Source organism: Priestia sp. J2 (assembly GCF_020790095.1).
Taxonomy (GTDB): domain Bacteria; phylum Bacillota; class Bacilli; order Bacillales; family Bacillaceae_H; genus Priestia; species Priestia zanthoxyli.
The window spans coordinates 3,103,791-3,159,011 of the sequence record NZ_CP086208.1 but is presented as its reverse complement, the minus strand read 5'-3'; the positions used below and the strand labels follow the sequence as shown (position 1 = coordinate 3,159,011).

Here is a 55,221-nt window from a genome sequence, read left to right as displayed (position 1 = left end):
TAATGGCGTTAGGAGCACCTTTTACACTGCTGCTTCGCACGCTTCCGGTTCATGCAGCCAGAAAGGTGTCAAAACTTTTAAAAGGACGGTTTGTTCGGTTCATCAGCAGTCCGGTGACAGCTTCTGTTCTTAACGTAGGAGGACTTTGGATTCTTTATACAACAAGTCTGTATGGCATGATGCATCACTCTTTTTTCGTGCATGTCGCTGTACATATTCACGTATTTTTAGCCGGCTATTTATTCACCGTATCGATGATTTCAATTGATCCTTCGCCGCATCAAAAAACTTTTACGTACCGAGCGTTCGTATTGGTTCTTGCTCTTGCCGCCCACGGTATTTTATCAAAATATGTGTACGCTCACCCGCCTATGCACGTCTCGGCAGAAGAGGCGCAGCAAGGGGCTATGCTGATGTATTACGGAGGCGATTTAATCGACTTATGTTTAATTGTACTTCTTTGTTATGAATGGTTTAAGCGGGTTCAAAAAGTCTCTTTTACATAAAAACGCGCAGAAAGCATCATGCTTTCTGCGCGTTTTTTTTAGTGAATGTTTCGTTTTTTAAAGCGTCCGCCGCGGACTTCGGTAATATCTGCAACGGCTAAAAAGGCAGTAGGGTCAAAATCTTCAACAATGGTTTTTAGCTTTGATTCTTCAAGGCGCGTAATGATGCAGAAAATCACTTTTTTATCATCGCCCGTATAAGCACCTTCACCGTGCAAATAGGTAACGCCTCTACCTAGACGCGCATTAATCGCATCGCCGATGTCATCAGAATGATCACTAATAATCCAAGCTGATTTTGATTCTTCCAATCCTTCTACAACTGTATCAATGGCTTTAGCCGCAATGATGTACGCGAGGATAGAATACATGGCGCGGTCCCAGGTGAACACAAATCCCGCTGCTCCTAAAATGAAGAAGTTGAAAAACATTACAATTTCTCCTACAGAAAACGGAATTTTTTTACTGATTAAAATAGCAAGTATCTCCGTACCGTCAAGCGCTCCGCCGTAGCGAATTACGAGTCCAATTCCAATTCCGAGAATAATCCCTCCAAAAACGGTAGCAAGGAGAACGTCTGCGGTAAACGCGGGGACATCATGAAACATAGAAGTTAAGATGGATACAACCAGTATGCCAAAAATAGTGGAAAGGGCAAATGTTTTTCCCATTTGCTTGTACCCGATAAATACAAACGGAAGATTTAGTACAAAAAGAAAGATTCCTAGATTTACGCCGGTAATATGCGAAAGCATGATGGAAATACCGGTAATTCCTCCGTCGACAACGTGGTTTGGAACAAGGAAGATTTCAAGTCCTGTGGCCATGAGCAGGGCACCGATCGCAATGGCGATAGCCCTACCAAATACCTGTCCCTTGGACAGCTTTCGGTGCTGAATTTTCGCTTTTTCGAGTTCTGTCATTTGCATGTCTCCTTTGATGTCTCATATGTATTTCTCACTTTAGAAAAGTGAAACTATCTTTAATTATACCTTACTGTGCACAATTAGTGGGGATAGACGGCTTAATTACTTGTTTCACCATATAAAAAAAGCCTGCTTTAGAGTCATAAGCAGGCTTTTTAAAGAGTAAAACGATGAAAAAAAGTTGGCTTCACAATTTTCACTATATAGGGATTTGATGAAAAAATGATGAAAATGCCGGCATGTGCGGTAAGAAAATCGGGGATACTAGTTAAAAAAGGCCAAAAGGAGATGACGAAATGAGCGTGTGGATGATGTATAATCACTTGATGCACTCGCAAATCTTTTTAAGCAGCGTATTAATTAGCGGTATTCTTCTTGTTAGCGGAGGATTTGTGTACGGCAGAATAATGAGTAAAAAGTGAACCTAATATTGCCGCGGATAGGTTGTTAATGGAAGATGCTCAATAGTAGCTTGGTTAATGTTATACTTGCTCCATAAGCTTAGCGTGGAGGTGTCAGCATGAGCAAGCATCATGATCTAACAACATCATACGGAGAATCGCTAGTGACGTGTGAACATCAGTTTGAAGCTAGCTATTACTATCATCAAGTGCGCGAACAGTGCATGAATCATATTCATGAAATAAGCAAAGCGGTAGCTGAATTCACCGTTGATTTTACAGATGAAAGTTTGAAAATATTAGAGCTTCTTTACTATGATCTAGAAGACAGCAATTGTTTTGACTATTTTTCAATAACAAAAGAAGAATTCGAAGAGTGTATGGGCGTATACTTTGGTGAAGTGGTTACGTCTACTATTGACGAAGCGCGCTGGGTTGTGAAAGAATATCCGCTTATGGAAAACAAGTATGTGACCGGAATTGAAAAAGGGAATCTTTCACTCATGTTTCCCCATGGATTTTTTAACCATAAAGAGCGTCATCCAGAGTGCGTTTTTACTCTTTATCATTTATATAAACAGCTGCAAAAATAGGAAAAAGGTGAACGTAAGTTCACCTTTTTTATTGTCCCAGCTTTATGGGAATATAAATATCCATTTCATATGTATCACTATATAAATTGCTGTGTATAGCTGTATTTACAATTTCAAGAGCAGGACCTTCAATCATGCTGTAAGAAGAGTTCGGCAGCCATTCATTCCAGATGCTGTTATACGTCGACCCAAGCGATGTAATGGGACCTCTGTGTTTAAACTGCAGGTATGTAAACGAAGGAAACGTATGAACGCTCATACCGTTTGGAATACAAGCCGTATCAGCCACTTCTGTCCCTGCAATATAAAAATAATTTTCTTTTTTCGGAGCCATGCAAATGCCTGTAACCATATAAGGTTCTTTTGAAGAGCTAATCATTTCTTTTTCTTTAAGTATTTGCTTCAAAAGATTCTCTTTTTGATACTCTCCGTTTTTTGCTATGCCTATCACTGAAAATCCTTCTTTATATACAACTTTACCTTGCATAATCCACCTCGAATTTTTCAAGCTCTAGCTTTTATTCTATCAATCATAAATTACTTTACCGTGATTGTAACATAATCTTAAGTAGATATCGATGCAGAAAATGGAACATTACAGTAGCCAGCTTTTGTGAATTAAGAAATAGTTTTAGCAAGCTGGTTGACGGAGGTCTTTGAACTCTTAGTCATGCAAATCAAAAGGTAAGTATATACTTTATTACCGTATATTTCATATAACTAAGAGGAGGGAAAGTAATGGGAGACGTAATTCAAAGCCAGCTGAATATATTTTCATCGCAGTCTCAAAGCGTGCAGTCGTTGACTTACGGTTCTGAAACGAGCATTTTAACAGTAAATGCTGAGACGAAAAAAAACAATCAGAAGATGAAAATAGATGGGTTTGCTACAATTGAAGCAAACATTCCTCTTGGATTAACTAGCTATCAATACGGGGTAACACTTAGAGTATATAGAAATTCTCAGCTTTTGTTTTCACAGAATTTACAGCAAGGAGCTGCAGCCGTTCTAACACTATCATTTACTCAGCAAAATGCTCTTTCTTTTACATGGGTAGATACAGTAGCATCAATTGGTACATACACGTACTCAGTCAGAATGGAATTTTTTGTCCGGTCTTCAACTGGGGTGACCGTTCAAACGACTACCCGTGCAATTGCGATTACTACATAAAAACAGCGCCAGAATTCTGGCGCTGTTTTTTTACTGATGCAACACTTTATTTATATAACGTTTACGAAGAGTAAATCCGGGAAACTCCTTAATATAAGTCAAAATGGTAGCTAAACCAGTAGTCGTCCTGCACATTCTTTGTGTTTGAAACGACAATATGCTCATGACCTTGTTCGTCTGTGGCAATCCAGTTGTAGTTGATATCCATTTTAATCGGATACATATTGCCTTTTTTAAACAAAATAACGGGGGGAGTTACTTCAACAAAATCGTTTAGTTTTTTAACAACATTTTCTTTACAGCGAATTAGCTCCATGTCTTTTTCTCCTTCGGTGTTATTGCACAATCATATTTTTTGCGTTGTGCACAATATATAATTTAAAATAACAAAAGTAAGTTTAGCACATTTTACAAAAAACAGAGAAATAAAAAGGAGCGATATCGATGAATGAACAAATTTTATTAGCAGAACGTCCAAAGGGAATGCCAACAAAAGATACGTTTAAATACGAAAAAATTGAAATGCCTACAGCGAAAGAAGGCGAGGTACTTGTTCAAACACTTTACCTTTCTGTTGATCCGTATATGAGAGGACGCATGAACGATACAAAATCATATGTTCCTCCATTTGAGCTAAACGCACCGCTTGCAGGCGGCATTGTAGCACGCGTAACGGAATCAAAATCAGATCGCTTTAAAGAAGGCGATATCGTGACAGGTATGCTTCCTTGGAAACGCTATTCAGCCGCAGAAGCAAAAAACTTACAGAAAGTTGATCCAGAGCTAGCGCCAATTACAACGGCTATCGGCGTTCTTGGTATGCCTGGTCTCACAGCTTATTTTGGACTGCTTGAAATCGGTCAGCCAAAAGAAGGCGAAACAGTAGTCGTTTCCGGTGCAGCAGGTGCTGTTGGATCTGTTGTTGGTCAAATCGCTAAAATTAAAGGCGCACGTGTTGTCGGCATCGCAGGTTCTGAAGATAAAATTGCTTATTTAAAAGATGAGCTCGGATTTGATGAAGTGATTAATTATAAAAAAGGAAATGTGAAAGAAGCATTGAAAGAAGCGTGTCCTAATGGCGTTGATGTTTACTTTGAAAACGTCGGCGGAGAGATTTCAGATGCAGTTGTTAGCTTATTAAATAAATTTGCGCGCATTCCACTTTGCGGCCAAATTTCACTGTATAACTTAGAAAAACAAGATGTTGGACCACGTGTTCAAACACCTTTATTAATTAACAGTGCGCTAATGAAAGGGTTTATCGTAGCCGACTATGCTGACAAATTCCCTGAAGGCATTAAGCAGTTAGGCGAATGGGTGCAGCAAGGGAAAATCAAGTACAGCGAAAACGTTGTAGAAGGTTTTGAAAATGTACCTGAAGCGTTCCTTGGTTTATTTGAAGGAGCAAACTTAGGAAAACAGCTTGTAAAAGTAGCAGAATAAGCGTAAAAAAACCGTGCGGGATCATTTCCGCACGGTTTTTTTACATAGTTGAAGCCGTTTGTTGCTTGGCTTCTTCTTCAATATGTTCACCAGTTCGTTCGATTGGCGAGCGTTTGTGATAGCGTCCAAGCAGTCCTGTCATGATAAAAATACCAATTAACGAATAAAGAACTTGAACTACGCCGAATACCACTGTTGCAGAGCCTACAATCAACACATCTGTCAAAAGCATTGTTTTACCTGGATTAATGCCAAATCTCTTATCAAGAAACACGCATAACATGTTGATTCCGCCAAGAGAAGAGCCGTGACGAAACAAAAAGATTAGTCCAATGCCGACGATAATGCCGCCCATAACCGCGGCTACAAGCGGATGCGGAAGTGCAAATGAAAAGTTGGCAGCTAATAAATCGGACATCACTGACATCAGGCTAACGCTGATGAAGCTTTTTATCGTAAACTGCAGTCCAATTTGTGTAAGAGCCATAAAATAAAACGGTAGATTGATGATAAAGAACAATACCCCAAATGAAATACCGGTTAAATGCTGCAGCACAATGCCAAGTCCTGCCGTTCCGCCAATAACGAGGTTAGAAGCGGTTAAAAATTGAATTCCGATGGCAACGCATAAGCAGCCAAAGGTAATCCATCCCCATTGTTTTACGTGATTCATATCTCCATCCCCTTTTGTATATTTATACAATACTTTCGATAGAAAACACCGTCTTTTAATTCACAAAATCTATTTTACTATATATCTTTTCAAAAAAAAGCACTTTTGTGAGAGAATCTAACACAAGATAAAAAGTTAGATAATTCAGATTTATTGAGTTCTTCTGGAGCAAATGAGTGATAAGCCGATATGTTTCTAAAAAAAGATTAAAAAGAAAGAATGAGAAAAACGGATTTTGGAAAATGTATAAACAAATATTTGGATAATGGTCAAAAAAAGGGAAGGAATATCAGTTAAAACGAACTATTTTAATTATTAATTAAAATATTATTCGTATTTGTGTTGATTTTTTGTTTGATTGAGGTAATATATAACATTATTAGCATGAAAATATGTAGAGATGGAAGTGGATGCAAAATGAATAAGAAATTATCAGCGTTGACAGGGGTGGCTGTACTTGCTTTTTCGCTTACAGCATGTGCCCCTCAGCAGGAAAAAGAGGTTTCTGCTGAGAAAAAAGAACCCGTTCAAAATCTAGCTGATCAGCAAATTATGGCGGACGCTTGGTACCAGACATCCGGCGAAATGAAAGCTTTGTATTACCAAGGCTATAATACAGGGAAGCTTCGTTTAGATGAGGCGCTTGCAAAAAGTACCGATAAAAAGCCTGCCATTATTTTGGATTTAGATGAGACCGTGCTTGATAATAGCCCATTTCAAGCTTCAGCCATCAAAACGGGTAAAGGATTCCCTTATAAGTGGGATGAATGGGTGCAAGCAGCAAAAGCGAAAGCAGTGCCAGGTGCTGTCGATTTCTTGACGTATGCAGATCAAAAAGGTGTAGATATTTGCTACATTTCAGGCCGTACAACTTCTCAGCTTGAGGCAACAATTAAAAACCTAAAGAATTTACATATTCCTCAAGCAACCAAAGACCATGTGCTGTTGACGGGTCCAAAAGACGAAGGAAAAGAAACGCGCCGTCAAAAAGTAGCGACGAATCATAATGTAGTCCTGCTGTTTGGTGATAACTTATCTGATTTTAGCGGCTTTGATAAAAAGTCGATGAACGATCGAAATAAGCTTGTAGAAGAACAAAAAGAAGCATTTGGTCAAAAGCTAATTGTGTTTCCAAATCCAATGTATGGAGATTGGGAAGGAGCTATTTATAACTACGACTACTCAATTTCGGACAAACAAAAAGATAAGCTTCGCCGCGAACAGCTTCAATATTTTAATTAAAAAATAGGTTGAAACATAACGAAATCGCTCCAATCAAAAGGCGAACAAATTGGATACATGAGCTGAACCGCTTGTTACACCGCTGTTGATTTCCGTACAAGACTTCGCTTTCCGCGGGCGGCCGATGAGCCTCCTCGTCGCTTCTCTCCTGCGGGGTCTCATCTATTCCGCTTTTCCCGCAGGAGTCTTCGTCTTGCCCTCCAATCAACAGCTGGTATCACCTGCATTGAATGAAACCTGTGTTCAGCATCACAATAAAAAATCCGAACGAGGTTGATTCTTCATTAAGAATCAACCTCGTTCGGATTTCTCTTCAACTCACATATTGTTGTCCCAGCTTCTTTTAATCTTTTTACTATACCCTATTTAAACGATAGCTTGTCCAAATGATTCTACTTTTTAAGAAAGAAGCCAAGGAGCATAAGGAGCTTGCTTCCACTCGTGTTTTAACATGCCGTAAATCACAAGGTCGTGGTAGTGATCATATAGGTATTCACCTTCTCTGCAAATGCCTTCTTCTGTAAAACCTAGACGCGTAGGGATGGCTTTACTTTTTTCGTTATTAACGCCGCAGCGTATTTCGACTCGATGAAGGTTTAACGTATTAAATGCATAGTTCAGGCATCCGTGTACGGCTCTTGTCATAATACCTTTTCCTTGAAAATCATGTCCAATCCAATAGCCCAGACTTGTACTTTTGTTTCCCCAATTAATTCCGTGAAAACCAATCATCCCGGCGATTTCTCCGTAGTACCGAATGATCGCCTGGAACCCTTGGTTATTATAGTATTGAGCTCTCCATTCAGGGATGAGTTCATCATAGTCAGCAATACTTTGCATGCTATCTACCCATGGGAGCCATTCTTTTAGGTAAGGTCTTGACTCGTTAATAAGAGAAAGCAAGGGGAAAGCGTCAGTTGATTCAATTAAATGCAAACTAACTTCGTCATCAATTTTGTATTCAAACATACGAAAGCCTCCTGTGATGATGGGCCTGCTGAGATAAGCGTAGCATGTAGGCAGTTCTAACATCTAGTTTTTCTTTATTCTACCACAAGTAGCAGAGCGGAGAACGAGGAAGTTTGAGCTAAACGTAAATAACGCATAAAGTCGATAGGATTTTAATGATTAAAAAAATTAATAATTGAAAGCACTTTTATCAATATTTTTACAGAAAAGAAGCATATACAGTGATACAATGGAAGAAGAGATAAGGCGTTGTATGTATACATACTTTCTAACAAACATGATATTGGATTGATAAAAGCAGGTGGTAAAAACATGGATGTACAACTATTAATAACGGTATTTGCACTCGGGTTTTTCGGGTCATTTTTAGCAGGTATGCTTGGAATTGGAGGGTCAGTTGTTTTGTACCCGCTGTTGCTATTTGTTCCGCCTCTTGTAGGAGTGGGAATATTCAGCGCGCACGAAGTAGCTGGTATAGGAGCCGTGCAGTCGCTGTTTGCCTCCGTTTCAGGAGCTCTTGCTTATAAAAAGGGCGGCTATTTGAATAAACCGTTAATTTTATATATGGGCGTCAGTGTCTTAGTTGGTAGTCTCATTGGTTCAACGCTATCAAACTCGTTTTCAGAAGGAATGATCAATTTCATTTACGGCGTGATGGCAACAATTGCTGCAGGATTAATGTTTATGCCCAAAAAAAATAATCCAGCGGCCGATTCATTCGAAGTGACGTTTTCAAAACCTTTGGCAGCAGCCCTGGCGTTTTTAGTTGGGATTTGCGGGGGAATTGTCGGAGCAGGAGGCGCATTTTTACTTGTTCCTATTATGATTACCGTGTTAAAAATTCCTGTGCGCGTAACGATTGCAAGCTCATTAGCCGTGACGTTTATTTCGTCTATGGGAACAACATTCGGTAAAGTAATGACGCATCAAGTCCTTTTGCTTCCGGCGCTTATGATTATTGGAGCAAGCTTACTAGCAGCTCCGATTGGCGCTTTTGTCGGGCAAAAGACGAAGGTAGCGTCGCTGCAAGTGATCTTAGCAGTCGTTATTACGGCAACTTCGTTGAAAATATGGTTTGATTTACTAATGAAATCTATTCATTAAAAAAAGCTGCCTCTTTAAGGGCAGCTTTTTTATTTTGTTGTTGATGCAACAAGGTGAGCGACTAAAATATAGCGTTCAGGTGCTGAACCAACGTAGTTAAATGGATAACAGGTGCTGACGGTTAAAGTGGCTCTAGGTTTTGGCACAATAACGGTCCGGTCATCCGCATCCACAATTCGTACTTTGTTTACTTTGTATGTGAAGGTGCCTGCTGCTGTACTTACCACAAGCGAATCGCCTTCACCCACGTCGCCAAGCTTACGAAAAACCGTATCGCGATGTCCTGATAGAACAGAATTGTCGTTTTGACCAGGCAGCACGCTTCCCGCAAAATGACCGACGCCTTTTTCTAATTCATCTTCGTTCGTACCGTGATAAATTGGCAGCTTCGCGTTTAATTTAGGAATATATAGTTCTCCCATTAAATCACCGATTTTTGGCTGTTTCGGATAAGACACATTTGACACTTTTGGCTTTTTTTCTGAGCTAGCAGTACGAGAGTGTACCGCTTTTTTGGGTTCAACAGAAGAAGCTTCAGCAGAAGAGTCTGCTGTTGATGAGTCCTTGCTTTTAGAGACTGAAGCTGCGGCTGGTTCTTCTGTATCCATTGTTTTAAATGCCAAATAGCCTCTTGCAAATTTATAGGCGTTTGTTGTTGTAAACCAAAGACCAAAGCAGATGACAGCGGCTAAAAGGGAAAGAACAATCAACCGCTTTTTACGATTGATTGTTCTTCTTGTTTTTCTTGGTTCCATTTTATGCGCGTCTCACTTTGCGGAAAAGAACAAAGCCAGCTGCTACAAGCACTAATCCAATTAATGTATTTGTTACATAATTAGAAGCCGTTTCCGGAAGTTTTCCGCCTTTAACGGTTTTTTGTACAGCGCTGTTCGTTTGTTGCTTCTCCGGTTCTTGTTTCTTTTCCACTGCTGGTTTTTGCGCTTGAGCTGGTTTTGCTACAGCTTCAGCAGATTTTTCTACTTCTTTTCCTGTGTCTGTGATGATATCAGAATTAAACATATCGCCTGTGATCACCATGTCTGCTAAAAATTTACCGTCTGTTGTATAAAGAGAAATTTTTAGACTTGTATTTTTTAATTCTTCTAAGTTGATTAAATCAGTAAGAGAAAGCGATCTTTCATTTCCACCTTGTACAAGTGAAAATTTAGCGTCTAAATGGAAGATTGTTAGCATTTCTTTATAAATAGACATTAATTCAGCGATTTGATCAGCAGATAATTCTGTTGCTGTATCAAAATCTTCGAATGCCGCTAAGCGCTCGCCTAATTGATCTAAGCGGTTAAGCGTTGCTTCATTTGAAAGCTCATCTTCTAACGATGTAAAATGTGCTTCAATTCGATTTAACTCTTCTGAAGTTAAGCCTAATTCAGACTGCATAAATGATAGTAAGCCGCTTAAATCTTCTTCACTTAATTCATCATCGTAAGAAGTGTCTTCTTCGTCATATGACTCATCATCTTCATACCAGTCATCGCCTTCTAGATAGAAGCCGACATCATCGTATAAATCATCTAGGTACACATAATCGTCTAAGCTTTGGCCGTTCTCTTTTAATAACGCATTTAAGCTTGTTTTGTCTAAGTCAAAATCTGCATACAAATCTTGCACGTTATGTAAGTCAGCTGCAATCGGTTCACCTAACAAATCTTCTAAATCTGCGATTGTATCGTAGTTTTCAAGACTATCGTCATACAGTGAAAGTGAATATTCAACGTCGTCTTTGGTTACTTCAAAACCTCGCGTTTGGCTTACCGATTTTAAATATTTGTTGAAGTCTGCGTCAAATGTTGACGCGGCTGCGAATGAAGACGTTGGAAATACGCCAACAAACAGCAGAAATGATAATAAAATTGTCCCCAGTTTTTTCATCAATTTTCTCCTTTTTTTTACGTTTTCTACAAGATTATATAGTAATAGTTATAAATTTACAATATATACTTATATTATATATACCTTGAATATAGTGGTAATTTAAGGTATTTATAGAACTATATATTTTGAGAATACCATATGGAAGAGAGCGAAAAGCCCTAGATAGAAAAAAGGGGAAAATAAAGAAAAAGGTTTATAATTTTTTTGACAAAGCAGAAATATAAAGAAACATCAAAAAAGAACAGCACTTAGAAGCTGTTCTTTTTGAAATGATATGTAAGCATTAGCATAGATAGTTGAAATTCGATACCGTTCCGCTTTAGAAAAAGGTGGCTACGAGTTATGATTTTAGTAAGGATAGTGAAGAAAAGTGAGAGCGCGGTTTTGTCAGCTCTATTTTGATTCCTTTTAGTCTTAAACGTTCTACAAACTGTTTGCGTTTTTTTCGCTTTTCATGCGGGGATTGATTCATATTCGCCTCATCCTCCATATTTAGTCAAGTAGCTAACATATCATTATCATAATCAAAAGATGACGGTTACACAATAAACATTCTCAAATATTCACAAAGATTTAAAATTTGTTACATTGATAGTGTACATGTACCCCATTCTCTTTTTTTATAACATCTCAATGTGCTGTTTTTAAATTGAAGTTTTATGAATTCCGTCGCAGAATAAAAAAACATGATCAAAATGAGCACGCAGACTTTTATATTTTGATTCATGGTGCTTAAAAGCTATACTAGTAGTGCGTATAGAAAAGACGAAAACGAGATTGGATATCTCATCTATTCGTATACAAAAAAGAAAGAGGGATCTTGATGAAAACAGAACAGCAGTATTTTGAAGAAGGAAAATCAATTCAAACATATATGAACGACATGAGTACATTAAAAGAGGAAAGTTTAGCTGTTTATGAACAATTTCAGCTTCCTAAAGATGGACTGGCTGACAAATTAAAAGCTCACAAGCTTCACTTCTTAGCGATTACTGAAGATTGGTGCGGAGATGCGATGATGATTAACCCAATCATTCGTAAAGTAGCTGAAGCTGCCGGTATCGATGTGCGTGTTGCACTGCGCGATGCGGACACCGAATTAATTGATCGTCACTTAACAAACGGCGGCCGTGCTATTCCGATTATTTTAATTTTTAATAATGAAGGAAATTTACTAGGTAAATGGGGTCCTCGTGCTCCTGAAGTTCAGCAAATCGTGGATGAGCTTCGCGCCGAACTTCCTTCAAAAGAAGATCCTTCGTTTGAAGAAAAGCAAAAAGAAGTCTTTTCTGCGTTACGAACAAGATATAAAGAAGAACCGGCTCTTTGGTCGTATGTTTATAACAGCTTCAAAGAAACAGTGTTAGCTGTTGTAAAATAATTTAAAAAAGCAGGGTAAAATGAGCGCTTCATTTTACCCTGCTTTTTTTCTGGTTATTGCAGCAAAATCGTTTGTATATCACTTTAATGAAAAGGCTGTTTTTATAAATGTTAGTGTTCAAAACGCGCACTTTTAATTGGTAAAACGCACAAAATTCTAAAAATAAAAATATTTTTTATTCAAAACGCGTACTTTTTTAACTTGATGATGATATAATAGCAAATAATAAATGAAGAAGGGGGACGCGTGAATGAATGTAAAAGCTTTTGGTTAGTACTTTTAAGCAGCATTTTTAGAGATCAAAATGAATTTTATTTTTTAAATTTAATGAAAGCGCTTAATAACTCACTTCTCAGAATATATAGAAGAAAGGTGTTAGATACATGAATAACTTACATAGAAAAATGGGAACGTTTTCTCTCATGATGGTCGGCCTTGGATCTATTATTGGATCAGGATGGCTGTTTGGGGCATGGAGAGCTGCTCAAATTGCAGGCCCTGCAGCAATTGCTTCTTGGATTATTGGAATGGTTGTTATTTTATTTATAGCTCTTTCTTACAGTGAACTAGGATCGATGTTTCCAGAAGCAGGAGGTATGGTTAAGTATACGCAGTACTCACACGGCTCATTTCTTGGCTTTATTGCGGCTTGGGCAAACTGGATTGCCATTGTATCCGTTATTCCTGTTGAAGCGGTTGCCTCTGTTCAGTACATGAGTTCATGGCCGTGGGAGTGGGCGAAATGGACAGGCAGTTTAGTAGAAAACGGGATTCTTACTGGAAAAGGCTTGGCTATTGCTACAGGGCTATTAATCATTTATTTTCTTTTAAATTATTGGACGGTAGGCTTATTTTCGAAAGCTAACTCACTTATTACCGTTTTTAAAATTGTGATTCCAGGGCTTACAATTGGTGCTCTTTTATTTGCAGGATTTCACGGCGGAAACTTTTCCTCTGCAGGAGGCGTTGCTCCAAATGGATGGGCAAGCGTGTTGACAGCTGTTGCTACGTCTGGGATTGTGTTTGCTTTTAACGGTTTTCAAAGCCCTATTAACATGGCGGGAGAAGCGAAAAATCCGGGACGCTCTATTCCAATTGCCGTGGTAGGATCCATTTTGATTGCAACCGTGATCTATGTATTGCTTCAAATTGCGTTTATTGGAGCGGTAAATCCTTCAGAAATCGTAAAAGGATGGAGTCATCTGAACTTTAATTCGCCGTTTGCCGATTTAGCGATTGCACTAAATATTAACTGGCTTGTTATTGTTTTATATGCCGATGCGTTTGTATCGCCATCAGGAACAGGTATTACGTATACAGCTACCACGTCACGCATGATTTATGGTATGGAAAAAAATAAATACTTGCCGAATATACTAGGACGAGTTCATCCGCTTTACGGCGTTCCTCGTCAAGCCATGTTTTTTAATCTATTTGTCTCATTCATCTTTTTATTTTTATTTAGAGGCTGGGGAATTTTAGCCGAAATTATTTCTGTAGCTACGTTAATTTCATATCTTACTGGTCCTATCACAGCTATGACGTTAAGAAAAACGGGGACCGATCTTTATAGACCTTTACGTATAAAAGGGTTAAATGTAATAGCGCCTCTTGGCTTTATTTTTGCTTCACTTACTCTTTACTGGGCGAGATGGCCGTTAACTGGACAGGTATTATTTATTATTTTAATTGGTTTGCCAATTTATTTTTATTATCAAGCAAAATCAAAATGGAAAGGCTTTGGTCAAAACTTCCGAGCTGGCGTTTGGATGATTGTCTACTTATTATGTATGATGACAATCTCCTGGATAGGAAGTGAAAAATTCGGGGGACTCAATATTATTAAATACGGCTGGGATATGGGACTTATTGCAATTGTTGCACTTTTCTTTTATGCTTGGGCACTTAAAAGCGGGTACAAAACAGAGTATTTAAAAGAAGCAATTCATGTTAATAATGAAATGAAAGAAGCGGAAGCACAGTCTGCCTCGGCTAAAGAACAAATCATGGAAAAACAAATTAAATAAGTAGTAAAAATAAGGCTGGGACAAAAGTATTTCAGTTAAAGTCAAATACGAACTATTAATTATTTTTTAATTGGTAGTTCGTGTTTTTTGTTGTTATGTTGAAGATAGATTTCATGTTTTCAATTGCTTCTAGCAGTTGATTGGAGGACAAGGCGAAGACTCCTGCGGGAAAAGCGGAACAGATGAGACCCCGCAGGAGCGTAAGCGACGAGGAGGCTCAGCGGCCGCCCGCGGAAAGCGAAGCCTTGCACGGAAATCAACAGCGGTGTAACAAGCAGCTCAGCTCATGTATACAATTTATTCGTCTTTAGATTAGATTGATTTAGTTATGTCCCAGCCTTTTTTATGGATAAATTTTCTTTTTTTGAATACTAGATAGTAAAAAATGCTATAATGGTTGGCAAAATCATGCAGGGGGAGAACGACTTATGGATATCGTATCAATCACTTCTTTTTTAGGTGTCGCCGCTTTGCTTACGGTTATGCCTGGTCCTGATAACTTATTTGTTTTAGCACAAAGCATATCAAACGGTAAACACGCAGGGATTTCGACTTCATTAGGTCTTTGCACGGGCTTGCTTGGTCATATAGCAGCGGCAACGTTGGGTCTGTCGGCTATTATTTATCAATCAGCTTTAGCATTTGCTATTGTCAAATACGCTGGGGCAGCTTATTTATTATATCTGGCTTATAAGACGTTTACAGCCAAAGATTCCGCTCTCGCTGTTGAAAATAAAGAAGCCATTGAGTACAAGGTGCTATATAAAAAAGGAGTGATTATGAACCTGCTAAATCCAAAAGTTTCGCTTTTTTTTCTTGCTCTTTTACCTCAGTTTGTTAATCATTCAACCGGACACACCACGCAGCAAATGCTTGTTTATGGAGCTGTGTTTTTAGTTCAAGCGCTGATTATCTTTACGTTAATTAGTCTATTTGCAGGGAAAGTAGGGGAGTTTTTGCGAAAATCTCCGGCGCTGTCTAAGCGGCTTAATCTCGTGCAAGGCTCTATCTTTACACTTATTGGCTTAAAAATTGCTTTTAGTGAGAAATAGCAGAAGATAAGATGGCGAACCTGCTTTTTATCTCTATTAAGAGGCGTGGAAATAGGTTAGTTAAAGGGAAATCCGAACGATAAATCCAATTCGTTCGGATTTTTTATGTTTATGGTAAAATCCAGTTTTTTAAGTTATTGTTCTCTAACCTTTAAGAGGACGAACCCTTCTTGTCCACTTACATATATATATATAAAATGAGAGATAAAACATCGGACAAAGCCGGTGTTAACCCCAAGTTCTTTCATATTATGGCTGAAAGGAAAGGTTCACATGAAAAAAGTATGGCTAGATGCAGGGCACGGCGGTACAGATTCAGGCGCTTTAGGAAATAATTTGCGTGAAAAAGATATTACGCTGCAGCTTGTACTACACGCGCGGGCGTATTTAGAGCATAACTATTTAGTAGATGTTCAAGTAACTCGTTCAACCGATGTGTTCGTTTCATTATCAGATCGAGCGAACCGAGCTAATGCATGGGGAGCAGATATATTTGTTTCGATGCACATTAATGCCGGCGGAGGTGCTGGATTTGAAACGTATCGCTATCCATCACAAGAGGGAAGTCAATCTTCTCTTTTACAAAAAGAGCTTCATGCAGAGATTTTACCAACCATGCGCAAATTTGGAACGATTGCAGATCGCGGTTTAAAAACAGCTAATTATGCTGTCCTGCGTGAAACAAATATGCCTGCTGTTTTAACTGAAAACTTGTTTATCGATACAACAGCCGACGCTGAAAAATTAAAAAACGCGACGTTTCTTCGTGAAGTGGGAGAAGCACACGCGCGTGGAATTGCTGCGTATTTAAACTTACCTTCTACTAGCGTTACATTCTATATCATTCAATCTGGAGATACGTTTTATAGCATTGCAAAGAAGTATAATATCACCGTTCAGCAGCTGCAGGATGCAAATCCCGGCGTAGATCCTACCAAACTGCAAATTGGGCAGCAGATTGTTTTTCCTGTCACTACGTATACTGTACAAGCAGGAGATACGTTCTATAGCATTGCAAAGAAGTATAATATGACTGTTCAGCAGCTGCAGGATGCAAATCCCAGCGTAGATCCTACCAAACTGCAAATTGGGCAGCAAATCATCATTCCCGCTGTTTAATATCTGTAAATAAAAAAGATGACACGCTTCCGTGTCATCCTTTTTATTATTGAACTAATCTTACAAGCATATGGGCAAGGTGATGCTGTTGCTCTTCGTTTCCAACCTTCCACAGTTCGTGAAGCAGGTTTTCCTCTCGGTTGCGCGGCTCTTCATGCTTAGCGAGATAATCAGCTACTTTCTGAGCTGTTTTAGCAAGCTGTTCCTCATTCATCCCTAACTTTTCACCTTTTGAGACCTTGTCCCCTAGATAACTTTTAAATCCTTCGAAGCTAGAGAGAATATCCTCTTTTTTCTCCTCGCTCATAGAATTAATGGCTCCTTCAACTTTTGCTGAATGATTTGTTTCTACAGAATTACTCATAGTTTTTTTCTCCTCTCATGGTTATATTTGGGTGTTAGAAAGCATATTCCCCGAGCATTCAGTAAATAAACGTCCAAATGTGTTATTTTTACATTATGGCGTTTTACAAGGACTTGAAAAGGTGAGGTCAAACGAGATTTTACCAACAAATAATAAAATGACAAAAAGACTTTGGATGAAGAGACCAAAGTCTTTTACTAATTTTTATGCTGAAGCATCATACCTCGGGCGTAGGAGTAGGCTTGGCATAGCCTTCCTTATATTTATGATCAATTTCTTGACGAATGTCTTCGATGCTTTTGCCTTTGCTGTAGTCTACTACAGCTTGAGCCGCTATTTCTAAGCAGACACCGCATTTTGTTCCGTGATCATCCCACGTTACTGCGCCGTTTTCTTTGTTTTCAAAGATAAAACAGTCGTAGTTGTTTTGATGATTAGCTTCTTCTCCACATCCGCAGTAGCAAGGAATGTTTTCTAGTAAGGTTTGATGCTTAGCAGCGGCTGCATAAATAAGTTGCATATCTTCGGGCTTGTCACTCAGAAAGGAAGGGAGAGTTTCACTATTTTTTGTTTCTTCTCGTTTATCCCCTAATGTGTGCGGCTGATGTTCTTCATGTTGTGTTGTTTCTGTCTGTTTGTTAGCTGAACTTTCTTTACTTTCGTTTCCACAGCCGGACACCATGCCTGCTGCAAGGACAACTGGTATGACCTTTGATTTCATCATCAAAATGTTCATCCTTTCTTCAATTAAAGATAGAAAATAATATGTACATCCATCACGTTAAAAAGACATCATTCGTCTTTGAAGTCATTCATCAACTTTCTGCAAAATAATTTTCCGATACATACCTTTCAACATGACGCTTGAATTTTCCTTCAAGATAAGCTGATCCCGGCTTGCTTCAAGCATATGTTCAAAAGAGAGGCCAATATCCGTTCCTAGTAATTTTACGAAGAGGCGGAATATTTTTTTAGGAAAAGCCGCGGATTTCTTTTTGGTTTCAAATTTATCAAAAATCAGGATCGTTCCCTTAGGCTTTACTACTCTGGTCATTTCTTTTAAAGCTTGCTTTGCATCAGGTACTACGCTAAGAATCAAGCTTGCTACAACAACATCAAACGAAAAAGAGTCGAATGTTAGCTGCTGAGCGTCCATTTGGTGGAAAGTTATAGACGGGTTTTTGTATTTATCTTTTGCTTTTTGAAGCATTTCACTGGAATAGTCGATGGCTGTTACATTTACTTGATGAGGAATAAAAGCTAAATCGGCACCCGTTCCAACACCTACAAATAAAATGCGCTGCTCAGACGAAAAGGGGACATCTTGAAAGACTTTTTTTCTGGCTCGATAAAACATCCCGTTATTAAAAAAGACATCATAAAAAGGGGCCCAGCACTTATAAATAAATTGGTTCCAGCGGTTATTCACGTAAACCCTCCTAAAAAATAAGCTTTCCAACGCATGCTGGAAAGCTTATAGATTCCATTTATTTTTTCATTTTGAGTAAGCGAAGGCTGTTTAAAATAACAAGTAGCGCTGCTCCTGTATCGCTTAAGACGGCAATCCACAGAGTAAGCCACCCTGGGAAGATAAAGGCTAAGGCAATGACTTTAACAATAATAGAAAACCAAATGTTTTGTTTGATAACAGCTAACGCTTTGCGACTTAGCTTCATTGTATGAGGAAGCTTTTCTAAATTGTCTGCCATCAGGACAATATCAGCTGTTTCCATGGCTGTATCAGTACCAGCACCGCCCATTGCAATGCCAAGATCAGCAGTAGCAAGGGCAGGGGCATCGTTAATTCCATCTCCAACCATAGCCGTTTGATACCCTTCATGTTGAAGCTGCTGTATGGCCTTTACTTTGTCTTCAGGCAGCAAATCAGCGAAATAGCGGTCTACCCGAGACTGAGAAGCAATCATTTTAGCTGTTCCTTCGTTATCACCGGTTAACATCACAATTTGCTGCATTCCGTTTTGCTTAAGGCTTTCTAAAGCAGATACGGTTGTATGTCTGATGGTATCAGCTACGCTAATAATGCCTAGAACACTTTTAGCTGTTCCGACAATAATAATCGTTTTACCTTCGTTTTGAAGCTTTTCAATCTGAGACCAGCAGTGTGTTAGAGGTGTTCCTAAATCTGAGAATAATTTTGCATTACCTGCGTAATAAACCGTGTCTTGAATTGTTGCTTGCACGCCTTTTCCCGTAAGAATTTTAAAATTTGATCCTTGTAAAGAAACAACTTTTTTCTCCGCAGTATAATCCACGATAGCGCGGGCAATAGGGTGATTTGAATAATCTTCAAGCGTTTTGGTTATCGCTAAAAGCTGATTTTCTTCAGCAGCAAGGGAAACAACTTCTGAAACGGCTGGTTTGCCTTCTGTTAGCGTTCCTGTTTTATCAAAAGCAATCGCATTGATTGCACCGGCTTTTTCTAAAAACGTCCCGCCTTTAATGAGCACGCCATTTTTCGCCGCGTTTCCAATCGCAGATACAATGGCGACAGGAGTCGAAATGACTAGCGCGCATGGACAAGCGACAACTAATAATTCAAGCCCTTTGTAAAACCACTCGCTCCATGCACCATCAAACAGGGGAGGGATGACCATAATGAATAAAGCTAAAATAAAGACAATAGGTGTGTAAATGGTTGCAAATTTATCAACAAATGCTTGAGTCGGCGCTTTTTTCTCCTGTGCTTCTTCCACTAAATGAATGATTTTAGAAATGGTCGTATCTTCGACTAGCTTTGTTACTTTAATTTCTAAAGATCCGCTTTCGTTAATCGTGCCGGCATAGACAGCATCGCCCATTACTTTATCAACGGGAATAGATTCACCTGTAATAGGAGCTTGGTTGATACTGGATTCCCCGTTTATAATTTCACCATCGAGCGGAATTCGGTCTCCTGGCTTTACGACAATCGTGCTGCCAATTGAAATATCTTCCGCAGCTTTTTTAATCAGCTGCCCGTTTTCCTTTACCCATGCTTCAGAAGGAGCTAAATCCATCAAACCTCGTATCGAGTTTCTTGTTTGTTCAATTGATCTTGTTTGCAGAGCTACACCTAAAGCAAACAGCCAAACGACCGTAGCGCCTTCAAGCCATTCACCAATAACAGCTGCTCCAAGTGCTGCAACGGTCATTAAAACATTCATGTCTAAAGAACGGCTTTTGATTCCGTAATAAGCACTTTTAGCCGGCTTATATCCACTAACAATCATAGCAATAGCGTACAGTACAGTTGTCATATAAGAAGCAATTCCTGTATGAGAACCGATAAAACCTAGTGCGATGAGAATACCTGAAAAAATAATCGGACCATTTTTGCCTTTATGGTGCCGAGATTCAGCGGGCTGCCTGCTGCTGGTCACTAAAGTAGCGGTATACCCAGCTTTAGATACTTCTTTAATAATGTCATCAGCTTCATTATCATGTTCAATTTGTGCTTTTCCCGTTGAAAAGTTAACGCGTACGTCTTTGACAGCAGGAACTGTTTTTAAATGATTCACAATCGTGTTTGCACAAGCTGCACAGTCCATTCCTTCAATCAAATACGTTTTCATTTTCTTATTTGATTGAATAGGCTCAATACTAAAGCCCAGTCTTTCCACTGAGTTTGGAATGAGTGACAGAGCTGATTCACTTGCCGCCGCCACTTGAAGCTTTCCTGTATTGTAGTTGATTGCTACGTGTTGAATATCGTTTAACGTTTTTAAACTTTTTTCAATCGTAGCAGCACAAGAAGGACAATCCATTCCATACACGCGGTATTCAGCCGTTTCTTCTATGTCACTGCCTGTTGCTATATCGTGATCACTGCAGCAAGAATGCTGGCTTTTATCGGTCGTTAACGCACTTGTATCTGAACAGCAGCTGTGACTGTGTGCGTGACTCTTTGTACTACAGGAAGAAGGTTCTTCAGTAGGTGCGGCTTCTGAAGAAGAGGAGCAGCAGGGGCTGTTCTCAATTTCTGATGAAGAAGGGCCGCTGCAGCAGCTTCCGGTATGGTGATGATGTTTTTTATCTTCGTGTTTCATTGTGTCCCACTCCCTATACGGTAAGAAAAACTTAAATGGTTACATCTTCTTTTTTAGCAAACATAATATCAATTACTTGTTTAATATGTGCATCCCTTAAAGAATAAAAAGCTAACTTTCCTTCTTTGCGATAATTGGCAATTCCTATATTTCGCAGCAGTCTTAAGTGATGAGAAGCAGTAGCAACCGTAGAGCCTACAATGTTGGCTACGTCACATACACATAATTCCTCACCTTTATAAAGGGCTAATACGATTTTCAGCCGCGTTTCATCTCCCAACGCTTTGAACATCGTAGAAATATCCTGAACAGCTTCAACATCGATAGAAGGCTTAATACGATTCACCTTTTCTTCGTTAAAACAATAAATATCACAGCGGTCTTTTGGCATGATTTCCTCCTTCATTCAAACATTCAAATGATTGTTTGTTTATAATATATGCCAATTTTAAAAAATGTTCAAACATTTATTGATTATTCGGACTTTTTTTCTGAGCAAAACATAAATATAGAAAGAATAAATATGAAAAGTATGCCTATTAGTGTATGTACTGTGGACTAAATGGTGCGGACAAAAAGAGAATGACTTTACGTGTAGAACAAAACAAAAAGCCACCCCTATAGGTAGCCTTTCAATGACTTTTAAAAATGAGAGAAATAACCGAATACAGCGCAAATTATGTTCATTTGGTTATCGTTTTAATCGATTAAATAATAAATCTGCTGCATTATTTAACACCTTGTCCGATTCTTTTAATCGCTTGTCTGAGTTTTCTAAATAGGATTGAGCAGATAATACAACATCTAATGGATCCTTGACATTTTTCTTTTCGGTGCATACTAAATGACCTACATTATTTTTCCAATGAATCGTGCATTTAAAATTCACAAATGTATCATCGCTCGTTCTCAAACGCAAATGCCTGATGATGGGGTTAGATGAAGAGTGCTGTGACAGCATCCACATTGCTTGTTTCCGGTCGTCTTTATGAATAATGCTCCACAGACTGGAGACTGAAGAAAAATAAGAATGTGCTTGACTAGAAAAATGCAGGATTTTACCTTCTTGATTTAATTGAAAGTAAGGAACGGGGATCCATTTAAGTATGTTACTTTCCATCATGCACCTCTCCCAACTTAAGTAATCTCTTTTACCATATCACAATTACCTAATATTTGTATGATTTTTATCATTTTTCCCACTCTTTTCTCCATTTTAAGCTGTAAAAGCTACCGAATTATTCAGTTTACAACACTTGAAAAAGGAACGTGCGTTCGGTAAACTAAAAATTAAAGGAGCGAATTCTATGGAACGGCTACTTCAAGAAAGCTACTCTTCGAAACGACCTGTTGAAATTATTTATATGGATGATAAAGGATGTTTGACACAGAGATTTATCATTGTGTATAAAATTGATCCTCAGAGCGTAAAAGCTTGGTGCTTACTAAGGAACGAGAAACGAACGTTTAAAATAGAGAATATCCTTTCATGCGGATTCAGCAATAAAAGGAAAAGCAGTTTTAGGCAGAAAGCTCACTCAATTTAAGAGGGGCTTTTTCATATCATTTCCTCTTATGGCGTGTGAGTTATTTTCATACACTATATCCACCAGAAAGGGGAATGAACATGACATTAAACCAAGGAAAGAAAACTAAACATATTGCTAAAGGGAGCAAGGACGGAGAAAATATGACAATGCAGGGTGAGAAAAAACAGCATGAAGCACAAAGTACCTCTTTGTCTCATAATAATTGTCGTGCAAACCTTGACGGAGATTAATCTAGAAAAGGAAAGCTTTCGTCTCCGAAGCTTTCCTTTTTTTGTGTATATCGCATTTCTAAGTTAACTCGTATTTTCCTGAGCCAATCACAATATAGTCTTTCGCTTCACGTGTTCATACTATCCTATCTCGCATCCTTCGTTTTTAGAATCATTTTTCTGACGTTCTTGCAACACTGGGTCTACTATATTACTCATAAGCGAACCTCAGCCTTAACGGGAAAGAAAAGGGGAAATGAAGATAAAAATTCTGCGTTTCTTCATTATAATAAGAAAAAACGATCTGTTTACTAGTATTTAAATCTTTCGAAAAATCAAAATAAATAATGATTGATTTCGTCACTTTATTGTGGTTTCATAATAAAGTGTAAAAAGACCATTTTTCTTTCAGAGAGAAATGAGATAGAGTACTTCTGTGTTGATTCTTTCTTTTGAATATAGTATACATACAGGGGTATAGAAATTAATTGGGAGGAAAACATGGCGATATTATATATGAGCATAGGTATTTTACTTTTATTAATTTGTTACAGTTTTTATAAACGCTATGTGCCGGTGCAAGGAATAAAGAAAGTGACGACCGCCGACTGTGCTTCTACAACGATTTCGTATGTAGATGTTCGTCATTTTCATGAAATGAAACAAAACCCCTGTCAAAAAGCAATCCATATTCCGCTTCCTTATTTAGAGAGACAGCATGAGGAAATTCCATATAAAGAAGTGGTCGTAATTGTTCCTGACAGCATTTCCCGAAATTTAAGCATTCGGCAGCTAAAAAAACATGGATATCAGGTCAAAGGATACATGTGTGCGGAAAGATGTGTATAATAAAAAAACGGCAAATAAGCCTTAAACGACTTTGATATAGAAGGATATAATAGATAAGCTAAGCGATACTCATTTCAAAATGGGTATCTTTTTTTGCTTTAAGGATTAAGAAGGGGAGTGGAGATCGGTTTCTTTTGGTTCAACAGCTACTGAGTCTTTTAGCGTATTTTTATGACAAAAGGTTTGAAAAATTCCTTTTGTGGTAAAAAAAAACGTAGTTCTACTAGTGCATAGACAGAGGTTTAATAGGAAGTTATAATTTAGGCAATTACATAAAAGGGGAGTAAGCTAAGGAAGGTGAATAGATGTGCGAAAGATAAAGCGGTTGCTATTTCTGTTCATTTGTATAGCGGTTGTAATTGTTGCGTATGAGATGATTCGATATCCGATTGAAAACAATGCTGCAAGTGTGCAGCAGCATTTGCGAAATTGGGAGCATAAAGAAAGTATTGATGGTTCTGCAAGGATTACGCTGCAAGATTTTAAACGGGTTGATCACTCTAATACATACATAGCCTTATTCTCCATACCTGGTGATAAAGAAGGAATGGCCGTATTGAAGCAAGGATGGAACAAACGCCTGCGTATTGAAGTCAGTACCAAAATGAGCAATTTAGTGGATTATGATGATATCCATACAAATAAAGGTACATATGCGCTGTTTACAGGAACAAATAGAAGTAAACAAATTGAGCGCGTAAAGGCGGCTTTGGTGCACGATACATATACAATTGATGCCGCGGTTCCAAAAAGTGATTATTTTGTGCTGTATGAAAAAATACCGAGTCATATTAAACATCCGTTTCCAGCAACGACAACGCTGCTAGATAAAGCAGGGGATGATATCACGGTTAAAGAATTTATGGACCAAGAGCTGCGTGAATAACACGTGGCTTTTTTCTATAATAAAAAGCTTTTTAAAAAAATTCACGTTTTGTTCATATTTTCGAAAGAAAGAATTTTAAGCAAAAAAATCAAATATTTGCTACAAAACAAAGGGGAATTAACGGGCAAAATAAGTTTCATACAGGGCGTCACATTTTCTTTGAAAATTTGTCACAAAATATTCAATTATGTCGATGTGTATTGATATATCAATGTTGAAGCAAACATGCAAAGCTAATTTTGCAGTTATTCCTAAAGAAATAGTTAAGAAATGGGAGCTGAATCCTTTTATTTACATTTATTCATACCAAATTATGTGATAGAATATCGCAAGGTTGAAGCACTCTAACCCCATTGGTACAGTCACTATATTAGAATATTTTTAATATAAAAAAATAAAGCAAAAGGGACGAAAAAAATGTCATTTTGTATTACAATAGTAGTGGCCTACAAATAAGGGGGAAGAGAGTCTGTATAAAAATGTCGTTATCTAGCGAAAGATAGCGCATTTTGAATGTTCATCAATATAGGCTTCGCATCATGTGTTGTTAGAAAGGAGAGTTTTAAGTGAAACCAAAAAAAGGATTTTGGAAGCTAGTAGGTTTACTATCTGCGCTTTCACTAGTATTTTTGAGCGGTTGTTCAAAACTTGCTGTATTGAACCCGCAAGGTCCTGTTGCAAAAACGCAATCTGATTTAATCATTTGGTCTATGTGGATGATGTTGATCGTGGTTGTTGTCGTATTTGCTATTTTTATATTTGTTCTTGTCAAATATCGTGAAAAACCTGAAAACATGGACTATGAGCCACCTGAGCAAGAAGGTAACTTAAAGATGGAGGTTATTTGGACAGCATTCCCAATCATCATCTTAATTCTATTAGCAGTGCCAACTGTTAAAGCGATCTACTCTGCAGAAGAAGTACCGGCAGAATCAAAGGATAAAGATCCAATCGTGATTCACGTTACATCTGCAAACTGGAAATGGATTTTCAGTTATCCGGAACAAAATATCGAGACGGTTAACTACGTAAACATTCCAGCAGATACGCCAGTGAAATTTGAGTTAACGGCTCAAGGACCTATGAACTCATTCTGGGTACCAGAACTTGGCGGACAAAAATATTCGATGAACAATATGTCAATGCCATTATACTTAGAAGCTGATAAGCCTGGTTCTTATATGGGACGTAGTGCTAACTTCTCGGGTGAACATTTCACTCAAATGCAGTTCGAAGTTCAAGCTCAAACGGACAAAGACTTCAAAGAGTGGGTTAGTGACGTAAAAGGTACAGCTGGTAAATTGACTGAAAAGAAATATGATCAAATCCTAAGCCCAGGCGTTGTTGGTCGTCAAACTTACAACGGTACACATTTAAAATGGATTGACCATGCAAAAGATGTATACATTCCTGGCAAAGAGCTAGAACGTGGTACAGGACATGATCACAGCAAGATGAAAGAAGACGAAAAAACGAGTAATGAAGAAATGGAAAACATGGATCACTCAAATCATGAATAACATTCATTTATTACACTAAATAACGTAATGATTGGGGGAAGACATAATGAAGCTAGATGAATTTTTCGTCACTGGCGAACCTATGATTTACGCTGCTGACGCAGCAATCGCTATGACGGTCATCGGTATCGTTTTTGTCTTAACATATTTCAAGAAATGGAAATGGTTATGGACAGAATGGTTAACAACAGTTGACCATAAAAGACTCGGTGTCATGTACATCCTTTCAGCTGTATTAATGCTTTTCCGCGGCGGAATTGATGGAATCATGATGCGTATGCAGCTTGCATTCCCGGGTATGAACATTTTAGATGAACATCACTACAACGGAGTCTTCACGGCTCACGGTGTTATCATGATCTTATTCATGGCAATGCCATTTATTATCGGACTAATGAACGTAATCGTTCCATTACAAATTGGTGCGCGTGACGTAGCATATCCGTTCTTAAACGCAATCAGTTTCTGGACATTCTTTATGGGAGCAATGCTATTTAACCTTTCTTTCGTAATCGGAGGAGCTCCTGATGCAGGTTGGACAAGTTACTTCCCGCTTGCAGGTAAAGAATTCAGTGAGGGTATCGGAAATAACTTCTATGCCGTTTCACTACAGATTGCTGGTGCTGGTACATTAATGACTGGTATCAACTTCTTTGTAACAATTTTAAAAATGCGTGCCCCTGGCATGACAATGATGAAAATGCCAATGTTTACTTGGTCAATCTTCATCACATCAATTATTATCATTTTCGCGTTCCCTGTATTAACAGTAGCGCTTGCACTTATGACACTTGACCGTGTATTCGGAACAGCCTTCTTTACAATGGCTAACGGCGGTCTTCCAATGATGTGGGCTAACTTATTCTGGATTTGGGGTCACCCTGAAGTATATATCGTTATTTTACCGGTATTCGGTGTCTTCTCAGAAGTTATCAGTACACATTCTCGTAAGAACTTATTCGGTTATAAAGCAATGGTAGTATCAATGGTCGGTATCGCATTCTTAAGTTACCTTGTATGGGTGCATCACTTCTTTACAATGGGTAACTCACCGTCAGTTAACTCGTTCTTCTCAATCACAACGATGTTAATTGCAGTACCAACCGGAGTTAAAATCTTTAACTGGCTCTTTACAATGTATAAAGGGCGTATCAAATTTACGACTGCGATGCTTTGGTCATTAGCGTTTATTCCAAACTTCGTAATCGGTGGGGTAACAGGGGTTATGCTTGCGATGGCATCAGCCGATTATCAATATCATAACAGTTACTTCCTAATCGCTCACTTCCACTATGTATTAATCTCTGGTACAGTGTTTGGCTGTTTCGCAGGTTTATACTTCTGGTATCCGAAAATTTTCGGTCACACGTTGAACGAAAAATTAGGAAAAATTTCATTCTGGATTTTTGTTGTTGGATTTAACGTATGTTTCTTCCCACAATTCTTCCTAGGTTTAGACGGTATGACTCGTCGTATGCAAACTTATGCAGACAACCTTGGCTGGAACGGATTAAACTTAGTTTCAACAATCGGTGCATTCTTAATGGGTCTTGGCTTCTTCGTATTAGTAGTTAACTTATTATACAGTGCATGGAAAAACAAACGCGACACTGCAAACGATCCTTGGGATGGTCGTACACTTGAGTGGTGGACTAAATCACCAGTTCAAGCTTACAACTTTGCAGTAATTCCTCATGTGAAAGAAATGGATGCATTCTGGCACATGAAAAAACGTAATGAAACAGAAATTAAAGCAGAAGACTTAAAACCAATTCACTTACCAAGCAACTCTGGTGTGCCGTTTATCTCAGGTATTTTCTGGTTTATCGGTGGATTTGGCTTAGTATTTGAATGGATTCCAATGGCAATCGTTGGATTAGCAGGTATTTTTGCTTGTATGCTTGCTCGTTCATTTGATTATGATCCGGGCTTCTATGTAAAAGTAGATGAAATCAAGAAGGTTGAAGGAATTACAGGGGGTGACAAATAATGGCAGGACATTTAGATAAATCATTGCCGTTAGAATACCAAGAAGAACAAAGTCGCCTGAATATCCTTGGATTCTGGATTTTCTTAGGTGCCGAGATCGCGTTGTTCTCTACGCTGTTCGTAACGTACTTAACGTACCATACACGTACAGCGGGTGGCCCTACTGCAGAAGAACTGTTCGTTGTTAAAGATTTTATGATCGAAACGCTGTTACTACTATTCAGTAGTTTCACGATGGGAATTGCCATCTTTAAAATGCGTAATAATGATTTAAAAGGACTTTTAGTTTGGTTTGTTATTACACTTGTTCTTGGTGGAGGATTCCTTTTCTACGAAATTCGTGAGTTTTACATGTACGCAGTTCACGAAGGTGCAACAATGCAAACAAGTGCCTTCTTATCAGGGTTCTTTACACTACTTGGAACGCACGGTCTTCACGTAACAGTCGGTGTATTCTGGGCAATCAGTATTATTATTCAATTAGTAAGACGAGGATTAACACCAGTTACTGCTCGTAAAGTATTTATTATCGGTTTATACTGGCATTTCCTTGATGTTGTATGGATCTTCATCTTCACGCTTGTATACTTGAACGGATTGGTGGGATAAGACATGGAAAATAAACAAGGCCAAAAAGCAGGTTTTCCGCTTAGTCATGTATTTGGGCTTATCCTTTCACTAGCCTTAACATTCGCAGCGCTTGGTTTAGTAGTGCTAGCTGATCTATCAAGAAGCATTACGATGACTCTTATCATGATCCTAGCGTTATTACAAGCAGCAATGCAGCTAGTAATGTTCATGCACATGACTGAAAGTGAAAATGGTAAAGTACAGGTTGCAAATATTCTTTACAGTTTCTTTATTGCACTTTGTATCGTTGTTGGTACACTGTGGATTCTTGCAGCTCACTTTAACCATTAAAAATAAAACCACTTACTTCGGTAAGTGGTTTATTTTTTTTCATTCAGTTTATATTTCAACGTTTGATATTCTCCCGTAGCCACTTTTTTTACTACTTTTCCTTTATCATCTCTATAAACATTTACTTGTTCGTATACTTCAATTCGGTATCCGCCTCTTTTTTCTGTTTTAACATGAACTTCTTTGACCGACATATTTAATTGTTCCGCAGCGTCTTCATCAGCAGAAGTTTCAACAGCTCCTCCATCAAGTGAAAGGTGAGATAAGCTGTCAAACGACTGCTGGGAATTGTTATCAACATAGCTTGTCACGACTAAAATGCCGGCAAAAAACAATACTAAAAAAAGCGTCCGGACTTTTATCTTCATCTTAAAACACCCCCGTAAACTGACAAACAAGCACGACTGCACCTAATATCCAAACGTAAATCGCAAACGTTTTTAACGAATGATGCTTTAAATAATTGATCATCCATTTTACCGCTACATAACCGAATAAAGCAGATGAAAGGGTAGCGACGAATAAAAAGAAAACGGAGAGCTGCTCGACTTCACCTGTGACTACATCTTTTAACTGAAGTAACACTGCTCCGCAAATGGCCGGAGTCGACAATAAAAAGGAAAAATAAGCGGCTGTTTCACGGTCTAATTTTCGCATTAACGCAGCTACCATCGTTAAGCCAGACCTGGATACAGCAGGGAATATCGCAGCTGCTTGAAACGAGCCGATAAAAAAAGCATCTCCGTATGAAATATGATCCATTTTTTTATAGCCATTTTTTACGGAATCACCAAACCATAACAGCAGTCCCGTCGCAAGAAATTCCCAGCCGATCGTTAAGCCTGATTTAGAAATGCTGTCAAAATAGTCTTTAAACAAAAGACCAATCGCAACTGCAGGGATCGTTCCTATCACTAAAAGCCCTGTAAGCTTGCTAAACGGATGCCGAATAATATGCCATAGCTCACGCTTATAAAAGACAAACACAGCAAGCAGAGTGCCCATGTGCAGCATCGTATCTAAATACAATCCTGCATCGTCTAAGCCAAATAAGTGGCGCCCTAAATACAAATGCCCCGTGCTGCTTATCGGTAAAAACTCTGTAAGCCCCTGAATGATTCCCAAAATAAATGCTTCAAACCACGACATCTTATCACCTCATACAGCGTGTCCTTATTAGTAGTGTATAGAGGAAGTTCTGAGAACATGACAAAAACATGGAAGTATAGGCATTCATTTAGTGAAATAAATACGTAAAAATAGGTCATAGTATAAGAAGAGACGACCATTCTTATCTCCATCTCATCCACTATGGAAAGAGGTGCTTAAAATGATACGAAAATGGGTTGCTGTATGCGTCGTATTCGCTGCTTTTATTTTTCCACAAGCAGTAAGTGCTGAACAGCCAAAAGTAGAGGTGTTTCAAATTGAAACGGGCAGAGTCGTTCGTTCAACGCCCAAACCTCCAAATATTCAAAAAGAAGCCGAAAAAAGTATTGGGTCCATTACTGGTTTATATAAAAAGGCAAGTCCGCTTCCTAAAAAAGGCTATCTTGTTAAAGTACCTCTTGATCCAGCCGTGAAAATTGAAAATAGTGCGGTCAACACGCTGGCAAGTGAAGTTATTTTTGTTCTTGAACCGAACCAAAAACCGATCATGATGGTATTTGACAATGAAAATAGAACCTATTTTTTTGAATTTACTCATGATTTAACTCTTCTCAGAAAAGCATTACAGCTATAAGTCATCGAAATGATGGCTTTTTTTTACATAGACAGTTGACAGTTTATTATGATAAATGTAATATATTTAGAAAAGTCAGAAATAATAAGGGGGAGAATTATGTGATAGCTCTACGACCGTTCTCCAAAAAAGACTTTAAACAGCTAATGGATTGGATTCCCTCCGAGTCATTTATGGTGCAATGGAGCGGCTCTAGCTTTTCTTTTCCGCTTACTCCTAGACAGTTAAAACACTACATTCGATATGCAAATGAAGATGGTGCCTCTACCTATGCTTTTTCTGTAATAGATGACAATGAACAGCTTATTGGGCATATTTCCCTGGCTCATATTGATTATTATCATAAAACAGGAAGAATTGGCCGAGTGCTGCTTGGTGAAAAGTATAGAGGAAAAGGGTTTTGCGCGCACATGTTTGAAAAAGTGTTAGCTTTCGGTTTTGAAGAACTGGGCCTTCACCGAATTTCGCTCGGCGTCTTTGATTTTAACGAGCGGGCGATTCAGTCTTATGAACGAATTGGCTTTACACGCGAAGGCCTTCTTCGAGATGTCCGGCTTGTAGATGGACAGTACTGGAGCTTAATTGAAATGAGTATGCTAGAAAGTGAATGGGCACAGCGTGATGTGCATCAAAAATCAAGCTAACATCTACTAGTGAAAAGCCAGCTTCCCAACAAGCGGGCTTTTTTGACGTGTGCTTAAATTTCCTCAAAAAGGTATAAATTTTCATTCATTAAGGCATATAGAGAGTAAGTGATGTGTAAAGGAGGCCGTATGAATGAAAAAATACAAAGTAGGCGTCTTAGCGGCATGTATGTTGCTTTTAGGAACCGCTGGGTTTGGAATTGTCTATCAGCATCAAACATCTGCTAAAGAGCAGCCTCATTCGTTTAATGTACTCGTTATGGGCGTAGATGAAAGGCCAGGCGATACGGGCCGCTCAGATGTATTAATGGTGGTCAATTTAGATAAAAGCCATAATAAAGCAAAGGTTATGCCGATCCCTAGAGATACGCGCGTGCACATTGATGGAAAAGGGACGGATGAGAAAATTAACCATGCTTATCGATACGGAGGCATTCCTTTAACCGTGCGCACGGTTGAGAATTTTTTAAATATTGACGTTGACTACTATGTGAAAGTAAATATGGAGGGGTTCAAAGATGTAGTCGATGAACTTGGCGGCGTGAACGTGAATAACCCGTTTCCTTTTGTCTTTGATTCATTTATCTTTCCTGAAGGAGAAAATGCGTTGAACGGTGAAAAAGCTCTTGCCTATGTACGGATGAGACATGAAGACCCAAAAGGTGATTTAGGAAGAAACAATCGCCAGCGTCAAGTGGTGGAAGCTCTATTAGATAAAGGAATGAACATGTCAACGGTGAAAAATATCCCAAGTCTTCTCACGCTCGCAAAAAAGCATATCCAAACGAATATTGATGTCAGCGATGCATTTACGATGTATAACGTCATTAAGAATGGACGGCCTGATTTCGAAACGGTAACGGTAAAAGGAGAAGGACAAATGGTAGATGGTACATGGTATTATGTTGTAAAACCATCTGAAAAAAAGCAGCTGAGCGCTATGTTTCAACAAACCCATTAATAAAAAAGAGGGCTGAATTTTTTCAGCCCTCTTTTTATTCACCAATTTCTTCTTGACGCTGCAAGCAGGAAATTTGTTTTTTCTCTGGATGGACACCAAATGTATAGCCCCACGTTTGCAATTTATCTAGAATGATTTCGTCTTTTTTAAAGCCAAAGATCATCACTACATCTTGGTTTTCATCTAAAAGCAAATACTTTTCATCTTTGCGCCACATCGTTAAGTTTGACGCATAGAAAAGATTCCAGCCGTTATTCATGCGATGGCCGGTTGCTTGGTTTTTATAGTTGACAATCATATTTCTTCCTCCATTAGTGAATCTTTCTAAAAGTAAAACTTCAAAGAATATTATAAACGTTCTCTTCCTAGAAATCTATTATTTATCCTATTGAGGGGACCTCGCCGTGATGTTTATAAAATACATGTGATAAAAGATTTAGTATATAAGGATATATCTGTATAAAACAAGAGTCAATAAGTAAGAAAACGGAGAAAAAAAGGGTCTAAAAGCGTATATAATTGAAAAAAATATAAGTTATCTAGCTTTAAAGACTTAAAAACACGCTTTTCAGACCATGGACATGCTTTTTCGAATTTCTACCTACAAGAAAGAAGGCAGAGGTGCGAAATGTGTAGGTGAATCTAAATGAGTTTACGGTAAACATGGAGCCCCAAAACGTGGTACACGCTAGAAAAGGGGGAAATTCAACGATGTCCAAAAAAGCGCTATGGATTAAAAATGCTTCGCAAGTTGTAACGGCCAAAGAAAATAAAGGTCCTTTAGCTGGAAAAGAAATGAGAAACTTGACGGTGATTGAAAATGGCTCAGTCTGGATAGAAGGAGATCAAATTGTGACCGTAGGTACAACACAAGAGCTAGAACAAAAATATGAAAGAGACAGGAATGACGCAACGATTATTGATGCTTCTCACAAAATTGTAACTCCGGGTCTGATTGATCCCCATACACACGCTGTGTACGCTGGATCGCGTGAAGAAGAATTTTATAGGCGATTTGAAAGACCAACTTCTTACTTGGATTTATTAGAAGAAGGTGGAGGTATTCACTCCACTGTCGTTCAAACACAGGAAGAATATGCGTACCGGATTTATCAGCAGAGCTATGAGCGTCTTACGTCTTTTCTAGCTCACGGAGTCACAACTGTAGAAGTGAAAAGCGGATATGGCTTAGAACTAAAAACAGAACTAAAGCAGCTGCAAATCGCTAAAATGCTGAATGATACACACACAGTTGATGTCATAAGCACCTTCTTAGGAGCACACGTCGTACCTTTAGCATATAAAAGAGATACGCAGAAATACGTCAATTTACTTATTCACGAAATGATTCCTCAAATTTCTTCTTATAAGCTCGCAGCATTTAATGATGCTGTATGTCTTCCAAATGCTTTTTCATTCCAACAATGTCAAGAAATACTCGAAGCCGGGAAAAGCCATGGCATGCTTCCTAAAATACATGCCGACCCCTTTGAATACTGCAGAGGAGCAGAGCTCGCAGCAGAGGTAGGAGCGATATCAGCAGATTATCTTTTGTATGCTTCTGATGAAGGATTAAAGAAACTGGCTGAAAAACGGATCGTAGCCACACTTTTACCGGGAAACTCCTTATTTGTTGGAATGAAATGGCCAGATGCTAGAAAAATGATCGATTTAGGCGTTCCGGTTACTCTTTCTACAGACTGCAATCCAGGTTCATCTCCAACGACTTCACAGCAATTTGTGATGAACCTGGCATGTATGAATATGAACATGAGTCCTGAAGAAGTGCTTGTAGCCACAACTATTAACGCAGCTCATGCTATTAACCAAGGAGATAAGATTGGGAGTATTGAAGCCGGAAAACAAGCTGACTTAGCGATTTTTAATGTCTCTAGTTATCGAACCCTTCAATATCAGTATGGTTTGAATCATATTGATAGCGTAGTGAAAAAAGGAGAAGTAGTTGTAGAAAACGGTAAAGTTTTGTAAAACAAGTTTATAGAAAAAGAGAAAAGGGTAAAGAATAGAGAATTTGTCACACATGCAAAGGCAGGGAATTTAGATATGATTACAAAACAAAAGGTTATTCCATTACTAAAAGAAGCTTGCCCATCTTTTGAGCCAAGCGAAGAAATCAACTTCAACGATAAAGAAGAGCTGCAGCATGAATTAAGCCGAGTAGCGGGTCATTTGATCTCTCTTGAATATAACGGCCAGCTCGAACGTGAACCGGATGTGTTTGAAGCGATTGAACAGCTGTATATAGAAGGTGAATCTGATGTGAAAGAAGCTGTTACAACGGGACTCTTTCAAGCAATGCATGAAATGATTATAGATCAGCAAATTAGTCCAGAAGAAATTGGAATGCTATTAAAACCTCACTCACTGAAGTGGTGGAAAACGATTGACCACTTTAGCGAAAATAGTGCGGAACAGTAAGAAAAAAGAACGTCATGGAAACATGATGTCCGTGACGTTCTTTTCTTTTACTGTTCTTTTTTCAGCTGGCGCTCTAAAATGAAAGGACCAAACGGAATAACCGACATAAGAAATGCAAATAAAGATCGGCCGATTGACCATTTATGAGCGAATTTTACATGAACGACTGCAAGGGCATACAGCACAAAAAGTGCACCGTGTGCTGCGCCTACAACTGATACAGCTTCGGGTATGCCTGCTGCATATTTTAGCGGCATAGCAATGCCAAGCAGCAGTAAAAATGAAATTCCTTCTAAAATTCCTACTAAGCGCAGGCGACCGATTGGTGATGTAAGAACCATGTTTTCTCCTCCCGTAACGACGGAATAAATTTCTGTATCGATGACAAAAATGTACCATAGCAAGCTCTTCATATACAAGCATCATTTGTATCTGTCACAAAAAAGTCGAAAACGCTTTAATTTGCGCTATAGAAGTGTTGTGTTTAAAAAACTGACATACTCTTGTGATGCAATGTATAAAGAAGCACACTACGTGTTGACAAGTTATTTTAATTATTTTATATGTATAGTATCGAAAACGTATGAGAGGATTTTTATCATGACAAACCGAAAACAGCAGCGGGAGAAAATTTTAGATGCTGCTTTTGAAGTGTTCGGATCCAAAGGTTACTATGAAGCAAAAATGATTGATATTGCTAAACTAGCGGGTGTATCTAAAGGAACGCTTTATTTGTACTTTTCGTCTAAAGAGTCGCTTTATATCGCTGTTAATAATCGTTCGTTTGATGAGTTTTTGTATCATGCAAAGCGAAGAACAGATAAATGCCAAACGTTTCACGAAAAGCTCTATTCAGTTGCGAAACATCACCTGCTCTTTTTTTACGAAACTAAAAAATATCCGGACTCTTTTTGGCAAGCCCCTCACCAAATGCCAGAAATGATGGGTCGTCTTCATCAATTTTTTGAGGATTATCACGGGCTTGTTGCTAAATTGATTGAAGAGCAAAAAATAAAAAACGCTTTTTTACACTCAAAAGCGTTTTGCAGCATGTTAAATGGGTATAGGATGGATATCGTTTCCGATGATGATATAACAGAAGAAGATATCATGAACTATGCGGAGTTCATTGTGAACTTATACATTGAAGGTTGCTATTTTGAGACCCAAAAATGACTCGTCGGTACTGGTTGATAATGGAGGGATATGATGAATAACAGCAGCACAGTAATTAATTTTTCATATTTTCAAGAACAAACCGTTACCAAGGTAAACACAGACAACACCCTGCCGTTTTCTCTTGGATTTAGTAAAGGCGGACTTGTGGCAGAATGTCCATGGAGACTAAAAAACAAACGCAGCATCTTGCTTGGTCAAGCAGACTGGAAATCGCTACATTCCGCTGAGCAGCGTCAGCAAGTCGAAGCGCTGCTGCTTGGCCAGCGCATTCTCTCTATACAGTGGTATGAAGATATCGGTATACTTCGAATTGCGTTTTCTAACGGGTATGCGCTAGATATGTTTCATGACAGCTCGTTTTTTGAAGGCTGGGATTTATATGGTCAAGACGGCTTTTCCTTTATCTCGCTTCCAGGGGGAGCGTGCGACCATCAAATTTCAGTTTGTATAGACAGTTCATCAGCACATGAAAGGAGGTGAGTTTTTTTTACGAAAAACTGACCCATGGGTACTCTAAAATTGTTTAAAAAAATAAAACGGGTCTGCAGCTATTAAAGGATGAAGGCTTCTCAAATAACTTAGTTACGTAACGGAGGAAAAAGATGAATTTTTTGACGAGATTTAGTTTAAAAAATGCGGTAGCTGTGTTTATCGTTTCATTTTTACTTATTTTAGCGGGGCTATATTCATTTTCAAAACTAAAAATTGATTTACTGCCGAATATCGAATTTCCGCAGCTGTCCATTGAAGCAACGTATCCTGGGGCTTCTCCTGATGACGTAAATGAAAGTGTCACGTCGAAAATCGAAGACCAAGTAAAAGGAATTGAAGGCGTTAAAAGCGTACAAAGCGTATCATATGAAAACGTCGGTATTATTAATTTAGAATTCCCGTTTAATACGGATTTAGATAAAGTTGAACAACAAATTAACTCGTCGATAAAAGAATTAGATTTGCCAGAGTCATCAAATGTAGACGTAAACCGTTTTTCATTTGGTTCCTTCCCTATTTTCAACATTTCACTGTTTGCAAAAGATGATGCAAATCTTGAAAAAGTATTAAACGATGAAGTGATTCCTGAATTGAATAAAATTCAAGGTATTAACTCCGTCTCAGTTGGCGGTGTGAAAGAGGACCTTTTACAAATTACGGTCGATAAAGAAAAAGCAGCTCAAGCTGGTTTAACGCTTGATGGGATGAAAGAACAAATTAATCAAAAAGCCGTTTCCTTCCCAGCAGGAACATTAAACGGAAAAGAGCTTCAAATTCCAGTGCGAGTAGAAGAAAAAGTTGCCACGATCGATGCATTAAAGAAAATCCAGCTGAAATCCACGATGAACCCTGAAGCACAGCCTGTGAAACTTGGCGATATTGCCAAAGTCGAAGCCGTAACAGAACAAGGCGAATATACACGCTATGACGGCAAAGATGCGCTGTCGATGGCCATCACAAAAAAGCAAGACGCTAATACGGTTGAAGTGGCCAACGAAACGATGAAGATTTTGAAAAAATATGACGATCAGTTAGACTACGCAATTGGCTTTGACTCAGCTGACGGCATTGAAAAGTCTGTTGAAACATTAGTACGCGAAGGATTGCTCGGGGCATTATTTGCGTCACTCGCCGTGCTGATTTTCTTGCGTAACTTCCGTGCGACAATCATTGCGATTATATCGATTCCATTATCGCTGTTAGTATCAGCTATTTTCTTAAACCAGCTTGATATTTCGCTTAATATTATGACACTAGGTGGAATGGCTGTAGCCGTTGGGCGCGTAGTAGATGACAGTATTGTTGTGATTGAGAACATTTTCAGACGCGTTCGCCGTTCAGAAGAAGGCATGAGCAATGAGCTTGTCGAATCGTCCACAAAAGAGATTTTAAAAGCGATTACCTCGTCTACGATTACAACGGTTGTCGTATTCTTGCCAATCGGCTTTGTAGGAGGAATTACAGGAGAGTTCTTCTTGCCGTTTGCCTTAACAGTTGTTTTTTCACTGTTAGCATCTCTTCTTGTAGCGATTACAATCGTGCCGATTCTCGCAAAGTTTGCATTTAAAAAAGTACCGCCTGAAGAAAAAGAAGGAAAGCTGCAGCGCGGGTATGCAAAAGCGATTGCATGGTCGCTTAATCATAAAATCAAAATTTTGATTTTATCCTTTATTTTACTGTTTGGATCATTTGCGCTTGTTCCTTCACTTGGCTTTACGTTTATTCCAAATGAAGAACAAAAAATGCTTCAAGCCAACGTTCAATTACCGGCATCTACGTCCCTTGAAAAAACAAACGATGTATCCTTAAAAATTGAAAAGATGTTTGCGGACCAAAACGAAATTTCAGACGTGACAACGGAAGTTGGATCACGTGACTTTTCAACAGGTGTAAAACGTCCGAACCAAGTTGGCTATTTCTTGAATGTAAAAGAAGGCGTGAATGTCGATACGTTTATTGATAAAGTTCAAAAGAAAATGGAAAGCATCACGAAAGAAGAATCACCGAAAGCAACAGTTAATGTGCAAGAAGCATCAACAGGAGGGCCGCCTACAAATAATAACGTGACGGTTGATTTATATTCTTCTAATTTAGATGACTTGCAAAAGGCAGCTAAGCAAGTGGAAAACCACTTAAACAAAGACAAACGTCTTAAATATGTAACAAATAACTTCTCAGATAAGCAAAAGCAGCTTGTAGTAGAAGTAGATCCTGATAAAGCCGCAGAGTACGGGGTATCTGGATTTCAGCTGCTCGGTACAATCTCTGATCAAACCAAACCGGTATCGGTTGGAGACTTAAAATTGGATAATACAAAACGAGCGGTTCAGCTTTCGTACGATAAAGACCTTGCCTCAGTAAAAGAAATTAAAGACCTGCAAGTGTTTACAGAGAGAGGGCCTGTGTTAGTAAAAGATATCGCTGACGTTCGTACAATTGATACGTTCACTTCTATTCAAAAGCTCGACGGTAAAGTATTTGCGCGAGTAGAAGCAGACATCAAAGGCGATGATGTTCAAGCTGTGACCAAAGATGTTGTAGATGGAGTGAAAAAGCTAGACTTGCCGAAAGATGTGAGCTTGGATGGAGGAGGCGGAAGCGACGAGACAGTAGAAGTCTTCCAATCTCTAGGTCTAGCCATTTTAACAGCAATCGGCCTTGTGTATTTAACAATGCTCGTTACGTTTGGAAAAGCGCGTATTCCATTTATCATTTTATCGTCACTCATTTTTGTGCCAATCGGTTCGTTAGTTGGTCTTGTCATTGCAAAAGAACCGCTGTCTGTCAGCGTCATGATCGGATTCTTAATGCTGATTGGAATCGTTACAACAAACGCGATTGTGCTTGTAGATCGAATTACCCAAAATCGTGAACAAAAAGGCATGACAATCCGCGAAGCCCTTATTGAAGCTGGGAAAACGCGATTGCGTCCAATTTTAATGACGGCGTTTGCTACCATTGCTGCTTTAATCCCGCTGGCGCTTACTACGTCAAGCGGAACGCTGATTTCAAAAGGCTTAGCCATCACGGTAATTGGAGGACTTACGTCATCTACTCTTCTTACTTTAATTATTATTCCAGTTGTATACGAACTCTTCTTCGCAAGACAAGTAAAAAGAGAAAAACAGCTGGAAAAAGAAACGACATAAGAACTATTTTCTAATAGAGGAAAATATGACCATAGACTATATGTTATAATAAAAGTACGTTTTAACCCCTTATATTATAGAAAAAGAAGCGGCGCTTTCGAGCGCCGCTTCTTTTTTATGTAAAATCATTATTTACAAAAAATGATTAAATGTCTTGTATGGAGGGAAAGAGTGTTAACAGGAAGCTTTACTATATCATCGTAGAGTTATCTAAAAACCATACAAAGTACAGGAGTGTCGTTTTCGTGAGTTCAACAAAGAAAGTTGTATTTATCAGTTCCATTATTTTAAATGTCCTTTTCATAGGTGTTTTTGCTTTTTATGCAACAAGCAGCAGCGCGATGAAAAATCCGCTGTCATCTAAGGGTTCGTCTAAGCAAAGCTATAGAGACAATCCTTATTACATTGAACGGACTACTTTGTTCAAGCAATTAAGTATTCCTAAAGAGTCCATCGTATTTCTCGGTGATAGCATTACCCAGCGCTCTGAGTGGAGCGAACTTTTTCATAATAAGCAGATTGTCAATCGAGGCGTAGCCGATGATACAACTGAAGGGGTATTGCATCGTTTAAAAAGCATTACAGATGCTAAACCAAAAAAGATTTTCTTAATGATTGGCATTAACGATTTAAATGAGCAAAAATCTGTAAAAAAAACCAAAGCCAATTACGCTGAAATTCTTGAGCGTATTCATAAAGAATCACCGGATACAAAAGTCTATATTCAAAGTGTACTGCCCGTCAACAATAAAAAATGCGGCGACGCAGTGGACAATAAAGATGTTATCGCATTAAACAACTATGTAGAGCGTCTCGCTAAGAAACATAATGCTTCTTACATTGACCTGTATTCGAAAGTATCCAAAAACAATCAGTTAAAAAGTAGTTTCACGGTGGATGGTCTTCATTTAAAAGGCCAAGGCTATGCTGTTTGGAAACAAGAAGTTCAGTCATACGTTAATGAATAAAAAAGAGGTTGAGACGTAGCGTAACGAAACAGATGAAACTACATTCACCATAACAAAAAAACGAACCACTGATTAAACATGCTGATCAGTGGTTCGTTTTTCATTTGAGCTAAAATATTTTTGTTTCAGCTTTTTTTAGATAAGCTCTGGTAAATGTTTTTTAGCATCGTATTCGACAAGAGCATCATCGTTTTTAATGCGGTGTAAATAATCAGGATTTGAAATTAGCGGGCGGCCAATAGCAGCTACGTCGATCCAGCCGGCTTGAAGCGCTTTTTCAGCTGATTCAGGCGTTAAATCACCCACGCCGATAATCGGTCCATCCCAGTACTTACGCGTGATTTCATAAAGGTTTTGGCCGTTTTGGACATCTTCGTAAAAATCAAGCATAGACGGGTGAATAATCTCAATGCCTGTTTCTTTAAAAGCTTCTGTATACGTTTGAATGGCTTTTTCGGTATCATCCCAGCGGTAGTCTGGTTTATCAAGCTTATGAGGAGAGAAGCGAATCACAACGCGCTCTTTTCCAATGGCGTCAATAACAGCAGAAATCACTTCTTTCATAAACGTTAATCGCTGTGCAAGGTCGCCTCCGTATTCATCCGTGCGTTTGTTAGACCAGTCTGAATTAAACTGATCGATTAAATATCCGTGAGCACCGTGAATTTCAACGCCGTCAAAACCTGCTTCAATGGCATTTTTAGCTGTTTGAGCGTACTGTCCTACAACTTCTTTAATATCTTCTTTTGACATTTCTTCAGGCTCTTCGTAGGGCTTGCGGAAACGAGGCACTTGACCTTGTGCTGCAATAGCAGAAGGTGCCTGAGGTTTATGTCCATTGATTAACTCAGGATGACTCAAGCGGCCAACGTGCCAAATTTGAGCAATAATCGTGCCGCCTTCTTCATGAACAGCTTCTGTTACAGGCTTCCATGAATCAATTTGTTCCTGTGTATAGATACCCGGAACGCCAGGATTTCCTTTTGCGCGTTCGCTGATAACAATTCCTTCACTAATAATTAAGCCAATACCATCCTTTGCGCGGCGACGGTAGTAGTCTACAACGTCCTGACCGACTACGCCTGTCTCTGGATCAGCAAAGCATCTTGTCATCGGTGCCATTGCTGTACGAGTGTGTAGATCAAATGCTTCAATGTTTGTTGGTTGGAATAATTTTTCAAATTTACTCATTTTATATTCAGCTCCTTAAGAGGAAAGTATAGCTGCGAACGTTTTTGCAGCGGGTTCAGTTTATTGTAACAGGGGATTTGTTTTATCTTCAAACATTTCGACTTCCGAAAAATGATCACAAAAAAAGCCGGCTGTTTTGACAGCCAGCTTTTACAATATTAATGCTGTTTGTTAGGAAGTTTTTTCTCTGGGTGGCCAGTAGCTTGACCCTGCTTATTTTTAAGCTGCTTTTCTTGATTGTCGTTCAGCTTTTGAACAAATTGATTTGTGTTTTCCATTATCCATACCTCCTTTATGAGCTTTCCCTGTTACTATAACCCATTGCACTCAAAAACATGACGCCAATCCGCTAAAAGCAGCTCCGTATATACACCGGTATATAGAAATTAACAGGAAAATCGTGTATACTGTTGTAAAAATAACGTTAATGTTTCGTGAGTTTATAATTTCTTATTCATTCATGAACAAGAAAAGGTGTTACGCAATGAGTGATTTTTTTAGCGGGAAAGAAATGTCGTTTATTTTAATTTTGACATTCAGCGTGTACATATTTGTCTGGAATGTGCCCCTTCAGGCGACCAATGCCATGATGATTTACTTTATCCTGCTGTTTTTGTATACAGTCAGTAAGCTGCTTTTTTCTCCTCAGTTCCGACAATTTCCGCTTGTTAAGGTGCTATTGGCCATTTTATTTGTTCTTATGCTGGCTGAAATAATCGTTGCTTACAGCACTCATAGCATAAAGATTACAGATTTACATCATATTTTCGATTATTTCAGTCATATGGATTTGTATTCATAGTATGTACAGCAAAAAAATGATTTACGACGAAATCTTCTCTGAGTTCTGGCTGTGCTTTTTTATATTTTTTACACACTGCTTGCACAAGGAAAGAGAAAGAGTACGTTCTTTGACCAAAAGATCAGGGGAATGCCAAATTTCTTTGAATAGCTCTGTTAAGATGCTTTCGCAAGCATGTGGATCTTTTACTGCTGAATAGACAAGACGATACAAAAGCGTTTCATATCGATTGTAAAGCTGATGAAGTGCTTCTTTCTTTCGGTTTTTTATCTCTTGAATGAGTAAAAGATCATTGTTCATAAACGAGCCCCTTCGAAAATCAATTATAGTTCATTGTACCCTTGTTAAAATGAGCATAAACACCTAAAAAGGAGAGGCTTATGAGCTATGTAGTATCAAAAAAACAAGGCAAAATACTCAACGAGATATCAAAGAAGAGAACTTGGGGAAGTGAGAGACAACCTGCACGCTTTGCTCGTTACGTATCCAAATGAGCTGATAAACTTATTGTAGCTGGATGTGCATTGATTTTCCTTACAGTCGTCAGTTTACTAATCATCGGCATATATACAGTTTGTACATGGCTGTTTTTATAAAGAAAAGGTGCACATCAGTGCACCTTTTCTTTATGAATGTTGCTTCACTACGTAATTGACAATTTGTTCGGCTGCAGCGGCAGGGCCAGATGCCTGCTGGAAACTTGCGTTGATTTCTTTAATTCCTTTTTTATAGGAGTCGTCGCGGACAACTTCGTCAACGGCACTTCTTAAAAGAGAGGCATTTACCGTTTCTTTTGCTAAGCGATAACCAGCGTTTAGTTCCACGAGCCTTTGAGCAACGATCGGCTGATCTTTGCCATGAGGTAAAACGACTAACGGTACGTTAAAATGAATAGCTTCGTTTACGCTGTTCATGCCTCCGTGCGTGATAAAAACGTCCGCTTCTTTTAACACGTCAAGCTGAGGAACATAGGGCAAAATAATAAAATGCTCTGGCGCTTTTTTAATTCTTTTAAAATCGGCCCGGTCTCCTGCTGCAATCACAACTTTTCCATCAAAATCGCTAAATGCGTCGATGCAAAGGTTGAAAAAGCCTTCTACGTCATGAAGTACCGTTCCCATTGAAATATAAAGAACTTTTTCGTCTTTCAGCTTTTCTAACGGAAAATCATGAGAGCGGTGACGCTTTGGAAAGCTTGGCCCAATAAATAAACACGAGTCATCAAAATGTTCATGAAGCGGCTGGAAAAAGCGGCTTGTGTACACGACCGTTAATTCGCCTTCATTGTTCATAAATTGAAGCAGATTTTTAGGCTCTATGCCAAACTGATTTTTAAGCAGGCTGAGCCCGTACTGAGCTTGTTCATCCGGCTGAAATGGAACGTCTGAATCAGGATGAAGAGGCATCATTGCTAAGCGGTCTTTCGGCATTAAAAAAGAAGCAGATGATACAATGCCAGGGATCCGCAAATAATCACGCACTAATTCGCCTGCTCCAAACTTGTCGTAAAACACAAAATCAAATTCAATTTTTTTTGATAATATATGAACAAGCTTCAGCGTATCTAAAGACGTTTGGATGTGGATGTTTAAAAAAGCGTTGATTCCTTGAGGAGTTTCAGGCTTGATGGATACACCGCTTAATAAGTCTGGGTGAATGTGTACGATAGCCCCGGCGTTTTCAAGGCGCTCTTTAAAACGCTCGGCCGTAATGTAATGAACTGTATCACCTCGGTCTGAAAAAGCTTTTACCATTCCAAGCGTTGGGTTTACGTGACCTTCAGCGGGAAAGTTGATCATTAAAATGTTTGCCATTTTTTCACTTCACTTTCGGTAAGATTTCTTCAAGCGTAATCAAATATAAGGAAGTTGACAACTAATTTGGTTAGCGCATTTATTTTTTGAAGCCCTGCCTTTGTGTATAAAATGTGAAAAAATATAACTTTTTTCCTAAAAAATAACATAATTAAACTGAGTTTATGATAGAATTTTGAGAGCACTAGAGAGAAAGAATCATTTTTGGAGGTTGCTATTTTGAGTACGTTATCAACAAATTCAGAACCGGTTTTAAAGCCTAAAAAGAAAAAAGAGTTTACTTACTTCACATTGCTTCTATTTATCGTGTTGGGCTTTGGACTGCAAATCCTAGCCGGAATTGGATTAGCTATTTACGATGAAGTTATGGGTTCAAATATGACAGGAATTTTATTAGAAGGCCCATATGCTCTGCTTGTAGACGCGGCATTTTTTCTAGGGGTTGCGGTGCTTTATAGACCTGTGCGCAGATTTTTAAAACCTATGTGGAACGTCTCGGTATTAAAAGAAGGGAAAACGTATGTATATATTGTGGTAGGCTTTTTAATTGTAGCCGCGGTGCAGTACGTGATGCTTTCATTTTTAAACGTAGAAAGCGCAGATCAGCAGCAAAAAGATTTAAATCAAGGCAGTTTTAATCAAACGCTGCTTTCAAGCTGGATATTTTTTATAAGTGTAGCAGTTATCACGCCTATTAAAGAAGAGCTGCTTTATAGAGGTGTTTTATGTGGTTTCTTAACCAAACGCCATCACGTGCTTGTGGGCATTTTCGTTTCCGCTCTTGTATTCGGTCTTTTACATATTGGCTTTCCGATTACAGCTACCGTCATGGGACTTGTTTTCGCCATTATTTATTATCGAACAAAATCTATTTTCCCATCTATGATTTTACATATGCTGTGGAATGGATTAGTGAGTATAACCGTGTTCTTTTAAAAGAGGGTAAAACAAAGTAGTTTCGTTGAGGGAAAATCCGAACAATTCATCGTTCGGATTTTTTTATTGGTAGGATGAATCTAAGTTCCATGCATGTAGCTTCCTTCTAGCTGTTGATTGGATGGATTTCGTTATGTCTCAATTTCTTTTTATTTCGATAAAGACGCCGAATGCTTTACGCGAATTTTCCCAACTATTAATAACCCAAGAGGGTAAAATAGTCCAAATAACAGACTGTACGGAATCCACGTATCTCTGTCCCACGTTTGTTCATAGGGAATGCTTGGATACACGATAAGTGAAAATGTAACGGCAATAATGCCTAGCGGAAGAGTTAAAATTCGGTAGTTTTTTAATTCAAGAATTTGAGCGAGTCCGGAAACGGTCGCATAATAGTAGAGAGACGTTTTGAAATAAAGAGATAAAAACCACATAATGGCCATGATTACTTCAATATTTTTCAGAAAATCGGCAACTTCGATACGCCTTGCAAGCTCATAGCTTGGATATAAAGCGATACGTGTATACGTATTTCCAAGTACAAGAATGCCAAGTAATAAAATAATAATCATAATGCCTCCACCGATTAAGCTTCCTGTAAAAAAAGCGCGGTTTCGCTGATCAGGTTCCCCTACGTGAGCAGGGAAAACGGTCAGCAATACAATAAAAGTGAGAGACGTAATACTTGTAAAGACCAGAATAGATCTAATAATAGGCTTAACGCCTACCTCTAACAAAGGCTGCAAATTCTCATAATGAATTTGAGGGAAGATCGAAAAAACTAAGATTAAAAACGGAATAACAAACCAAGGAAAGAGAATTTCAGCACAGCGGGCAATCGTTTCAATGCCAAGACGAACGCCGACAATCACAATTCCCATAAACAAAATATGAACAGCAAGCATAGGCGTTTGAATAATAATGCGAGTTGTTAGAAATGAGCCCACGTAAAACAAAACTTGACTGCAAAAAAGAAGAGTAGAAGCGACAAATAAAAGAGAGACAAACTTTCCTAGCCACTTGCCTAAAATGGCTTCGTTTAGTTCTACAAGGGTTTTATTCGGATAAAGGCTAGAAAGTTTGATATACATCCATACAAGAAAAACGCCTACACCTACGCCTAAAATGGCTGGAATCCATGCCTCTTGTTTAGAATCAGCCGTTAAGCTTCCAGGTACGACTAAAATAGTGTCGCCTAAACTATAAAAAATTACGAGTATTCGAAACTGTGCTGCGGATAATTTTATCTGACTATGCACGTTGTTCACTTCCTTTTACTTCAACAGACTGAACAAAAAATCACTAAAAGGTTTTAATAAAAAAGCAATGCCGTCTCCAGGGTTAGGGATTTCCACACCGCCATATTTTAAACTAACAATTAAAATACTTACTGTGAACAAACTCCAAAAAATTCGCTTTTCTCTTTGACTGTTCACTTTTTTTAAATAAGGTATTTCCACTAAACAAACAGCTGCACAAAGTAAAAAAATCCCTAAAAATATAAGCATGTATCAACCTCAATTAGTAACCCTTCAAAAATAATGAAGGGATGTTAAAGACGCCTGTGTTTCAAAAATAGTATCACCCAAAATGGCTTCATTTATGAAAAGTAAGACTAAAGGCAGTGCAAAACCGTGTTATAATGACCAAGTTGAGCGTTATAATAGAGAAAAAACAGCATGATTACAAACAAGTAGATACATAACAAGGTAAGGATGGGAGAGAGATAGATGGCAGACGAATTCAAAAAAATGCTAGATGACAAAGAAAAGGTACAGCTTATGATCGCCGCCGTTGTCATGCTCGGAGGCCTGGTCGTTTTGTTAAAAAGCGTTGCAACGGGTCAGGCAATGGGCCAAAAATGGCTAGAAAGTAAAGGGAATGTAGACACAGATCTGTATGTTGAAACGGTAAAAAGCTACATACACCTGTATCAAATTGTGGGTGGCGTCATGTTTGGAGGAGGCCTTCTCACGTTACTGCGTGCTAAGCTAAAGAAATAAAGCGGCAGCAAAATAAAAGATCATAGTCCAAAAGAAGTGTCATATCTTTTTAATAACTTAAAAAATAGTGAAAAGGAGTTATGTATGAATAATGAAGAAAATACACCGGCTTATCATCTGTTTATGATGATAGGAGCGCTTGCTATGCTGATTTTTGGTGTTGTCGGTTTCTTTATTCAGTATCCTGCTACGTTAAGTTTTGTGATGTGCATTGGCGGAAGCATCATATTTTTGCTGCATTTATTTGAATATATGAAACCTAAAAATGAACTATAGCATCTTCAAACGAGGAAATCTAGAAGCAAAGGAAGATGAGAAATGCAGAAACATCGTACGTACGAAACACTAGTTGATCTTTATCAAAAAAGCGCAAAAATTCATTATGAAATCGATTATTGAGATAAAAAATCTGTAAAAAAAGGAAACCGAGCTGCAGAAGATATAAAAAAAATTGCGCAGCTCATTCATTTATACTATCCAGGCATGCTCTTTGAATTTTCAACACTGCTGACGAATCCTACTTATCGAATTGACCTATGGGCTGCACATCATATTTTAGAAATTATGAGCTATTCACCAATGCTTGAGGACAACGCGCTTTCCGTCATTGAACGCTACGCCGACGAAAATGATTTTACGGCTTTAGGAAATCGCATGTGGTTAGGTCAGTGGAGAGAAAAACAGCGCTAAAACCCATATAGGCAAACAAGAATAACTAAAAGGAAGATAGATATATGAGTTTACGTACATTAAAGAATGGTATAGGCGTCACCATTCGAGAAGCAGAATCAAAAGACGCAGAGAAAATGATTGCTTTTTACAATCGAGTGGGAGGAGAAAGTGATTTTCTTTCATTTGGAGAAGGGGAGTTTCTTAGACCAGTTTCAGAGTATGAAGTGTTTTTAGCTTCTGTAAAACAAGAGCAAAACTCTCTTATAGTCGTGACTGAAAAAGAAGAGAAAATCATTAGTATTGCATCCATCACCTCGTCTCAAAACCCGCGTAATAAGCATGTGGGTACCCTTGGTATCGTGGTAGAGAATGTTTATAGCGGGCTAGGGCTAGGAAGACAGCTAATGATTGAGCTGATTGAATGGGCACGTATGAATAAACAAACAAAAAAAATCGAACTTGTAACGCGAGAAGATAATCAAAGAGCTATTTCTTTATACAAACAGCTAGGGTTTCAAACAGAAGGATTAAAAGAAAAAGACACCTATATAAATGGCGTCTACTACAATACAATGCTTATGGGTCTTCACTTATAAAAAGAGGCTGAGACAAAAGTATGTTAAGTGAATGAAAATCCGAACGATTCATCGTTCGGATTTTTCCATTGTGGTGATGAACGTAGGCTTCATATAATTGATGTAGTTATATCTCACTCTCTTTTGATTTATTGTTTTTTAGCATCAGCAAATGTACTCATCGCCTCGTTCATGAATTTCGCTAATCCTTTTCCGTAGCGATCGATGTTGGTTGTAAACCGCTCATCTTGTACATACATCTCTCCAAGACCTTTAAAGGCTTCTAACGAATACGTTCCAAAGTTCTCATTTAAAAATTGATACCATTGCTCAATGGCTTTTTGAGCTTCTGTAGAGGATGGTGACAGATCACGCAGAGAAGCTAAGTGAGTGTAGATACTTTTCCATTCGTTTGACATGCGCTGCTGTTCTTCATGTGAAAAGCTTTGTACTTTTTCATTCGCTTCATCTACCCGCTGATTTCCCCAGCGCTTCCGGGCTTCTTCTTCGTATGGGTTATGCGAAAAATCCAGCCCTTTAAACCGCTCTTTTTCGTTCATTTCAATCGCTCCTTTTTCATATTGAATCGTTTTATTAATGGTTGCAATCATTTGATCGAGCCGACTGCGTTTTTCAATCAGCATGTTTTTTTGCAGTATTAACGCTTCTGTGCGATTAAATGTTGGGTCTGTTATAATCTCGTGAATTTGTTTTAAAGGGAAGCCAAGTTCTTTAAAAAATAATATTTGCTGAAGCATATCAAGATTGGCCGGTGAATAAAGCCGGTAGCCGGATTCACTGACAGCATCAGGTTTTAATAGCCCGATTTCATCATAGTGATGCAGCGTGCGGACGCTGATTCCTACTAAGTCAGCCACTTCTTTTACTTTTCTGTTCATTCTTTCATCTCCCTTCTGAAATCTACTATAAAATATAACGCAGCGTAAGGGTCAATACTAAAAAAGAAATAATTGACTTTTAGTTTATATGCATTTATAGTTAATTAGCATTAACTATTTATAACATGAAATAAATAAGCAAGCCTGGAGGAATAGATGTGACAAAAAGCAATCAGTATCTTGGGGAGATTCGTTCATCGCTTCAAGTGCTATTTGAAAAAATGCAGCCCGAAATGATGGAGAGCCTAAATGAGCATGAGATGACTCCTACGCAATTATTTGTTCTTTCTTATTTAAAGAAAGTAGGGAGCAGTAAGGTTTCTCAAATTGCAGAGCTAATGGATGTAAAACCGAGCGCCGTGACTCTTTTAGTGGATCGTCTTGAACAGCACAATTTTGTGGTAAGAGAACACAATAAAGAAGACAGAAGAGTTGTTGACATTACCTTAACGGAGTTTGGGCATCGCAAACTTGAAGACGTGCTAAATGGTCGAAAAGCCATTATGGACCGCTACCTTTTGCATCTAACAGAAGAAGAGCTTTCCATGATGGCTTCTATTACGAAAAAGCTTGCAACATCAGCTGCTTCTTATAAAGATAAGCAGCAGTAACAAAAAAGAGGAGAGACACACGATGGAAAATCAAAAAAATTCAAAGCGCACGCTTTTATTAATTGGGTTAATTATTGCGATGTTCTTTTCTGCACTTGATGGAACCATTGTCGGAACAGCTATGCCAAGAATCGTAGGAGATCTTGGTGGTTTAAGCATGATGACATGGCTGACAACAGCCTATTTATTAACGTCAACAACGGTTGTTCCGATTGCAGGAAAGCTCGCTGATTTAGTAGGACGCAGAGTAATTTATGTTACAGGACTTATTATTTTTATGGTGGCTTCTGCTTTATGCGGGATGGCAAATAATATGACAGAGCTTATTTTATTCCGTGCATTACAAGGAATTGGCGGCGGCGTTATGATGCCGATGGCAATGATTGTAATCGGTGATTTATTTACAGGAAAAGCACGAGCAAAGTTTCAAGGAGTATTCGGAGGAATTTATGGTCTTGCTTCTGTCATCGGTCCGCAAATTGGCGGATGGATTGTTGATTCATTGAACTGGAAATGGGTGTTTTACATTAACTTGCCGGTAGGGATACTCGCTACCGTTTTTATTGCGCTCGGACTTCAAGGAAAAAAACATACAGGACCTGTTAAATTCGATGTAGCTGGTATGTTCACAATGGTTATCGGAGTAGTAAGCTTGCTTCTGGCCCTGAGCTTTGGAGGAAAAGACTACGACTGGAACTCTTGGCAGATTATTAGTTTGTTTGCACTTGCTGTTGCTGGGATCATAAGCTTTATTATTGTGGAAACGAAAGCTAAAGAACCGATTCTTCCGATGTATTTATTTAAGAACCGAACGTTTACGCTTTTAAATATCATTGGCTTTTTTATGAGCATTGGTATGTTCGGAGCTATTACATTTGTTCCGTTCTTTATGCAAGGAATCGTTGGAGTCAGCGCCTCAGAATCAGGTACCATTATGACACCAATGATGATTTCAATGATTGTAACGAGTATTATTGGAGGTCAGCTTGTTTATAAAGTTGGTATCAAGCCTCAAATCGTTACGGGTATGCTCATTATGGCAGGAGGGTTCTTCTTGTTAACAACATTAGACCTTCATACTAGCAAGCTTGTTGCTACTTCTTATATGGCCATAATCGGTTTAGGAATGGGTCTTGTAATGCCAATTTTAACGCTTGCTCTTCAAGAAAGCTTTTCAAAAGAAGAGCTCGGTGTTGTTACATCATCAAGTCAATTTTTCCGTTCAATTGGAGGAACGTTCGGTATTACCATTTTAGGAGCGATAATGAACGCCAAATCAGGTACGCTTCTTACTGACAAACTCGTTCCATATTTAAACTCATTGCCTGCTCAAGCAAGCGCTTTTGCCGACGGGTTCAAAAAAGCGATTGATACGAATCCTGAAAGTGTGCTGCAGATGCTGTTTAGTCCTGAGGCGCTAAAGAGTATTCCAGCTGCGCTTTCAGACAGCATTGTGCCTATTTTGAAGACCTCGCTAATGAGCGCATTGCACAGCGTCTTTTTCATGGGCTTAGCTTTTATTATTTTAGGAGCGGTATGCACATTGTTCTTAAGACAGATCAAGCTTTCAAATAAAAAAGCCGAAGAAAAACCAGAAGAAGGCATTGCTGAAGTAGAGCCATCACATTAAAAAAAGCGCACAAATTTGTGCGCTTTTTTTCTATATTAACTAGTTGTTTCATTAGGCTTGCGAAGAAAAGGGGATTGTTTAGACGTGTCATACGAAATTTGATCAAGCAAATACGATAAATATAAGTTCAGTTCAAACCGATCTTCCGTCACAAAATCTGTAAGCGCTTGCTTATTATCTTTCCACATAGTAATTCCTCCTTAATTTTACATACTAATGAATGGATTTAATATCAGAAAGCAAAAGGGAAACAACGGCTTCATTTTCGTCTTTTACGGATAGAATTTGCTGATGGAGATTTAAGTTGTGCACGCGGCCTTTGCACGTTTGCAACGTTCCATCTTTATAGTAAGAAACAGTTATCGTCCCACTTTTCGTTAATTCTCGTAAAAACATTCAAGAAGCCTCCTTAAAAAAGATTACCTGATTTAAAAGCCAGTCCTTTCATTTGAGATGAGCAAAAGGGAATGGTATGTACTGCAAGCTTCCCTTTATATTCTTCACCGTGTATGAATAGATAAAAGGTTGCTAGCTCACCTATAAACTGTCCTAAATTTCAGAATATACTGTCTTTTACGTATAGTGTTTTTTAAAAGGATTAATGTTACATTTATTATGTAACATTCTGATGAGAAAGAAAACTGTTTCTACAAAACTTCTCTAAAAATTACAAAATATTCATATTCGTGTGAAGGATGTAGAATGAGCAGATATGGAAGTAACTGCATTTATAAAAAACGTAACGACAGCTTCAATTATTAATGATCTTAATACTATTTATCAATTATATGTATTTTACTAATTTATTCTTCTCCGATAAAATGCAGGTAGACGAATTTGATAAGAATTTTCTAATGATTTATATAATTAAATTTGATATAATCTATAGGAATAATAATGTATGAAGGGAAACATCATTGATTAATTAGACACAGGTATTACATGTTGTTGAAGATGATTCGTAAAAGCATACATATTTAAATTATATATTTTTGTGAGGTGGACAGTGTTGCAACTTAAGGTAGTAAACAGCCCTTTTAATCAAGAACAAGCAGATTTGCTTAATCGCCTTCTGCCGACATTAACAGAAGCACAAAAAATGTGGTTGAGTGGTTATTTAACAGCATCTCAATCTACGTCTGCCGAAGGAACGCCAGACGTTTCTACAGCAGCGCCTGCTCAAGCGGAGCAGACGATTTCAAAAGACGTAACGATTCTTTACGGATCACAGACAGGAAATGCTCAAGGTCTTGCTGAAAATACAGGCAAAACGCTTGAAGCAAAAGGTTTTAATGTAACTGTATCTTCTATGAATGATTTCAAACCAAATACTTTAAAGAAACTTGAAAATTTATTAATTGTTGTAAGTACACATGGAGAAGGAGAGCCGCCTGATAACGCGCTATCTTTCCACGAATTTCTTCACGGCCGTCGAGCGCCAAAGCTTGAAAATTTCCGTTTTTCTGTCTTGTCGCTTGGAGACAGCTCATACGAATTTTTCTGTCAAACAGGGAAAGAATTTGATGTGCGCTTAGCAGAACTTGGCGGTGAAAGACTGTATCCGCGCGTTGACTGTGATTTAGATTTTGAAGAGCCCGCAAATAAATGGCTTAAAGGTGTTATTGACGGATTAAGCGAAGCGAAAGGACACAGCGCTTCGGCAGCTGTTCCGGCGGAAGCTCCTGCAGGAACTTCGCCGTACTCAAGAACAAATCCTTTTAAAGCAGAAGTGCTTGAGAACTTAAACTTGAACGGCCGCGGATCAAATAAAGAAACGCGACACTTAGAACTATCTCTAGAAGGTTCAGGTTTGACGTATGAACCAGGAGACAGTTTAGGTATTTATCCTGAAAATGATCCTGAGCTTGTTGATCTTCTTCTTAACGAATTCAAGTGGGATGCAAGTGAAAGTGTAACGGTTAATAAAGAAGGAGAAACGCGTCCTCTTAGAGAAGCGCTAACCTCTAATTTTGAAATTACCGTGTTAACAAAACCGCTTTTAAAGCAAGCAGCTGAGCTTACTGGAAATGATAAATTAAAAGCGCTTGTAGAAAATCGCGAGGAATTAAAAGCATACACACAAGGCCGTGATGTAATTGACTTAGTTCGTGACTTCGGCCCATGGAACGTATCAGCACAAGAGTTTGTAGCTATTTTACGCAAAATGCCAGCGCGCCTTTATTCAATTGCAAGCAGCTTGTCAGCAAATCCTGACGAAGTTCATCTAACAATTGGAGCAGTACGTTACGAAGCGCATGGACGCGAGCGTAAAGGTGTTTGTTCAGTCCTATGTTCAGAACGTTTGCAGCCAGGTGATACGATTCCTGTATACCTTCAAAGCAATAAAAACTTTAAGCTTCCTCAAAACCAAGAAACGCCGATTATTATGGTGGGACCTGGTACAGGTGTGGCTCCGTTCCGCTCATTTATGCAAGAGCGTGAAGAAACAGGAGCAAAAGGTAAGTCATGGATGTTCTTTGGAGATCAGCACTTTGTAACAGACTTCCTTTACCAAACAGAGTGGCAAAAGTGGTTAAAAGACGGCGTGCTAACGAAAATGGACGTGGCGTTTTCACGCGATACTGAAGAAAAAGTATACGTACAAAACCGTATGCTTGAACATAGTAAAGAATTATTCCAGTGGTTAGAAGAAGGCGCATTTTTTTATGTGTGCGGAGATAAAACAAATATGGCACGCGACGTGCACAACACGCTAGTTGAAATTGTTGAAACAGAAGGCAAGATGAGCCGCGAAGAGGCGGAAGCTTACCTTGCTGAAATGAAGAAACAAAAACGTTATCAGCGTGATGTATACTGAGGATTGAAAGGAGATTTTCAACATGGTAAACAAAATTTTAAAAGCGCCCGAAGGTCCTCCAAGTGACGTTGAGCGCATAAAAGATGAAAGTAATTATTTACGCGGTACATTAGGAGAAACAATGCTAGACCGCATCAGCTCAGGTATTTCTGAAGACGATAATCGTTTGATGAAGTTCCACGGAAGCTACTTACAAGATGATCGAGATCTTCGTAATGAACGTCAAAAACAAAAGCTAGAGCCAGCTTACCAATTCATGCTTCGCGTTCGTACGCCAGGCGGTGTTTCAACACCAGAACAGTGGCTAGTGATGGATGATTTAGCACAAAAATACGGAAATGGAACGTTAAAGCTGACAACTCGTCAGGCGTTCCAAATGCACGGAATTTTAAAGTGGAACATGAAGAAAACGATTCAAGAAATTCATGCTTCTTTATTAGACACAATTGCAGCTTGCGGAGATGTAAACCGTAACGTAATGTGCAATCCGAATCCATATCAGTCAGAAGTGCACGCTGAAGTATTCGAATGGTCAAAAAAATTAAGTGATTATTTATTGCCTCGTACAAGAGCGTACCACGAACTTTGGCTAGATGAAGAGAAAGTAATTAGCACACCGGAAGTGGAAGAAGAAGTGGAACCAATGTATGGTCCGCTCTATTTGCCAAGAAAGTTCAAAATTGGCGTAGCTGTGCCACCTTCTAACGATATTGACGTGTATTCACAAGACCTTGGCTTTATTGCCATTTTAGAAGACGAAAAACTTGTTGGATTTAACGTAGCAATCGGCGGCGGTATGGGTATGACGCACGGGGATAAAGCAACTTACCCTCAGCTTGCAAAAGTGATTGGCTTCTG

The 55,221-nt window shown here is 38.6% G+C and carries 64 protein-coding genes and 1 pseudogene (2 of these 65 running past the window's edge); 38 read left to right on the top strand and 27 right to left on the bottom strand.

Annotated elements, in window-relative coordinates; genetic code table 11:
• Positions 1-506, top strand: the 3' portion of a protein-coding gene (locus LJY09_RS16080; RefSeq protein WP_228307325.1) for a cytochrome c oxidase assembly protein. The gene continues 253 nt to the left of window position 1, outside the view; only the last 506 of its 759 coding nucleotides appear in the window; its start codon lies beyond the left edge, outside the window; its stop codon occupies positions 504-506.
• 38 nt (positions 507-544) lie between these two features.
• Here LJY09_RS16080 and LJY09_RS16075 read toward each other — a convergent pair whose 3' ends face one another.
• A complete protein-coding gene (locus tag LJY09_RS16075) occupies positions 545-1,429 on the bottom strand; it encodes a YitT family protein (RefSeq protein ID WP_016764809.1) in 885 nt (294 codons plus the stop codon).
• A gap of 299 nt (positions 1,430-1,728) precedes the next feature.
• Here LJY09_RS16075 and LJY09_RS27680 point away from each other — a divergent pair, with 299 nt between their 5' ends.
• Both LJY09_RS27680 and LJY09_RS16070 read left to right on the top strand, forming a co-directional pair.
• Positions 1,729-1,854: a hypothetical protein gene (locus LJY09_RS27680; RefSeq protein ID WP_016764808.1), complete on the top strand. Its 126-nt coding sequence runs from the start codon at positions 1,729-1,731 to the stop codon at positions 1,852-1,854.
• A gap of 98 nt (positions 1,855-1,952) precedes the next feature.
• On the top strand, positions 1,953-2,426 hold the full coding sequence (locus LJY09_RS16070; protein ID WP_154973746.1) for a hypothetical protein: 474 nt from the start codon (positions 1,953-1,955) through the stop codon (positions 2,424-2,426).
• Between the two features lie 28 nt (positions 2,427-2,454).
• Here LJY09_RS16070 and LJY09_RS16065 read toward each other — a convergent pair whose 3' ends face one another.
• Complete coding sequence (locus tag LJY09_RS16065; protein WP_140451375.1) at positions 2,455-2,913, bottom strand: GyrI-like domain-containing protein; 459 nt, start codon at positions 2,911-2,913, stop codon at positions 2,455-2,457.
• Between the two features lie 251 nt (positions 2,914-3,164).
• Here LJY09_RS16065 and LJY09_RS16060 point away from each other — a divergent pair, with 251 nt between their 5' ends.
• A complete protein-coding gene (locus LJY09_RS16060; protein WP_028414441.1) occupies positions 3,165-3,599 on the top strand; it encodes a hypothetical protein in 435 nt (144 codons plus the stop codon).
• A gap of 88 nt (positions 3,600-3,687) precedes the next feature.
• Here LJY09_RS16060 and LJY09_RS16055 read toward each other — a convergent pair whose 3' ends face one another.
• A complete protein-coding gene (locus tag LJY09_RS16055) occupies positions 3,688-3,915 on the bottom strand; it encodes a hypothetical protein (protein WP_155010006.1) in 228 nt (75 codons plus the stop codon).
• A gap of 128 nt (positions 3,916-4,043) precedes the next feature.
• Here LJY09_RS16055 and LJY09_RS16050 point away from each other — a divergent pair, with 128 nt between their 5' ends.
• Positions 4,044-5,042 carry an NADP-dependent oxidoreductase gene (locus LJY09_RS16050; protein ID WP_028409240.1) on the top strand — a complete coding sequence of 333 codons (999 nt, stop codon included), beginning with the start codon at positions 4,044-4,046 and terminating at the stop codon, positions 5,040-5,042.
• A gap of 40 nt (positions 5,043-5,082) precedes the next feature.
• Here LJY09_RS16050 and LJY09_RS16045 read toward each other — a convergent pair whose 3' ends face one another.
• Positions 5,083-5,715 (bottom strand): YitT family protein, encoded by a 633-nt coding sequence (locus LJY09_RS16045; protein WP_028414439.1) that lies wholly within the window; start codon positions 5,713-5,715, stop codon positions 5,083-5,085.
• A 417-nt stretch (positions 5,716-6,132) separates the two neighbouring features.
• Between LJY09_RS16045 and LJY09_RS16040 the strand changes: the two genes are divergently transcribed.
• Positions 6,133-6,957, top strand: a complete 825-nt coding sequence (locus tag LJY09_RS16040; protein WP_155010007.1) for a 5'-nucleotidase, lipoprotein e(P4) family — start codon at positions 6,133-6,135, stop codon at positions 6,955-6,957.
• Here the strand turns inward: LJY09_RS16040 and LJY09_RS16035 are convergent.
• Together LJY09_RS16035 and LJY09_RS16030 are read right to left on the bottom strand one after the other, a co-directional pair.
• Positions 6,950-7,165, bottom strand: a complete 216-nt coding sequence (locus LJY09_RS16035; RefSeq protein ID WP_165573214.1) for a hypothetical protein — start codon at positions 7,163-7,165, stop codon at positions 6,950-6,952. The two genes, LJY09_RS16040 and LJY09_RS16035, sit on opposite strands and share 8 nt — an antisense overlap.
• Positions 7,166-7,356: 191 nt before the next feature.
• A complete protein-coding gene (locus LJY09_RS16030; RefSeq protein ID WP_013083913.1) occupies positions 7,357-7,926 on the bottom strand; it encodes a GNAT family N-acetyltransferase in 570 nt (189 codons plus the stop codon).
• A 312-nt stretch (positions 7,927-8,238) separates the two neighbouring features.
• Between LJY09_RS16030 and LJY09_RS16025 the strand changes: the two genes are divergently transcribed.
• Complete coding sequence (locus LJY09_RS16025; RefSeq protein ID WP_033580552.1) at positions 8,239-9,030, top strand: sulfite exporter TauE/SafE family protein; 792 nt, start codon at positions 8,239-8,241, stop codon at positions 9,028-9,030.
• Positions 9,031-9,059: 29 nt separating this feature from the next.
• Here LJY09_RS16025 and LJY09_RS16020 read toward each other — a convergent pair whose 3' ends face one another.
• Together LJY09_RS16020 and LJY09_RS16015 are read right to left on the bottom strand one after the other, a co-directional pair.
• Entirely contained in the window at positions 9,060-9,785 is a 726-nt protein-coding gene (locus LJY09_RS16020) for a class D sortase (RefSeq protein WP_028414436.1), read from the bottom strand.
• 1 nt (position 9,786) lies between these two features.
• Positions 9,787-10,920: a processed acidic surface protein gene (locus tag LJY09_RS16015; protein ID WP_228307324.1), complete on the bottom strand. Its 1,134-nt coding sequence runs from the start codon at positions 10,918-10,920 to the stop codon at positions 9,787-9,789.
• Between the two features lie 826 nt (positions 10,921-11,746).
• Between LJY09_RS16015 and LJY09_RS16010 the strand changes: the two genes are divergently transcribed.
• The 5 genes from LJY09_RS16010 to LJY09_RS15995 all read left to right on the top strand — a co-directional run bounded on the left by LJY09_RS16010 (position 11,747) and on the right by LJY09_RS15995 (position 16,502).
• Positions 11,747-12,304 (top strand): thioredoxin family protein, encoded by a 558-nt coding sequence (locus LJY09_RS16010; RefSeq protein WP_028414434.1) that lies wholly within the window; start codon positions 11,747-11,749, stop codon positions 12,302-12,304.
• 383 nt (positions 12,305-12,687) lie between these two features.
• The gene (locus LJY09_RS16005; protein WP_028414433.1) at positions 12,688-14,331 is read left to right on the top strand and encodes a glutamate/serine transporter AimA; all 1,644 of its coding nucleotides are present in this window, start codon (positions 12,688-12,690) and stop codon (positions 14,329-14,331) included.
• A gap of 136 nt (positions 14,332-14,467) precedes the next feature.
• Positions 14,468-14,602 (top strand): hypothetical protein, encoded by a 135-nt coding sequence (locus LJY09_RS27675; protein ID WP_255219779.1) that lies wholly within the window; start codon positions 14,468-14,470, stop codon positions 14,600-14,602.
• 157 nt (positions 14,603-14,759) lie between these two features.
• Positions 14,760-15,383 carry a LysE family translocator gene (locus tag LJY09_RS16000; RefSeq protein WP_028414432.1) on the top strand — a complete coding sequence of 208 codons (624 nt, stop codon included), beginning with the start codon at positions 14,760-14,762 and terminating at the stop codon, positions 15,381-15,383.
• Between the two features lie 273 nt (positions 15,384-15,656).
• Positions 15,657-16,502 carry an N-acetylmuramoyl-L-alanine amidase gene (locus tag LJY09_RS15995; RefSeq protein ID WP_154973743.1) on the top strand — a complete coding sequence of 282 codons (846 nt, stop codon included), beginning with the start codon at positions 15,657-15,659 and terminating at the stop codon, positions 16,500-16,502.
• A 46-nt stretch (positions 16,503-16,548) separates the two neighbouring features.
• On the opposite strand, the gene LJY09_RS15990 is transcribed toward LJY09_RS15995, so the two are convergent.
• The 6 genes from LJY09_RS15990 to LJY09_RS15965 form a co-directional block, all read right to left on the bottom strand.
• Complete coding sequence (locus tag LJY09_RS15990; protein ID WP_014459329.1) at positions 16,549-16,866, bottom strand: DUF3243 domain-containing protein; 318 nt, start codon at positions 16,864-16,866, stop codon at positions 16,549-16,551.
• Positions 16,867-17,083: 217 nt separating this feature from the next.
• Positions 17,084-17,590 (bottom strand): PCYCGC motif-containing (lipo)protein, encoded by a 507-nt coding sequence (locus LJY09_RS15985; protein WP_028414430.1) that lies wholly within the window; start codon positions 17,588-17,590, stop codon positions 17,084-17,086.
• An 84-nt stretch (positions 17,591-17,674) separates the two neighbouring features.
• Positions 17,675-18,295 carry a class I SAM-dependent methyltransferase gene (locus LJY09_RS15980; protein WP_028414429.1) on the bottom strand — a complete coding sequence of 207 codons (621 nt, stop codon included), beginning with the start codon at positions 18,293-18,295 and terminating at the stop codon, positions 17,675-17,677.
• Between the two features lie 58 nt (positions 18,296-18,353).
• Entirely contained in the window at positions 18,354-20,912 is a 2,559-nt protein-coding gene (locus LJY09_RS15975; protein ID WP_098113276.1) for a heavy metal translocating P-type ATPase, read from the bottom strand.
• 31 nt (positions 20,913-20,943) lie between these two features.
• On the bottom strand, positions 20,944-21,303 hold the full coding sequence (locus LJY09_RS15970; protein ID WP_028414427.1) for an ArsR/SmtB family transcription factor: 360 nt from the start codon (positions 21,301-21,303) through the stop codon (positions 20,944-20,946).
• A gap of 300 nt (positions 21,304-21,603) precedes the next feature.
• A complete protein-coding gene (locus LJY09_RS15965; protein WP_223546161.1) occupies positions 21,604-22,032 on the bottom strand; it encodes a PAS domain-containing protein in 429 nt (142 codons plus the stop codon).
• Between the two features lie 507 nt (positions 22,033-22,539).
• Here LJY09_RS15965 and LJY09_RS15960 point away from each other — a divergent pair.
• The 7 genes from LJY09_RS15960 to qoxD all read left to right on the top strand — a co-directional run bounded on the left by LJY09_RS15960 (position 22,540) and on the right by qoxD (position 28,836).
• Positions 22,540-22,692: a hypothetical protein gene (locus tag LJY09_RS15960; RefSeq protein ID WP_165573530.1), complete on the top strand. Its 153-nt coding sequence runs from the start codon at positions 22,540-22,542 to the stop codon at positions 22,690-22,692.
• A 480-nt stretch (positions 22,693-23,172) separates the two neighbouring features.
• On the top strand, positions 23,173-23,520 hold the full coding sequence (locus LJY09_RS15955) for a rhodanese-like domain-containing protein (RefSeq protein WP_028409228.1): 348 nt from the start codon (positions 23,173-23,175) through the stop codon (positions 23,518-23,520).
• Between the two features lie 307 nt (positions 23,521-23,827).
• Positions 23,828-24,406: a hypothetical protein gene (locus tag LJY09_RS15950; protein ID WP_013057828.1), complete on the top strand. Its 579-nt coding sequence runs from the start codon at positions 23,828-23,830 to the stop codon at positions 24,404-24,406.
• Positions 24,407-24,972: 566 nt separating this feature from the next.
• Complete coding sequence (qoxA, locus tag LJY09_RS15945) at positions 24,973-25,926, top strand: cytochrome aa3 quinol oxidase subunit II (protein WP_013057827.1); 954 nt, start codon at positions 24,973-24,975, stop codon at positions 25,924-25,926.
• A gap of 46 nt (positions 25,927-25,972) precedes the next feature.
• Positions 25,973-27,916: a cytochrome aa3 quinol oxidase subunit I gene (gene qoxB / locus LJY09_RS15940; RefSeq protein ID WP_013083896.1), complete on the top strand. Its 1,944-nt coding sequence runs from the start codon at positions 25,973-25,975 to the stop codon at positions 27,914-27,916.
• On the top strand, positions 27,916-28,524 hold the full coding sequence (qoxC, locus tag LJY09_RS15935) for a cytochrome aa3 quinol oxidase subunit III (RefSeq protein ID WP_013057825.1): 609 nt from the start codon (positions 27,916-27,918) through the stop codon (positions 28,522-28,524). The genes qoxB and qoxC overlap by 1 nt, the downstream gene beginning before the upstream one ends.
• A gap of 3 nt (positions 28,525-28,527) precedes the next feature.
• Entirely contained in the window at positions 28,528-28,836 is a 309-nt protein-coding gene (gene qoxD / locus LJY09_RS15930) for a cytochrome aa3 quinol oxidase subunit IV (protein WP_013057824.1), read from the top strand.
• Positions 28,837-28,865: 29 nt separating this feature from the next.
• Here the strand turns inward: qoxD and LJY09_RS15925 are convergent, their stop codons facing one another.
• Both LJY09_RS15925 and LJY09_RS15920 read right to left on the bottom strand, forming a co-directional pair.
• Entirely contained in the window at positions 28,866-29,204 is a 339-nt protein-coding gene (locus tag LJY09_RS15925; protein WP_028414424.1) for a hypothetical protein, read from the bottom strand.
• Between the two features lies 1 nt (position 29,205).
• Positions 29,206-29,985: an undecaprenyl-diphosphate phosphatase gene (locus tag LJY09_RS15920; RefSeq protein WP_025751115.1), complete on the bottom strand. Its 780-nt coding sequence runs from the start codon at positions 29,983-29,985 to the stop codon at positions 29,206-29,208.
• A 181-nt stretch (positions 29,986-30,166) separates the two neighbouring features.
• Here LJY09_RS15920 and LJY09_RS15915 point away from each other — a divergent pair, with 181 nt between their 5' ends.
• The 3 genes from LJY09_RS15915 to LJY09_RS15905 all read left to right on the top strand — a co-directional run bounded on the left by LJY09_RS15915 (position 30,167) and on the right by LJY09_RS15905 (position 32,185).
• The gene (locus LJY09_RS15915; RefSeq protein ID WP_228307323.1) at positions 30,167-30,580 is read left to right on the top strand and encodes a hypothetical protein; all 414 of its coding nucleotides are present in this window, start codon (positions 30,167-30,169) and stop codon (positions 30,578-30,580) included.
• Between the two features lie 101 nt (positions 30,581-30,681).
• Positions 30,682-31,224, top strand: a complete 543-nt coding sequence (locus LJY09_RS15910; protein WP_028414422.1) for a GNAT family N-acetyltransferase — start codon at positions 30,682-30,684, stop codon at positions 31,222-31,224.
• Positions 31,225-31,357: 133 nt separating this feature from the next.
• Positions 31,358-32,185 (top strand): LCP family protein, encoded by an 828-nt coding sequence (locus LJY09_RS15905; protein ID WP_028414421.1) that lies wholly within the window; start codon positions 31,358-31,360, stop codon positions 32,183-32,185.
• 34 nt (positions 32,186-32,219) lie between these two features.
• On the opposite strand, the gene LJY09_RS15900 is transcribed toward LJY09_RS15905, so the two are convergent.
• Positions 32,220-32,483 (bottom strand): hypothetical protein, encoded by a 264-nt coding sequence (locus LJY09_RS15900; RefSeq protein WP_013057818.1) that lies wholly within the window; start codon positions 32,481-32,483, stop codon positions 32,220-32,222.
• Between the two features lie 413 nt (positions 32,484-32,896).
• Here LJY09_RS15900 and hutI point away from each other — a divergent pair, with 413 nt between their 5' ends.
• Entirely contained in the window at positions 32,897-34,174 is a 1,278-nt protein-coding gene (gene hutI / locus LJY09_RS15895; protein ID WP_099331128.1) for an imidazolonepropionase, read from the top strand.
• 75 nt (positions 34,175-34,249) lie between these two features.
• A complete protein-coding gene (locus tag LJY09_RS15890) occupies positions 34,250-34,624 on the top strand; it encodes a DUF7674 family protein (RefSeq protein ID WP_099331127.1) in 375 nt (124 codons plus the stop codon).
• A 47-nt stretch (positions 34,625-34,671) separates the two neighbouring features.
• On the opposite strand, the gene LJY09_RS15885 is transcribed toward LJY09_RS15890, so the two are convergent.
• Entirely contained in the window at positions 34,672-34,965 is a 294-nt protein-coding gene (locus tag LJY09_RS15885; protein WP_013083888.1) for a DUF3817 domain-containing protein, read from the bottom strand.
• Positions 34,966-35,224: 259 nt separating this feature from the next.
• Here LJY09_RS15885 and LJY09_RS15880 point away from each other — a divergent pair, with 259 nt between their 5' ends.
• From LJY09_RS15880 to LJY09_RS15865, 4 genes are all read left to right on the top strand, one after another.
• Positions 35,225-35,800, top strand: a complete 576-nt coding sequence (locus LJY09_RS15880) for a TetR/AcrR family transcriptional regulator (RefSeq protein WP_028414418.1) — start codon at positions 35,225-35,227, stop codon at positions 35,798-35,800.
• Between the two features lie 33 nt (positions 35,801-35,833).
• Positions 35,834-36,283, top strand: coding sequence for a DUF6188 family protein (locus LJY09_RS15875; RefSeq protein ID WP_028414417.1), 450 nt, complete (start codon positions 35,834-35,836; stop codon positions 36,281-36,283).
• Between the two features lie 122 nt (positions 36,284-36,405).
• Complete coding sequence (locus LJY09_RS15870) at positions 36,406-39,444, top strand: efflux RND transporter permease subunit (RefSeq protein ID WP_028414416.1); 3,039 nt, start codon at positions 36,406-36,408, stop codon at positions 39,442-39,444.
• A 245-nt stretch (positions 39,445-39,689) separates the two neighbouring features.
• A complete protein-coding gene (locus tag LJY09_RS15865; RefSeq protein ID WP_155010014.1) occupies positions 39,690-40,412 on the top strand; it encodes a GDSL-type esterase/lipase family protein in 723 nt (240 codons plus the stop codon).
• A gap of 135 nt (positions 40,413-40,547) precedes the next feature.
• On the opposite strand, the pseudogene LJY09_RS15860 reads toward LJY09_RS15865, so the two are convergent.
• Together LJY09_RS15860 and LJY09_RS15855 are read right to left on the bottom strand one after the other, a co-directional pair.
• Positions 40,548-41,588: pseudogene (locus LJY09_RS15860) on the bottom strand (alkene reductase); the annotation flags it as partial.
• 173 nt (positions 41,589-41,761) lie between these two features.
• Complete coding sequence (locus LJY09_RS15855; RefSeq protein WP_155010016.1) at positions 41,762-41,881, bottom strand: DUF4023 domain-containing protein; 120 nt, start codon at positions 41,879-41,881, stop codon at positions 41,762-41,764.
• Between the two features lie 206 nt (positions 41,882-42,087).
• Between LJY09_RS15855 and LJY09_RS15850 the strand changes: the two genes are divergently transcribed.
• The gene (locus LJY09_RS15850; RefSeq protein WP_028414413.1) at positions 42,088-42,405 is read left to right on the top strand and encodes a hypothetical protein; all 318 of its coding nucleotides are present in this window, start codon (positions 42,088-42,090) and stop codon (positions 42,403-42,405) included.
• A gap of 21 nt (positions 42,406-42,426) precedes the next feature.
• Here LJY09_RS15850 and LJY09_RS15845 read toward each other — a convergent pair whose 3' ends face one another.
• Complete coding sequence (locus tag LJY09_RS15845) at positions 42,427-42,705, bottom strand: RNA polymerase sigma factor (protein WP_028414412.1); 279 nt, start codon at positions 42,703-42,705, stop codon at positions 42,427-42,429.
• Between the two features lie 326 nt (positions 42,706-43,031).
• Positions 43,032-44,219 carry a macrolide family glycosyltransferase gene (locus LJY09_RS15840; RefSeq protein WP_028414411.1) on the bottom strand — a complete coding sequence of 396 codons (1,188 nt, stop codon included), beginning with the start codon at positions 44,217-44,219 and terminating at the stop codon, positions 43,032-43,034.
• Between the two features lie 219 nt (positions 44,220-44,438).
• On the opposite strand from LJY09_RS15840, the gene LJY09_RS15835 reads away from it, so the two are divergent.
• Complete coding sequence (locus LJY09_RS15835; protein ID WP_228307322.1) at positions 44,439-45,155, top strand: CPBP family intramembrane glutamic endopeptidase; 717 nt, start codon at positions 44,439-44,441, stop codon at positions 45,153-45,155.
• A 149-nt stretch (positions 45,156-45,304) separates the two neighbouring features.
• On the opposite strand, the gene LJY09_RS15830 is transcribed toward LJY09_RS15835, so the two are convergent.
• The gene (locus LJY09_RS15830) at positions 45,305-46,414 is read right to left on the bottom strand and encodes a GerAB/ArcD/ProY family transporter (RefSeq protein WP_028414409.1); all 1,110 of its coding nucleotides are present in this window, start codon (positions 46,412-46,414) and stop codon (positions 45,305-45,307) included.
• A gap of 15 nt (positions 46,415-46,429) precedes the next feature.
• Positions 46,430-46,663, bottom strand: a complete 234-nt coding sequence (locus LJY09_RS15825; protein ID WP_028414408.1) for a hypothetical protein — start codon at positions 46,661-46,663, stop codon at positions 46,430-46,432.
• 222 nt (positions 46,664-46,885) lie between these two features.
• Here LJY09_RS15825 and LJY09_RS15820 point away from each other — a divergent pair, with 222 nt between their 5' ends.
• From LJY09_RS15820 to LJY09_RS15805, 4 genes are all read left to right on the top strand, one after another.
• A complete protein-coding gene (locus tag LJY09_RS15820) occupies positions 46,886-47,158 on the top strand; it encodes a hypothetical protein (RefSeq protein ID WP_028414407.1) in 273 nt (90 codons plus the stop codon).
• A gap of 84 nt (positions 47,159-47,242) precedes the next feature.
• Complete coding sequence (locus LJY09_RS15815; RefSeq protein WP_014459359.1) at positions 47,243-47,434, top strand: hypothetical protein; 192 nt, start codon at positions 47,243-47,245, stop codon at positions 47,432-47,434.
• A 207-nt stretch (positions 47,435-47,641) separates the two neighbouring features.
• Positions 47,642-47,848, top strand: a complete 207-nt coding sequence (locus LJY09_RS15810; protein WP_228307321.1) for a hypothetical protein — start codon at positions 47,642-47,644, stop codon at positions 47,846-47,848.
• 44 nt (positions 47,849-47,892) lie between these two features.
• Positions 47,893-48,426 (top strand): GNAT family N-acetyltransferase, encoded by a 534-nt coding sequence (locus tag LJY09_RS15805; RefSeq protein WP_165636518.1) that lies wholly within the window; start codon positions 47,893-47,895, stop codon positions 48,424-48,426.
• A gap of 128 nt (positions 48,427-48,554) precedes the next feature.
• Here the strand turns inward: LJY09_RS15805 and LJY09_RS15800 are convergent, their stop codons facing one another.
• Entirely contained in the window at positions 48,555-49,304 is a 750-nt protein-coding gene (locus LJY09_RS15800; RefSeq protein ID WP_165636519.1) for a MerR family transcriptional regulator, read from the bottom strand.
• Positions 49,305-49,462: 158 nt separating this feature from the next.
• Here LJY09_RS15800 and LJY09_RS15795 point away from each other — a divergent pair, with 158 nt between their 5' ends.
• Both LJY09_RS15795 and LJY09_RS15790 read left to right on the top strand, forming a co-directional pair.
• Positions 49,463-49,915 (top strand): MarR family winged helix-turn-helix transcriptional regulator, encoded by a 453-nt coding sequence (locus LJY09_RS15795; RefSeq protein WP_013057798.1) that lies wholly within the window; start codon positions 49,463-49,465, stop codon positions 49,913-49,915.
• 22 nt (positions 49,916-49,937) lie between these two features.
• Positions 49,938-51,545, top strand: a complete 1,608-nt coding sequence (locus LJY09_RS15790; RefSeq protein ID WP_155010020.1) for an MDR family MFS transporter — start codon at positions 49,938-49,940, stop codon at positions 51,543-51,545.
• Positions 51,546-51,580: 35 nt separating this feature from the next.
• Here LJY09_RS15790 and LJY09_RS15785 read toward each other — a convergent pair whose 3' ends face one another.
• Both LJY09_RS15785 and LJY09_RS15780 read right to left on the bottom strand, forming a co-directional pair.
• Positions 51,581-51,733 (bottom strand): hypothetical protein, encoded by a 153-nt coding sequence (locus LJY09_RS15785; protein ID WP_165573525.1) that lies wholly within the window; start codon positions 51,731-51,733, stop codon positions 51,581-51,583.
• 25 nt (positions 51,734-51,758) lie between these two features.
• Positions 51,759-51,941, bottom strand: a complete 183-nt coding sequence (locus LJY09_RS15780) for a YolD-like family protein (protein ID WP_013083869.1) — start codon at positions 51,939-51,941, stop codon at positions 51,759-51,761.
• A gap of 613 nt (positions 51,942-52,554) precedes the next feature.
• On the opposite strand from LJY09_RS15780, the gene LJY09_RS15775 reads away from it, so the two are divergent.
• Positions 52,555-54,363 carry an assimilatory sulfite reductase (NADPH) flavoprotein subunit gene (locus LJY09_RS15775; protein ID WP_099331124.1) on the top strand — a complete coding sequence of 603 codons (1,809 nt, stop codon included), beginning with the start codon at positions 52,555-52,557 and terminating at the stop codon, positions 54,361-54,363.
• Positions 54,364-54,385: 22 nt separating this feature from the next.
• Positions 54,386-55,221: the 5' portion of an assimilatory sulfite reductase (NADPH) hemoprotein subunit gene (cysI, locus tag LJY09_RS15770; protein ID WP_099000333.1), read on the top strand. Its footprint extends 886 nt past the window's final position; only the first 836 of its 1,722 coding nucleotides appear in the window; it begins with the start codon at positions 54,386-54,388; its stop codon lies beyond the right edge, outside the window.

Excerpts from the sequence above, each read along its gene's own strand:
- LJY09_RS15900 (WP_013057818.1), bottom strand. The coding sequence starts at position 32,483 with ATGATTGTCAACTATAAAAACCAAGCAACCGGCCATCGCATGAATAAC.
- LJY09_RS15800 (WP_165636519.1), bottom strand. The coding sequence starts at position 49,304 with ATGAACAGAAAAGTAAAAGAAGTGGCTGACTTAGTAGGAATCAGCGTC.
- LJY09_RS15805 (WP_165636518.1), top strand. The coding sequence starts at position 47,893 with ATGAGTTTACGTACATTAAAGAATGGTATAGGCGTCACCATTCGAGAA.
- LJY09_RS15825 (WP_028414408.1), bottom strand. The coding sequence starts at position 46,663 with ATGCTTATATTTTTAGGGATTTTTTTACTTTGTGCAGCTGTTTGTTTA.
- LJY09_RS15955 (WP_028409228.1), top strand. The coding sequence starts at position 23,173 with ATGGCGATATTATATATGAGCATAGGTATTTTACTTTTATTAATTTGT.
- LJY09_RS16000 (WP_028414432.1), top strand. The coding sequence starts at position 14,760 with ATGGATATCGTATCAATCACTTCTTTTTTAGGTGTCGCCGCTTTGCTT.
- hutI (WP_099331128.1), top strand. The coding sequence starts at position 32,897 with ATGTCCAAAAAAGCGCTATGGATTAAAAATGCTTCGCAAGTTGTAACG.
- LJY09_RS16005 (WP_028414433.1), top strand. The coding sequence starts at position 12,688 with ATGAATAACTTACATAGAAAAATGGGAACGTTTTCTCTCATGATGGTC.
- LJY09_RS15820 (WP_028414407.1), top strand. The coding sequence starts at position 46,886 with ATGGCAGACGAATTCAAAAAAATGCTAGATGACAAAGAAAAGGTACAG.
- LJY09_RS16040 (WP_155010007.1), top strand. The coding sequence starts at position 6,133 with ATGAATAAGAAATTATCAGCGTTGACAGGGGTGGCTGTACTTGCTTTT.
- LJY09_RS27680 (WP_016764808.1), top strand. The coding sequence starts at position 1,729 with ATGAGCGTGTGGATGATGTATAATCACTTGATGCACTCGCAAATCTTT.
- LJY09_RS15875 (WP_028414417.1), top strand. The coding sequence starts at position 35,834 with ATGAATAACAGCAGCACAGTAATTAATTTTTCATATTTTCAAGAACAA.
- LJY09_RS15870 (WP_028414416.1), top strand. The coding sequence starts at position 36,406 with ATGAATTTTTTGACGAGATTTAGTTTAAAAAATGCGGTAGCTGTGTTT.
- qoxD (WP_013057824.1), top strand. The coding sequence starts at position 28,528 with ATGGAAAATAAACAAGGCCAAAAAGCAGGTTTTCCGCTTAGTCATGTA.
- LJY09_RS15780 (WP_013083869.1), bottom strand. The coding sequence starts at position 51,941 with ATGTTTTTACGAGAATTAACGAAAAGTGGGACGATAACTGTTTCTTAC.
- LJY09_RS15785 (WP_165573525.1), bottom strand. The coding sequence starts at position 51,733 with ATGTGGAAAGATAATAAGCAAGCGCTTACAGATTTTGTGACGGAAGAT.
- LJY09_RS15890 (WP_099331127.1), top strand. The coding sequence starts at position 34,250 with ATGATTACAAAACAAAAGGTTATTCCATTACTAAAAGAAGCTTGCCCA.
- LJY09_RS16065 (WP_140451375.1), bottom strand. The coding sequence starts at position 2,913 with ATGCAAGGTAAAGTTGTATATAAAGAAGGATTTTCAGTGATAGGCATA.
- LJY09_RS15960 (WP_165573530.1), top strand. The coding sequence starts at position 22,540 with ATGACATTAAACCAAGGAAAGAAAACTAAACATATTGCTAAAGGGAGC.
- LJY09_RS16075 (WP_016764809.1), bottom strand. The coding sequence starts at position 1,429 with ATGACAGAACTCGAAAAAGCGAAAATTCAGCACCGAAAGCTGTCCAAG.
- LJY09_RS16055 (WP_155010006.1), bottom strand. The coding sequence starts at position 3,915 with ATGGAGCTAATTCGCTGTAAAGAAAATGTTGTTAAAAAACTAAACGAT.
- LJY09_RS15985 (WP_028414430.1), bottom strand. The coding sequence starts at position 17,590 with ATGATGAAATCAAAGGTCATACCAGTTGTCCTTGCAGCAGGCATGGTG.
- LJY09_RS15965 (WP_223546161.1), bottom strand. The coding sequence starts at position 22,032 with ATGGAAAGTAACATACTTAAATGGATCCCCGTTCCTTACTTTCAATTA.
- LJY09_RS15845 (WP_028414412.1), bottom strand. The coding sequence starts at position 42,705 with ATGAACAATGATCTTTTACTCATTCAAGAGATAAAAAACCGAAAGAAA.
- LJY09_RS16030 (WP_013083913.1), bottom strand. The coding sequence starts at position 7,926 with ATGTTTGAATACAAAATTGATGACGAAGTTAGTTTGCATTTAATTGAA.
- LJY09_RS16010 (WP_028414434.1), top strand. The coding sequence starts at position 11,747 with ATGAAAACAGAACAGCAGTATTTTGAAGAAGGAAAATCAATTCAAACA.
- LJY09_RS15855 (WP_155010016.1), bottom strand. The coding sequence starts at position 41,881 with ATGGAAAACACAAATCAATTTGTTCAAAAGCTGAACGACAATCAAGAA.
- qoxC (WP_013057825.1), top strand. The coding sequence starts at position 27,916 with ATGGCAGGACATTTAGATAAATCATTGCCGTTAGAATACCAAGAAGAA.
- LJY09_RS16015 (WP_228307324.1), bottom strand. The coding sequence starts at position 10,920 with ATGAAAAAACTGGGGACAATTTTATTATCATTTCTGCTGTTTGTTGGC.
- LJY09_RS15970 (WP_028414427.1), bottom strand. The coding sequence starts at position 21,303 with ATGCCAAAAGACCGCTGTGATATTTATTGTTTTAACGAAGAAAAGGTG.
- qoxB (WP_013083896.1), top strand. The coding sequence starts at position 25,973 with ATGAAGCTAGATGAATTTTTCGTCACTGGCGAACCTATGATTTACGCT.
- LJY09_RS15975 (WP_098113276.1), bottom strand. The coding sequence starts at position 20,912 with ATGAAACACGAAGATAAAAAACATCATCACCATACCGGAAGCTGCTGC.
- LJY09_RS16020 (WP_028414436.1), bottom strand. The coding sequence starts at position 9,785 with ATGGAACCAAGAAAAACAAGAAGAACAATCAATCGTAAAAAGCGGTTG.
- LJY09_RS16070 (WP_154973746.1), top strand. The coding sequence starts at position 1,953 with ATGAGCAAGCATCATGATCTAACAACATCATACGGAGAATCGCTAGTG.
- LJY09_RS15920 (WP_025751115.1), bottom strand. The coding sequence starts at position 29,985 with ATGTCGTGGTTTGAAGCATTTATTTTGGGAATCATTCAGGGGCTTACA.
- LJY09_RS15850 (WP_028414413.1), top strand. The coding sequence starts at position 42,088 with ATGAGTGATTTTTTTAGCGGGAAAGAAATGTCGTTTATTTTAATTTTG.
- LJY09_RS15925 (WP_028414424.1), bottom strand. The coding sequence starts at position 29,204 with ATGAAGATAAAAGTCCGGACGCTTTTTTTAGTATTGTTTTTTGCCGGC.
- LJY09_RS15880 (WP_028414418.1), top strand. The coding sequence starts at position 35,225 with ATGACAAACCGAAAACAGCAGCGGGAGAAAATTTTAGATGCTGCTTTT.
- LJY09_RS15790 (WP_155010020.1), top strand. The coding sequence starts at position 49,938 with ATGGAAAATCAAAAAAATTCAAAGCGCACGCTTTTATTAATTGGGTTA.
- LJY09_RS15810 (WP_228307321.1), top strand. The coding sequence starts at position 47,642 with ATGCTCTTTGAATTTTCAACACTGCTGACGAATCCTACTTATCGAATT.
- LJY09_RS15990 (WP_014459329.1), bottom strand. The coding sequence starts at position 16,866 with ATGAGTAATTCTGTAGAAACAAATCATTCAGCAAAAGTTGAAGGAGCC.
- LJY09_RS15915 (WP_228307323.1), top strand. The coding sequence starts at position 30,167 with ATGATACGAAAATGGGTTGCTGTATGCGTCGTATTCGCTGCTTTTATT.
- LJY09_RS15840 (WP_028414411.1), bottom strand. The coding sequence starts at position 44,219 with ATGGCAAACATTTTAATGATCAACTTTCCCGCTGAAGGTCACGTAAAC.
- LJY09_RS15995 (WP_154973743.1), top strand. The coding sequence starts at position 15,657 with ATGAAAAAAGTATGGCTAGATGCAGGGCACGGCGGTACAGATTCAGGC.
- LJY09_RS15905 (WP_028414421.1), top strand. The coding sequence starts at position 31,358 with ATGAAAAAATACAAAGTAGGCGTCTTAGCGGCATGTATGTTGCTTTTA.
- LJY09_RS15885 (WP_013083888.1), bottom strand. The coding sequence starts at position 34,965 with ATGGTTCTTACATCACCAATCGGTCGCCTGCGCTTAGTAGGAATTTTA.
- LJY09_RS16060 (WP_028414441.1), top strand. The coding sequence starts at position 3,165 with ATGGGAGACGTAATTCAAAGCCAGCTGAATATATTTTCATCGCAGTCT.
- LJY09_RS16045 (WP_028414439.1), bottom strand. The coding sequence starts at position 5,715 with ATGAATCACGTAAAACAATGGGGATGGATTACCTTTGGCTGCTTATGC.
- LJY09_RS16025 (WP_033580552.1), top strand. The coding sequence starts at position 8,239 with ATGGATGTACAACTATTAATAACGGTATTTGCACTCGGGTTTTTCGGG.
- LJY09_RS16050 (WP_028409240.1), top strand. The coding sequence starts at position 4,044 with ATGAATGAACAAATTTTATTAGCAGAACGTCCAAAGGGAATGCCAACA.
- LJY09_RS15815 (WP_014459359.1), top strand. The coding sequence starts at position 47,243 with ATGAATAATGAAGAAAATACACCGGCTTATCATCTGTTTATGATGATA.